Genomic DNA, 44,792 nt, shown 5'->3' with positions numbered 1-44,792 from the left:
GAATAAGTGACCGTGCCAGTTGCCGCGCCTTCGAGCGAGGCTTCGTAGGCGGTGCCGATGGTAGCGGCGGGCAAGCTGCGGGGATTGATCGTCACTCCCGGTGGCGTGCCGGTGCGCAGCGTGTTGATCTCGGTGGCGCTCAGGACGCGATGGAAGACCTGGAAGTCATCAATGCGACCATTGTAGAGCGGGTCGGGCCACTGGCTCTTGCCGAGATAGTTGACCGTGGGGCGGAGGTCGGCGGGCGTGAGGCTCATGGTTGCATTGGTCGCCGCCAGGCCGCCATTGATGTAGAGCTTGCCGGTGCCCGCGCCGATCGTGACGGCCACGTGGGTCCAGGTGCTGGCGGGGACCACAGCCCCTTCCAGATTCTGGCTGACGCCGCCGTGCGTGATCGAGAACATGGTGGTGTTCGATCCAGACTTCGGCGTGAGGAAGAGGTTGCTGGTGGTGCCATTGCCGAAATCGAAGATGCGCTGCCAGTTGCCGCCGCCATCCCAATAGACCCATGTCGAGACGGTGAGCTCCGGACTGGAGGCGATGCCCACGGGCAGCTGCACGTAATCATCCGTGCCATCGAGATCGATGGCATTGCCGGAACGGCCGGCGCTATAGATAGGCCCGCCACTCAGCGTGGCATCCATCTTGCCTACGCTGGTCGTGGTGTTCGAATTGAAGCCGAAGCGGACCACCTGTGAGGACGCGGCGACGGGGACTTGCACGGTCGCGATGCTCATGCCACCGGTGGCAGTGGTGGCACGGACGAGCACTTCATTCGCACCGATGTCCGTGACGCCGGGCAGGCCGGAAACCGTGCCGTCCACCGCGACGGCGAGCCAGGCGGGACCTTCCACCTTGGTGAAGGTGACTGCCGCACCAGCGCTCAGCTGGGTATTGAGATCCGCGCTGAAGGGCTGGTCGACAGTGGCGCCGGCGAGTGCCGGCGAAGCGACAAAGGCACGCGGAGTAGTGGCGGCCAGATTACTGACCTGGGCATCGGTAAGCGCGGTGTTGAAGAAGCGCACGTCATCAAGCAAGCCGCTGAAATTCGGATCCGCGGCGAACTGGCTCTTGCCGAGGTAGTTCGTCTCCGTGCCGATCTGGCTCGGGTTGATGGTCATCGCGGTGTTGGTGTTCACCAGGCTGCCATTGACGAAGAGCTTGCCGGTATCCCCGGAGATGGTGAAAGCCACGTGGGTCCAGACTCCGGCGGTGAGCGGGGTGGTGTTGAGCTGCTGCTCGGCCCCGTTATTCAAGCGCATCGCGACGCGCAGAGTGTTGCCGCCGGACTTCGGCGAAAGGAAGAGATAGCTGGCGGTGCCGTTGCCGAGATCGAAGATGCGTTGCCAGTTGTTGCCACCATTCCACTTCACCCAAGCGGCGAAGGAGAAGTCGTTGCTATCGCCGAGGCGACCGGGCAGGGCGAGGTAGTCGTCGGTGCCATCCATGGAGACAGCGCTGCCATTCTTGCCAGCGACGATCTTGGGCGTGCCGTAGATGAGTGGATTGTTGCCGCTAAGGGTGTCGCGGACATTGCCTTCGAAGAGATAGGCGGCATTGCCTGAGCTACCCTGATTGGGCACCACCTGGCGGTGGGCCATGGGGGCCACGTGGTCGCGGTACATCGCGCCCATCGGCGTGAGCGAACCGTCATCGTATTTCGTCCGGCGGAACCACTCGACATCGCTGTAGACCGCGTAGCGCTCGATCCAAGGCGTGCTGTCCATCATGTTGATCATCGCCTCGATGGTCGCACGGTTCTGATCGACCGTCGGATCCGGGCCCGTGGTCCAGTTCGCGCCGTTGTTGAACTCAGTGACCCAGATCGGACGGCCCCCGGTCGCATCGTAGATGCTCTTGAGGTAATTGTACATCGCCGTGGTCGCGCCGGCAGGATCGGAGGCACTGGAGTAGCTGCGGTAGTAGTGGACGGGCACGTAGTCCACGCGCACACCGGCAGCGTTCGCCTTGTTCATGAAGTCGACGATCCAGTTGTAGCCGCCATCGGTGACCGCGGGAGCGCCGACACGCAGGCCGGTGGCGAGCAAATCGGGCCAAGAGGCCACGGCAGTGGCGGTCGAGCCATTGCCCAAGGTGGTGTAGGCATCCTCGACCGGATTGTCCGGCTCGTTGTAGCCGGAAAGATGGTTCACGCCGCGGGCCTTCCAGTCCTGATCCAGTCCGGGCCAGTAACGCTGCTGGCGGATCGCGACATACTCCCAGTCCTTGGTGGAGTTTGAACTGATGTTCCAGTTGTAGTTCCAGTCGGCATTGAGGGCGACGGGATCGATATCGCAAGAGCCCTTCTTCCCGGTCCAGCGCCAGGGGAAAACGCGGATGAAGCTGATGCTCTTGTCGAGATCCGCGGGCATGAGCGAGACCTCGAGGTCGCCGTCCTGAGCGACGTAGTTGCGGCTGGCGCCGGTGCCGTTCTCGTTTTGCGCGAAGGTGGCCGTGTAGCCGCGCTTGAGAACAAAGGAACGGATGCGATCAGCGAAGAGACCGAGCGAGGTATTGTTGTGCTCGGTGTAGGGCGCGACCTTCAGCGAAGGGCCACTGAGGTGCTGGCCGGTGAAGACCTGCAGCGCGGCGAAGGATGGCGACTGCGGGATGACCACCGAGCCGGCGACATACTGGACCACGCGGACATTGGTATCGGTCACGGCATTCGCGCCATTCACGCGGATGCGGGGGATCAGAGTGCTGACGGTTGTGGCTGGCGCCACGCCTTCGAAGAAGACCCAAGAGTCGGGAGAATTGAGATGGATGGTACAGCCGGGGATCGGATCGCCGGTGCCGGTGAGGTGGAGTTCCGAGTGCCCGGTAAGGGTGTAGGTCGCGCCGGACAAGGTGGCGAAGCTCGCCTTTTCATTGTCGAGGGCCTGCGCGGCGGCATGGCCGCAGAGGGCGAGCAGGAGCGCGAGTGCCGCGTACACGGGTTTGCGGAAGACGAAGAGAGTCTCGGGCATGGGGTCGGGTTTCGGTACGATACGGGTGGCGCGAGGGACGGGCGGGTAGGACCCTGCTTCAGCGCGGTAGAGGCCCGGCACCAAAAGGCGCACCGGGCGGAAGGGTGCTAAGTTGTAGCCTGAAATAGCGGGCGGGACTTGGATGATTTCCGGAATGGGGGTGGAAAGATACAAGCGGCGAGGGAGGTGGCGGGGGAGCCGTGAAGATGCGCAGTCAGGCTGCGGCGCTATCTGCTTTCACCGGGAGGCGATGGTGTGTGGCGGGGGTCGCTTCTGCGGGGCGGTGGTTCCGCGCGTCCGGGGGGAAGCCGCAGGGATGAGGCGGGCTGCTGGGGTGGGTTCGTCCGCCTAAAGGCGGGACTACGAACTCTTGGTGGCGGGACTTGGTGGTGGGTTCGCGCTTCCGTCGTGGCTGGCTAAAGCCGGAGCACCCAGTGAGCCGTCCGTGGGGCGGGCTATTGGAGTGGGTTCGCCCGACCATCCAAGCGGGGCAGGTGCCGCCGCGCTCCCAGGCACTGACGCGTGGGGCGGGACTTGGGTGGTGGGTTCGCCCGACCATCCAAGCGGGGCAGGTGCCGCCGCGCTCCCAGGCACTGACGCGTGGGGCGGGACTTGGTGGTGGGTTCGCCTGACCATCCAAGCGGGGCGGGAGCCGCCGCGCTCTCAGGCGCTGAAGCGTGGGACAAAAACAAGCGCCGCCCGGAAAACCCAATCCGGACGGCGCTTCTCGTTAATTCCGCACTGCAACCCTACAGTGCGTGTTGCCTAGGCAAATGGTCGTACCAGTGGCGGGGATCAGGGATTGGTCACCCGGACTTGGAGGAAGCCCTTACCCGTGAGGCCATTCGAGCCAGCGAGGGTGAAGGAGCGATACTCGTAGGTGATGCCACCCTGCACCGGCGCGGCGGGCAGGCCGGTGGTGATGGCCGGGGTAACCGGAGTCACGACGGCCGGGAAGCCGTTGAGCGTGGCGCTGCCGCGAACCTCGATGCCGTAGCCTTCGAAGGTGGCAGTGGAGGTCGGCGCACCGGCCGAGAAGGCCGGAGTGCCCACCGGTACGGCGATGGTCAGGACCAGCTCCTTCTGGGTGTCGGCATTGGTATCGGCGGTCAGCGCGTAGATCTTCGGATTGTTCGAGCCGCTGACGGGCGAGCCGCCGAGGATGTATTCGGTGCCGTTGTCGAAGCCGTCCAACTCCGCGTCCGCGCCGGGAGCGCCGGTGGTCAGCGGATCAAGGCTGAAGCTGGTGGCCCAGCTGCTGTAACCGCTGACGGCGGTGCCATTGGTGGCGAGCAGGATGCCAGTGCCAGTGATGAGCGCGGTCTTGTGCTGGGCCGAGGAAGCCAGGCTACCCCAAGTCCCCGGGGCCTGCAGCGTGCCGTCGATGAGCAAGCTGTCCACCGTATCCGTGCCAGCGTAGGGCAGGTTGAGCGTGCCGCCGGTGTTCAGGTTCACGGCCGCGCCGTCTGCCAACACCGGATTGGTGATGATCAGAGTGCCGCCGCTCACCGTGGTGGTGCCGGTGTAGGTATTTGCGCCGGAGAGCGTCCAGGTGCTGGTGTTGCTCTTGAGGACCGCGACGAAGTTCGGAGCGACGATCGCGGGACCATTCGAGATCACCCCGGTGACGAAGTTATCCGAGCTGGTGCCACCGAGGCCGAGGGTTTGCGAGAAGTTGTTGTTCTGCTTGCCCACGTCGCCGATCGTGACGCTGGCGGTGGTCGGATTCAGCGTGGTGGTCTGTACCGAACCCGCACCGAAGCCGAGCTGGGTGAAGGTGATCCGGGCGGTGCCGGAGGTCACATTCGGACCGCTGGTGATATTGACCACGCCGCCGCCGAGACCGTTGTTGAGGCTCTGGGTGGTGAGGGTGTGGTTGATCCCGGCACCCGGGGTCGCGCGGTTCGAGACGATGGAGATGGCACTACCGGTGCCCATGGCGAGGTTGTAGGCGGTGCCATCCGTGTCCGAGGCAAACTCCAGGGTGGAGAGGTCCACACCGTTCAGGCGAACCAGGCTGGTGGTGCCGAGGCCCTGGTTGCTCGCCAGCGTAAGCTTGCCGGAGTTGACCACCACGGGAGTGCCCGCGCCGGTGTTGGTGCCGGTGATCTTCAGCTCGCCGCCGCCCAGAGTGGTCTGGCCGGTGTAGGTCATGCTGTTGCCGGAGAGGATCTGGGTGCCCGCACCGCTCTTGTTGAAGCCGAGGGGACCGGCATTGCCATTCGCCAAGACACCGGAGAAGTCCTGGGTGCCATCGGCTTGGTTGGTGAAGTACCAACGCTCCACGGCGGAACCGTTGATCAGCGTGCCGCTGCCGATGAGACCGGCCGAGGTGAAGTCGCCGCTGCCATCGGCGGTCGAGTTGCTGCGGTTGATCTGCAGGGTGCCCGCCGCGACATTCAGAACGCCGCCGACCACGCTGCCAGCCGCGCCGATGCCGGTGCTGGTGACCTCCAGCTTGCCCGCGCCTTGCTTGATCAGGCCGCGGAAGCCGGTGTTGATCTTGCCGATCGCCAGGTTATTCGCGCTGACGGTCACGGTGCGGTCGTCGCCTTCGCCACCGAGGGTCACCGCGCCGGTGCCCATATCGAGGCTATTGGTGCCGGTGAAGGTGAGATCGGCATCCCAGTTCTGGAGGATGTTGCCGGTCATCACGATGTCCGCACCGCTGGTGTTGTTCAGCGTGCCGCCGGTGAAGAACAGGGTGCCAGTGCCGAGGGCGGTGGGATTGTTGATGTTCAGCGTGCCGGCATTCATCAGGGTGCCGCCGGTGTAGCTGTTCGCGGTGGCGATGGTCAGCGCGCCTGCGCCATCCTTGCTCAGGAGGGTGGCACCGCTGATCGAACCCGTGCCGGTGAAGGTGTAGGGATTGGTGGTGTTATTGACCGTCACCGCGGCTGGCAGCAGCACGCCGTTGAGCGTGATCACGCTGGCGCCGGAGCGCTCGTTGAAGGCCACCGTGTCACCATTGAAGTAGCTCGCGGAGCCGCCGCCCCAACCGCCGACGCCATTGGCCCAAGTGCCGTTGGTGGTGTTCCAGTTGATGCTGGCGGTGGTCACCGTGCCGAGGATCTGCTGATTGCCCGGATCATCGGCAATCACGGTGCGGAAGGTGGAGGACAGGTTATTGAGGCCGGTCACGCCGCCCGCGCCATACTTGAAGAGGACGTACTGGCTGCCGTTGTCCGGAGCGCCGCTGAAGACCAGATTGGTCGGGCCGGCGAAGTTCACGCCATTCGAGGTCAGCGGAGAGCCGATCGGAGTGGACAGAGTGGAACCGGAATTGAAGGTCACAGCGCCGGTGGTGGTGCCGGAACCGGTGAGGGTGGCAGTGCCATTCACCGTGATGGCGGAGGTGGCGCTGGTGCCAAGCTCCAAGGTACCGGCGTTGACCGTGGTCGCGCCGATATAGGTATTCGCGCCGGTGAGGCTCAGCTTGCCGGTGCCGTTCTTGATCAGGCCACCGTTGCCGGAATCGCCGCTCACGTTGCTGGCCACCAAAGGCTGGGCGACGGTGATGTCGAAGCCATTGGTATCGATGATCGCGCCGAGATCGCGGACATTGGCGCGGGAGTTGCCGGCGCCGAGATTGAAGTAGGTGGCGCTGCTGCCGGTGGCCTTGAGCGTGCCGCCGTTGAAGTTGAAGGTGCGGGTGGCGGTGGCCAAGGTGGAGACCACGCCGGCGGTGGTCAGAGTTCCGCCGTTCAGGTTGTAGCTGTTGTTGCAGGTCGCCGCGCCGCTGTTTTGCAGGTCGAGCACGCCGACGCCGGGGACGGTGCCCGCGGCATCGCTATAGAAGGTCACCGCACCGGCATTCTGGTTGATGACGTTGGTGCTGTTCGTGCCGGTGTTACCGGTGGTGAAGCGGATGTCGGTGCCGTTCAGCAGGCGCAGGGTGCCGCCATTGATGTCGAGCTGGCCCTTCGCGGTATCGAAGCGGCTGAGGATCAGCCAGCGCTTGGCGCTGGTGCCGACGCTGACCACGGCGTTGTCGGCGATGGTCATCTTGCCGAGGTTGCCATTGCCGGCGAAGCCGAGGACCACGTCATTGCCGGCATTCAGGATGCCGGTGCCGCTGGCATTGATGGTGCCGGTGAGGATGTCGGTATTGTCATTGCCGGCGGCCGCATAGAGCAGGCCCGAGACATTGGCTGTGCCAGCGGAGACATTGAGCGTGCCGGTGCCGGTGGCGATCACGGTGTTGCCGGAAACACCGGAACCCACCTTCAGGTCACCAGTATTGGTGAAACTGCCACCGGTGACATTCATGATACCGACGGTACCGGCGGTGGCCGTGCCGGTGAGGCCGATGTGGGTGGTGCCGGTCAGGGTCACCGCAGCGGTGCCGCCGACATTCAGGGTGCCCTGGCCAAGGCCGCGGCCGATGCCGTGCTGGCCGTTCTGCGTGCCGGTGCCGCTGGCTGTGGCGCCGAAAGTGCCGCCGGTGATTTCGATCAGGCCCTGGCTGGCGGCGCTATTGTCACCGGCCCAGATGCCGCCGGTGGCGTTCACGGTGCCACCGCTCATGCGGAAGTTGCCATCGCCGCCATTGGTGCCGGCGAGGAGGGCGATGCCGGTGGTGGCGATCGAGTTGATCTGCAGCGTGCCGCCATCAAGATTGAGGTTGCCGGTGCTGGTGCCGGCATTGCCGAGAATCACGCCGGTGGCATCTTCCTCCATCTTCACCGTGCCAGAGGTGTTCATGTTGAAGGTGCCGATCGAGCTGCCGCCGCCGCCAACGACCAAACGGCCGCCGGTGGTGCTAGCACCGCCGACATTCATGCTGCCCGTACCCGGGCCGAAGCCGGTGAGCGCGCCCACGGTCGGGCCGGTGGTCACGGCGGTATTGGCGATATTGTAGACACCGGTGAAGGTGCTCTGGCCGACGTAGACCCAGTTGCCCGCGCCGGTGGCGACGGTGCCGGCACGCTGGTCAAGGCGACCGGCGGCAGTGGGGGCGACGATCAGGTCGACCGGTGTGAAAGCGGGGTCCGCGGAGATGACCGGGAAGTTGCCGGTGGAGACGTTCACGGTGGTATTGCCAACGGGGAAGGCACCGCCCCAGTTGCCAACGTTGTTCCAGTCCTGCTCGGCACCCACGGTGCCGCCGATCCAGTTGGTCCCTGCGTAAGCAGCGGGAGCGGAGAGAATGGCGGCGCCGATGGACATGCGGGCGCTCACGCCGAGATACTGGCAAATGGTGCGGAATGTAGGCTTCATGGATAAGCAAACGAGTCGGGTTCGGGAGCCAGCCGCGAAGGAAGGGCGGCAGGCGGGTTCTTGAGCCAGGAGATCGGGTTCCCCCCTTGGGAAAGCCGGGCTCCTAAAACAGGTCTTGGGGATTCGGGTTCGGGAATCCGGAGCGAGGTCGGGTCTCCGGAGGTTATCGCGACGGGTTTTCGCGATGTCGGGAGCATGCCATCCTTATGCTTGTATGTGATGCACCCGGGATGTGTATGATTTCTCCGGGTAGCTGTTCAGAGGCTGTCCCACATTCGGGGGAATGAATTGCCTTTTGCCTCTGTTTGTCCTATCAAATAAGGAAAAACCGGGGAATCCGCATAGTCGAAGCGGATGTGTAACGAAAACGCCCCAAATGACTTTTCCGACTCGCTTCAAACGCAGAGCTGCGGCTCCCCACCATGGACTAACATACGTAATTGCCGAAATCATACTAGTATCCTGTGAGGGAAAGGCCGCCTTCCTGCCGGGGCCTGGACACGAAAAACCCCGGGGCCTTGGGTAAGGCACCGGGGTGAGATTCAGATCGGCCAGGCTAACAAGCCGCCGCTTCTAACAAACTTGCTTACTTCTTCTGCGGGCGGCCGTAGCCAGCCTTCGGCTTGCCGGCGCTGTCCATCTTGTCGGTGGCCCAGAGCACGCCCTTGGCAACGAGGTCGAGGTACTGCGCATCTCCCACGGTCGTGTTGTTGTGGCCGATGGTGGTGGCGAAGACTCGGACCTTGTCCTTGCCGTAGAGATTCGTCCAAACGACGACGGAATCCTTCTCGCCGTCCTGCTTGCCCTTGGCCAGCTCGTGGGCGGTGTCGAAAACCTGCACGTTGTTGTAGAGTTCCTCGTTGACCGTGGTCCAATCCTTGAAGCCGGAAACGATCGGGCTCTTCTTGTCGGTGTAGGAAACCTCGATCGGCTTCTGCGCGCCGTGGCGGCAGGACTGCACGCCCAGGAGTTCGAACCACAAGGCATCCACCGTGCCTTCCTTGGCCGGCTTGGTGATGTCGGCGGCGGTGCGGTAGCTGTGCATCGCGCAGTGCAGGGCCACGGCCGGGATCTTGTCCTCCAAGTGCGGCTTGATCACGCCCCTCACCGTTGCCTCGTCCTTCACATCGGCGGCGCATTCATCGTGGATCACCAGGTCATAGCCCTTGGCGTAGTCCGGGTTGCCGTAGATCGGGAGCTTGGGCTTGGTGCTGCCGTCGTCGACGTGAACCTGGTCGACGGTGACATTGATGCGTTCCTCGAGGCCCTTCTTGAGGATCTCGGTCTGGGCCTTGTAGTCGTGGCAGCAGCCGCCGGTGATGAGCATCACCTTGAGGGGCTTCACGTCCTGGGCGGAAAGAGTGCCGCAAAAGACAGCGGCGACGAGCGGGAGCAGAGCAGCGGGTTTCATGGATTCGAATGGAAGGAGTGGTGGTGTAGTACTGGATCAGACTGACAAGCTCGGGGTCGGCCCCGCGAGTCCCCGTTCGGGTAGTTTGCGAAAACCGTGGCGGGCCCGGCTCCTACGTACGGTTTCCCTGCCATGTTTCCTCAACGGGGCCATGTTACTCCTTTTTCGCGCATTTTTGGGAAGATTTATTCCAGAGAAAGGCGACCCGGCAGCTTGGCTCTACAATTCCGCGGACTTGCTTTCTTCCTCCCGACGTGCCAGCGTGAAAGGTGAGAAAGGAGCTTCTCTCGCTATGAAGGAACTGTTCGACGCATGGAAAGATGTGGACCGTAACAAGATCGCGGCCCTGCTGAGTGTGATCCCCGGGGTGGGGCATCTGTACAAGCACCACTATATCGACGGCTTCGGAATCCTCATCGTCGGCAACGCGCTGATGATCTTCGTTGCCCTCTGGCTGGCCATCGCGACCTTGGGTTTGTCGCTGCTGATCGTGCCCGCGATGTGGATCGCCTCGATCGCCTACTCTGCTTACGAGGCGGATGACCAACACGGGGCGCACCCATGGCTGCATGTCTGGGAACACCGCTGGGCCCACGGCCTCTTCAAGCACGACAAGGTGCCGCCGCCCCGCTGAAACGAAGTGGGACGAAAGGTGTAAGCGGCGCGCCGCAACTTGCGTGCCGGTCACTTGCCCCGTAACGACGCGGCATGGCGCTTGAACTTGTACCTGCTACCGAGGAAGAGATCCCGACCCTGTCGCGCATCTGTCATGAGGCTTTCTCCGCGCTGCATGACCGCTGCGGGATAGATCGCGACATTCCCGACGCGAGCGTCGGTGAAATGATCATCGGGCAAGTGGTGAAGCGTCCGGACTACACCGGCGTGATGGCGCTGCTCGATGGCAAGATCGTGGGCTCAAACTTCCTGTGCCATGCCGACGAGGTCGCGGGGGTGGGGCCGATCACGGTGGATCCGACGGTGCAATCCCGGGGTATCGGCCGCGCGCTGATGCAGTGGGCGGTCGACGAAGCACGCCGCCAAGGGATCCGCCAGACGCGGTTGTTCCAAGAGACGATCAACATCACGTCGCTGTCGCTGTACACCAGCCTGGGTTTCGACTGGCGGGATTCCGCCGCGCTGATGCAAGCGACGCCGGCCGCGGAAGCTGATCCCACGATCCGGCCGCTCGAAAGCGGTGACCTGCCGGCGATCGCAGCTCTCTCGCGGAGCAGCTATGGTTTTTCGCGTGAGAAGGATGCGGCGCAGTTGATCCAGTGGCAGGTACCGGGCTTCGTGCGTGTGCGTGATGGCCGCACGGTCGGCTATCTCTTCGCCACCTTGTTCGGGCATGCGGGGGCGGAGACGGATGAGGATCTGTTAGCCCTCAGCAGCGCACTCGCGGGCGCACTCCCGCCGCCGCTGGCGAAATACATCTGCCCGATGGGCCGGCCGGGAATTTACCGCAAGGCCCTGGCCGCCGGGCACCGGACTTGCAAAGTGCTCTCATACATGTCGCTCGGGGAATACGTGGCGCCGCAGGGGCCGCATCTGCCGTCGATCCAGTGCTGAGGCGAATTCAGGCTCAGCATTCCTTGCACTCGAAGAACTTCCTCTGGCGGATCATGGCGGCGACCTCGGGCGGGACCATCTCGACCCATGATCCATCACCCGAGCCGATTTTTTCCAAGACGTCGCGCGAGAAGATGTGCAGGTATTCCGGCTTGAAGTTGTCGAGCGCCACAAAGCTGCCGCGGTCGGCGAGGTAGCCGTAGAGCTTCTTCAATTCCGGGGCGACCTCGTGGTTGTCGACCGTGGTCAGGGTGCCGGTCGTGGCATCCTTCAGCGGGTAGACGTAGAGCTTGAGGTTGTATTTGAAGAGCCGCCCGAAGGACTCGAGGATTCCGCCGGGAAGTTGGGTGTAGTATTTCTCGTCGAAGAGCTCTGTTAGACTGGGCACTCCCATCACGATGCCGATGCGCTCCTTGGTCCGCCAGGAGATGTAGGCGGCGAGGCGGTAGTACTCGAAGTAGTCCGAGATCATCACCGTCATGCCGCAGGCGGCGAGGAGATCGGCGCGGGCGAGGAAGTCGCGGCGGTCCACGTCGTTGCCACCGGCGAGGAGGTTGCGCATGGTGAGTTCGAAGATCGGCAGCACCGGCTTGCCCAGGACGGCCGGGTCCGCGGTGAACTTCTCCAAGGCGCAGTGGAGCATGTCGAGGTTCACATTCGTGGGCGGGCGGAAGCTGCCGCGCTCGACCATCACGGCCTTTTTGTAGAGTGCCTCCGAGGGTTGTAGTACTTCGCGGTCCGGGCCGAACATGGCCGCGCCGCTCAGGCCGAGCTGTACCAGCTTGAGGCTGATCAGGCGATTGTCCACGGAGCGGAACTCGATGCCGCGGAATTCGATCACATCGATCTCGATGCGGCCGGTGGTCAACTTGTCGAGCAGGCTCTCCACCAGCAGCTCGGGCTCGTGGTGGAGGAAGAAGGCGCCATAAAGCAGGTTCACGCCGACGACGCCGAGGGCTTCCTGCTGGAGCGAGGCCTCATTGTCCAACATGCGGACGTGAATGAGGATCTGGCTGGGCTCATCGCGTGGGCGGGACTGGAATTTCACGCCCATCCAGCCGTGGCACTCGTTGCCGCCCTTGTAGCTGCGCGCGACCACTGTATCGGCGAAGGCGAAGAAGGCGGTGCTATCGCCGCGCTTGTCCGCCAAGCGCTCGATATTCAGGGAGAACTCGTGCTCGAGCATCGACTGCAAGCGGGGGCGCGAGACGTAGCGGTCGGAGTCGCCGTAAATGGCATCGCTCACCGTCATGTCGTAGGCGGAGATGCTCTTCGCCACGGTGCCGGCGGCGCCGCCGACGCGGAAGAACCAGCGCACTACCTCCTGCCCGGCGCCGATCTCCGCGAGGGTCCCGTACCAGCGCTGATCGAGATTGATCTTGAGCGCCTTGTGATGAGTATCGAGAGCTTCTTCTTTCATGGCATGTGAGTTCCCGCCACGAATAGCAAGTCCCGAGCCGTAGGGAAATTACATCTTGGTAGGGTGGTAGCGATACGCCTCCCGGGCGCTGCGGTCCACATAGCCTTCTAAACTGCCGCCGCCGCGGGCGGCGAAGTAATCGTGCTGGGAGCGATGGGCGCGGAAGGCCGCCAGGCGCTGCTCGCGATGCTCGCCGCCCTCGATGATCAGATCAGCAGGATCCTCGCGATTGAGGAGGCCGGACATGGCGTGGCCCGCCTGCCAGGCGTGGATGGTGAGAACGGGCACCGGGGTTCCTTTCACCGCGAGCAAGACGGCACGGTGAAGAAGAATATGGGCGGGGTGCCAATACTCTCCGCCACTACCGTGGGTGATGACGAAAGCGGCACCTTGCAGAAGCGGCGCAAGCTGCCCTGCAAGTGCGCCTGCAGAGACCGCCGGTGCGTAGGTGCGATGCGCCTTGCCCAAGGGATCGACGTGATTGAGGAAGGCGATCCCGGTCGCGCCGAGGGCAGCGGCGGAAGCCCGCAGCTCCGCCTCCCGGATGCGCCCGAGCTCTTCGCGTGTCCTGCCACCAGTGTCGCCACCTTCACCACGGGTCAGGCAGAGGATGCGGATCTCGCAATCCCGCTCGGACAGCTCGCAAAGAAGGCCGGAGGCGAAGAGCTCGTCATCCGGGTGGGCGATCACGACAGTCACCGGACCCTCCCGGACCAGCAGTTCATCGAGCGATACTGGCCGCCGTCGCGGGCGGGGCCGGAGCGGGCGGGAAAGCTGCAGCAGCCGCTTGCGATAGAAGAGCGGATCCGTGAGCCGATACCACAGTTTGCCCAGCATGCTCCGGTCAATCAAACGGCGGCGGCCAAGGGCCGGCCGAGGAAGTTTTGGACGATTCCGAGGAGGTTCGCCGTGAAGCGATCCGGGCCGAAGCGCGTCACCCGCTCCTGCAAGGCCGCGCGCAGGTCCGCCTGGCCGCCGGGATTGGCAAGCTGCGCGCAGATCTTCGCCGCGGCATCGTCGATATCGCGATAGATCAGTTCATTCTGCCCGGTGATTTCCGATACGCCGCCCTGCGAGGAGACGAAGGGGATGAGCCCGGATGCCGCCATCTCCGCAACGGCGATGCCGAAAGCCTCCACACGGCAGGCGTGAATCCCGTAGGTCCGGGTCGCGAAATATTCGGTCTTCTTCTTGGGATCGAGGAAGCCGATCAGGCGGATCCAGTCACGGCGCTTGTCGGCCAGGTCGCGGATCAACACGGAATAGCTATCGCTGCCGAGGTCGCCTGCCAGATCCAGAGTCACGGGGAATCCCGCGGCGCGGACCTGATCGAGAATGGTGATGATGGTTTCGACCTCCTTCTCCGGCATGATCCGGCCCATGCAAATGAAGGCCAGGGGATCGCGTGGCCTAGCCGCATCATCGTGCAGCAAGGCTGCGGAGGGCGGATAGAGGATCGGCAGATCCCTGAGCTGGAAACGCTTCTCCAGGACCCCGGCGGTCCAGCGCGAGTTTGCCACCACGCAGTCGCCATCACCGATCGGTGCGGCGTTCTCGCGCCCCGCGAGCTGCTCGCCGACGGTGAGGTAGAGCTTGCGCAACAAGGACGGGCGGTGATGCGCCTGGGTCGAGGCGTTCGGGTAGAGATCGAGCCGGCACTCCTCGCTGAAGCTGAAGTCGCCGATCAACTGGATCGCCGGGCGGCTGAAGCGGATCGGATTGTAGGCGCTGATGCAGGCGTCGTAGTTGCCGCCGAGATTGCTGCAGAATCGTTCGAACCAAGCGCGCTGCCAGAAGGCGAGCTTGGTGCCGGATTCCACACCCGGGATCCGCGGGGCCTGCAGGAACTCAATCCGGCTGGGCGAGACGCGGGTGCCGTAGACCTTGTTCAGGCTATCCCAATCCACCGGCGAGGCGGTGGTGAAGGTGATCTTCGCGATATCCTGCAGGGCGTGGAGTGACCACATGGCCGTCGCCTCGGAGCCTCCGCGCCCCATCCACGGATGGGCGACAAGGATCTGGGGCTGGGCAGGGAAGGACATGGGAGGGGGAGGACAGTTGCGCAAACTCTCCGGACGGGGGGCGGCCGGAGAGGGATGTCACGATGGGGCGTCGCGCGATTGCAACGCTCCACATGCGAAATGGGACGGAGTTGCGGGGGAGTTGTCGATTCTTTTGCGCTTCCGCAACGTGATCGCGTGGGCTTGCGGACTTGCGGGGCAACGCAGTTTCCCGGGAGCGGAGAGGGAGATAGACTCCGCGAGCAGTGCGCTTGGCGGAGGAGGAACCTGCCATCCCCCGAAGAGGTAAGGAGAGAACTGGAGGCGGCCAGCGTTTCATGGTGAACTTCACCGATTGCCATGATCCTCCCAAAAACCTGTCTGGCCGCCTTGCTGCCCTTGGTCCTCGCCGCCCCGGCTCGCGCTGAGCGTGAGATGGAGAAACTCGACCGGGGGGTGGTGGCGGTGCGGCAGGCGGACGGCTCGGTCTTCGCCGGTTGGCGCTTGCTGACGAGCGACCCGGAGGGCAGCGGCTTCAATCTCTACCGGGTGAGCGGCGGCAAGGAGGAGAAGGTCAACGAGGCACCGCTGAGCGGGCCGACCTCCTGCGTGGACAAGGAGGGTGCCAAGGCGGAGGCCTACGTCGTGAAAGCGGTGACCAAGGACGGCGAAGGCGCTGCCAGTCGCCCGGCCAAGGTGCTCACCGAGCCCTACATCGAGATCCCCATCGACACGATCCCCGGCTATCGCCCGGGCGATGCCTCGGCGGCGGATCTGGATGGCGACGGTCAGTATGAGATCATCCTCCATCAGACTTCCAAGGGGCAGGACAATTCCTTCAACGGCATCACCGGCACCCCGGTGCTGGATGCCTACAAGCTGGATGGCACGCCCCTGTGGCGGATCGATCTTGGGATCAATATCCGCGAGGGTGAGCACTACACCCAGTTCATGGTCTATGACTTGGACGGCGATGGCCGCGCCGAAGTCGCCTGCAAGACGGCGGACGGGACCAAGGACGGCACCGGCAAGATTATCGGCGATGCCAGCAAGGACTGGCGCAACAAGGAGGAGCGCACGAAGGAGTTCGGGCGGATCCTGAGCGGGCCGGAGTACCTGACCATCTTCGACGGCAAGACCGGCGCGGCGCTCAAGACCGTGGACTACATTCCGAGCCGAGATCCGATCGATGGCTGGGGCGGCAAGGGAGGCAATGGCGGCAATGACAGCTACGGCAACCGCTGCGACCGCTTCCTGGCCTGCGTGGCCTATCTGGACGGCGTGCATCCCAGCCTGGTGATGTGCCGCGGGGTCTACGGCCGGATCGTGCTGGCGGCCTGGGATTGGCGGGGCGGCGAGCTGAAGTCGCGCTGGGTCTTCGATTCCAAGACCTCGATGCCGCCCTTCGATGATGCCTCGCCCTTCTCCGGCATGGGCGGCCATGCACTCTCGGTGGCGGATGTGGATGGGGACGGCAAAGACGAGATCGTCTACCAGGCGATGACGGTGGACGACAACGGCGAGGGCCTCTACTCGACCGGCCGCCGCCACGGCGACGCGATCCAGGTGAGCGACTTCGATCCCTCGCGGCCCGGCATGGAGCTCTACCTGGTGACCGAGAATGAGGACGACACGGTGAAGTGGCAGACGCCCGGTGCGGGCATGCACGATGCCAAAACGGGCAAGCCACTGTGGACCCACAGCCCGGGCGTGGACATCAGCGACGGCTCGGTGGCCGACATCGATCCGCGCCATCCCGGTGCGGAGGTGTGGGGCGGGCCGGGCCAATTGCGCACGGTGAAGGGCGAGGAGATCGGGCCGCGGCCGCACAACTCCGACTGGGTGATCTGGTGGGATGGCGACCTGCTGCGGGAGATCTACGGCGGCTTCTGCATCTACAAATGGAAGTATGAGGAAGGCCGCGAGGAGAAGATCTTCGACGGCTCTCCGGGCGAGCGCCGCAACCGTTACGCCGGGATGAGGCCGACGCTGGCGGCAGACCTGTTAGGTGATTGGCGTGAAGAGCTGATCCTGCCGGGGCCGGAGGGCAAATCGCTGCGGATCTACACCACCACGATTCCGACGGAGCATAGGCTGGTGACGCTGATGCAGGACCCGCAGTACCGGCTCTCGATCGCGTGGCAGAATGTTTCCTACAACAAGCCGCCGCATACGTCGTATTTCCTCGGCGAGGGCATGGCGGGTGAGAAGAAGGTGGCGGGGAAGACAGAGTAAGCGGGGCCTTCACGAGAAATTCACCGGCCCAACATGGGTTCCCGCGTGCAAGGAAGACGGCATCGCGGTAAGTGATTCTTCGTGAAAACTGTCGCCCTGTTGTTGTTGCTGGCCGCGCTTCGTGCCGCGGCAGCCGATCCTTCCTCCGAGCCCTTGAAGACTGAGGACGGTGAAAAGAAATTCGCGGAGCGGTGGCGCGTGATAGCGGATCTGGATCAGGATGGGAACGACGACCTGATTCTCTCGGGAGGCCCGCAGACCTTTGGCAAAGCGGGTGGACACTGGACCGTCTATCTCCACCGCGGCGACAGCTTCAACACAGCGGGAGAGATCTTCGCCCATCCGAAGGCCATCTCGATCGAGCCCGACCACGACCGATCTTCGCAGGATCCCGGCAGCCGGCGCTTTGCCCGCATATGGGTCTATCTGCACAGCAGTGGAAGAGAGGGTTTATTCGGCTACCATCGTGTCGGGGAAAACACGGTGGATGAGCTGCAGAAACTCGATCTCTACCCGGGCGACGGCGGCACTGATCTGGGCAGAGCGATCTACAAGGCGACCTTCGAGAAGTCCCCGATTCCCTTCAAACTCGAATACAGTTCGACGGACGAACAGGGGAAGGTGACGTGGTCCAAAGCCGAGTAATCCCCAGCTCCCGCAAGGACATGAAACTCCCCTTCCCTTACGCCATCGCCGCGGAGTTCGTGCTCTTCCGCGAGTGGGCGAAGGTGACGCTGCCACACATGCTGGTTCTCTGGTTCGCCTTGGGGGCAGGGGCGATCGGCTTCGCGGCCAGCGTCAAGGAGTGGGGCGTGGTGCTGGCTGCGATGCTGGCAATGGCCATCTGTGCGGCGACCGGCTACTGCGTGTTCCGGCTCTTCCATCTGGTGCTGCCGACCTTGCGGATGTTGGTGAGGCTCGGCATCGTCGCGCTTCCGAACCGTCATTTGATGAAGCGGAAGGTCCGATCCTATTGCGGCCACCGGGACTACTAGTTGCGATTCCGGCCGATGAACTGCCCCCAATGCGGCAAACCCCTACGACTTCTCCAGATCGAGACGATGCTGGGCAAGCCGGGTTACAACGCTTGGTGCCGCGAAGGTTTTTGCAGCCAGGATTGCTATGTTGCCGCGGGGAAGCCGGAAGGCCTGCAAGCTCCGCCAATAGACCCTCACCCGGAAAGAACTGGGGCCAAGCCAAGGCCCTCTCCCGCGGACCATGAGCGCTGGCTGAAGAAAGATCCCCTCTCCTATTCCTTGGCGACTTACTGCCTGCTCGGCGTTCCACTCTGGTTGGTCATCTCGGCTCTGGGGATCGCCAACGGCGTTTTCAAAGAGCCGGTCCTCGCCTTCTGGTTTTGTGTCGTCTTGGGCGGCTTGCTGCTGGGAGGCGGATTGATCTGCGGAGTGGCCGCACTCATCGGAATGCGCCAGCACGGGCCGCAACGGATTCTCTGGAAGTCGCTCATCGGCATCACGCTGATCCTAATCTGGGGCTACTTCGGCTATCTGAACATCCGGGAACAATCCCGGTTATCTCAAGGCCAGCCAGCGGTGAAATCCGCCCACTGAACCCTCTCATCTCTTCGCCATGCTCAAGGTCAACACCATCACGCTAGAGGAAGAAACCTGGGACTCGCCGAAGGGAAAGTTCCGGGGAGCAGGGAAGGAAGTCTCCATTGCACTCGGGCGCAAGCCGCAATCCACGGATCTGATGGAGCGGCAGCCCTTCGACATCGAGATCCTGCGGGTCGCGCCGGGGCAGACGCCCTACCCCTATCACTCGCACAGCGCGCAGTGGGAGTTTTACCACGTGATCTCCGGCAGCGGCTGGGTGCGGGATGCGGAGGGAAAGACGCCCATCGTGACGGGAGACGCCTTTCTCTTCAAACCGGGCGAGGCACACCAACTCGGGAATGACGGCGAGGTGGACCTGATCGTTTACGTCGTGGCGGACAACCCTGTCGGCGAGTGTCACTACTATCCGGATAGTAACAAGTGGGGCGTGCCGATCCCGCAACGGACGCTCCTGAGGGAAGTCGTGCCCGATTATTTTGATGGAGAGGAGTGAGGGAAGTTCCGGAATCCCCTTGCACCCCTCCCCTACCCTGCCAATTTTCACAGTAAGCCCGATGTCCTTTTCTTCCGCCCAAAAGCACCTGTTCTACACTGAGATCGCAAAGCTGCTAGAAGCAGGATTCGGCATCCGCGAGGCGGGCCGGGTGATGCGGGATACGCGGGTCCCAGCGCGGCAGAAGGCCCTCTTGGAAGAAATGGATGCCGACCTGGAGGCGGGTAAAACCATCGCCGATGCCTTCGCCCGCAATCCGCAGGCGATCACCGGAATGGAGCGTAGCATCATCGCCGCCGGTGAGCGCGGCGGGCGCCTGGCACCGGCCTTCCAGCATCTGGCGGACTACTTCGGGATGCTGGCGAAGGCCCGCAAGGAGGCGCTGGTGGCGATGGCCTATCCGGCGGTGATGTTGCACCTGGGGCTCATCGTCTCCTGTCTGGTGAAGTACTTCCAAGGCGAGGATGAGAGCCTGGTGGTGAATATCGCGCTGACGCTTGGAGCGCTCTATGCCGCGGTGTTCGTGGCGTGGCTGGGCGTGAAGGCCTTGCTGAATGCCGCGGCCAGCAACCCGGCGGCAGACAAGCTGATCCAGACCTTGCCGCTGGTCGGAGGAGCACGACGGGCGATGGTGATGGCGCGCTTCACCAAGGTTTATCACACCGCCCTGCTGGCTGGGCTGCCGATGCGCGAAACGGCGGAAGCTTCCGCCGAGGCATCACGCAGCGCCACGATCAAGAAGGCTGCGGCCACCATGACGGAGGTGCTCAAGGAGGGCGGACAGCTCGGCCCGATCTTCATGAACAGCGGGGCCTTCCCCTCGGCCTTCGCCCGCTCCTACGCGACGGCAGAGGAGTCCGGCAGCCTAGACAAGGATCTGGCCCGCTGGTCGAAGGTCTTCCAGGAAAACGCCATCCAAGGGTCCCAGAACCTCGCCAACTGGCTGCCGAAGATCGCCTACTTCCTCATTCTGCTCTACATTGCCTACACGATTCTCTCGTTCTACGGGAACATGTATGCGGGTCTGCAGGACCTGTGATTCCAAGCTGAGTGCGGACCGGTATTTTAAAAACACGGTTCAACAAAGTTGAGCGCTAGCGCACATAAAAGACATCCGCGAAGACAAGGCTATCGAGCGTTTGCGAGAAAGCTCTGCCGCGATATTACGCCGCTTATCTTAATTATCAAGCTTAGATCCGGCGGCGGCGCAGGGCCAAACTTAAAACCCCAAGGCCACCCAGCAAGGCGGCTGAGGGCTCAGGCACGCTGACGACCTGAATCGCATTCAGAGCGGCAAAGCGGGTCGAGCCACCGCCGACGTCCGGGGCAAGGTCGGTGGTCACGTTCTTGCCGGCCACCACGTTCTGCCACATGAAGAAGATCTCCCCGGTGGCATTGGCATTGGCCGTGAACTTCACATACTCAACGCCTTCAGTCAGGACGCCATCGCTGGGGGTCCAGCCGGTTTGCTTGAGAGAGCCGATGACCGAACCACCGAGAGCGTCGGTAATGCCAAAAAGGCTATTGGCACCGGAGGTGGTGCTGGCAAAGGCACCCGAGTAGTTCGCACCTTGGCCGTAGAAATAGATCTCGTAGAAGGCACCGGGGGACAGGCCGTTGATCGTGCCGTTGACCGTGCCCACGTTCGCCGCCGAATCATTGCCGGGAGCGGTCAGCTGCATGTAATCGGCCATAAGGTCCTCATACTGAGGGACCGCACCGAGCCCCAGTTCCTGCTGGTTGCCACTGCGCTGGTGACCGATGCCGGTGGCCCCAGCAGCTCCAGTGGTGCTGCCGAGAATCACGTCAATGGTGGTGGCCAAGCCGCTGGAATCACGGATCGGGCCGCCGCCAGGAGGATTGTTGTTCAGGCCCGAGGCGCTGGAAACCGCAGCGGTACCGGTGCTGCCGGTGCGGCGCACGCTGTTCCAGAGGGTATTCGTGGCGCTATCTGGAGCCGCGCCGAGGCCCTGATAAGTATCACCCGCCGCCCCTACACCGACATTGGAATCGTCAGAAAGGCGCAGGTTAAAATCGAAATTTACGACTACTGCCTGTGCCGATTCCAGAGAGACGGCGAGGGCAAGAAGAAGCACGGGGTGGGTGAACTTCATAAAAGTTGGGGGGCGAACTCGGACATTCTCTAACTTTTCCCCCAAATTTTGTAAAGGGCAATTCCCACCCCCCGCGATCGCGTAGTGCCTGAGGGTGAGTTCCTAGGGCGTGGCGAGGCGGTACCAGGCCTGCTGGGCAGGCGGCGCGGTATCCGTAAACTCCACCACCCCGCCAAGCCCGGCGGTGGCGGTTTGAAGGGTGGTCCACTGGGACAAATCCGTGCTGCGCTCGAAGCGGTACTGGATCCCCTGCAGCCCTCGGAAACGGATCCGCTGCTGGCCGCCGGACACTTGCTCAATCAGCGGCGTCGGACGGCCGGTGATGCCGTCTGAGCTGTTGTTCACGACCGTGAAAGTGATGGTCAGCGGTGTGCCCGCGGTGCCGCCGCCCGCCGAGCCGGTGTAGGGCGTGGCGGTCAGGGTGTGCGAGCCAAGCGAAGGCACCCAAGCGGCGTAATCCACCCCGCCACTGTCCCCGGCGATCGCATAGGGCGGGCCGCTCTCGGTGCGGAGGTTGGCGGTGCCATCGAGGCTGAAGCGGACCGAGCCAACCGGCATGGGATTGGTCTCAGCGCGGACGCTGAGGTTGGGGGTCAGGGCCAAGTTGATGGTCATGCCCGAACTCATCGGGCCGATGTCCTGATCGGTATCCGCATTGATGAGGACCAGGCTGGTGACGCTCTGGCCATTGCCACCCGAGGCCGCGTTGACGGTGACCATGGCGTCGTCGCTAGCGGTCAGGCCGCTGTTATCGGTCACGGTCAGGCGGAAGAGGTAACTGCCCGCGACCAGCGAGGAGGCGGTGAGATTCGCGGTGGCTGTTCCGGAAAGGCTGGCGGCACTTGGGCCCGAAACCTGGATCCAGGCGTGGCCATTGATCGAGCCGCCGGGGTCACTGCCGGAGCCGTTCAGGGTGACGGAGGAAGCCGGCAGGGTGATCGCCTTGTCCGCGCCGGCATTCGCGACCGGAGGACTGCCGGCACTGGTGGAGACCGTCACGGTCACGTCGTCAGAGGCGGTGAGGCCGCTGTTGTCCGTGACCGTGAGCCGGAAGACGTAGCTGCCGGCGACCAAGGCGGAGGCGGTGAGGCTCGCGCTTCCCGCACCGGCAAGGCTGGCGGTGCTGGGCCCGGAGACTTGCGACCAGGCGTGGGCATTGATCGCACCACCGGGATCGCTGCCGCTGCCATTCAGGGTGATCGCCGAAGTCGGCAGCGTGATCGCTTGGTCTGCGCCGGCATCCGCAAGCGGCACTCCGGTGGCAGGCAGGACCGTGACCACTGCATCATCCGCACCGACAAGGCCGGTCTCACTGTAGTAGCGGAAGCGGAAGACATAGGTCCCAGCGATCAGATTGGAGGCGGTGAAGTTCGTGCTGCTCTCGCCGCTGCGGGTGGCGAGGCTCGGACCGGAAAGCTGGGTCCAGAGGTAGGCGAAGAATTGGTTCGCGGGATCCGTACCCGAACCAGTGAGAGTCACCGAGTTGGTCGGCAGGCTGATGGTTTTGTCCGGACCTGCGTTGGCTACCGGAGCCGTCGCCGCGGGCAGGACGGTCACGGTCATATCGTCGTAACCGCTCAGGCCACTGTTATCGGTGACGGTCAGGCGGAACTTGTAGGTGCCGTGGGCGAGGTCAGCGACTACCGGATTCGCGATCAGGGCGGAGGACCAGGAAACCGGGAAGGGCCCGGAGATCATGTCCCACTTGTAGCTGGCGATCGCGCCGCCGGGATCACTGCCGGAGCCTGCCAAAGTGAGAGTTTTGGTCGGCAGGGTGACGGACTGGTCCGCACCTGCATTCGCGACTGGAGTGCCCGCGGGGAGCTGATTGCTCACGGTGAAGTTCAGGGTCACCGGGGTGCCTGCCACGCCGCTGGTGGAGTAAGGAGTCACCATCAGCGTGTGATTCCCGGTCGTGGGAGTCCACGGCAGGTAGTCGTCCCAGATATTGTCCCCGCCGATCGAGTAGGGCACTTGGTCCTCCACGCGGAAGTTGGCATTGCCATCAAGATTGAAGCGCACCGAGCCAATCACCGGTGGCGAGGTGTCCACCCGCAGGCTGAGGTTTGGGCCCATGGTCGCAAGGTTGATCGTGCCGCCATTGCTGAGCACGCCTGCATCGTCATCGGTATCCGCATTCACCAGCATGACCCGCGAGATCGCGGGCGTGGTGCTCGGGGTGGTGTTGAGCGTGGACTCCGGGATCGCCGTGGACTTCGCGGTGGTGTCCACGATCGAGGTCTTGCGGAAGATGATGCGGTCGAAATTGAACTTCCCCGAGCGGCCGGAGACCGTGAGCTCGTAGGTGCCGCCGGACTGGAATTGATACACCGGCCAGCGCTTGTTCGAGGAGCCGCCGGCATCGAGCAGGTTCGCCCAGCCCCAGGCCACCGGCGAGTTGACGTACATCTTGGTATTGGCGGTCAGCAGGCTCTTTATCGCCTCGTCCATGTGCTCGCCGCCAGCATTCGGTCCGGCATCGTAGGTCGAGCCATTCAGGCCCGCGACCTTCACGTAGCAGTCGTTGTTCTTGTCCTCCGCCGCGCCATCGAGGCGGGCCTTCGAGCGAATGTGGAGCTGGTAAATGCCGCCCTCGTTGATCTTGAACTTGTAGGTCAGCGGGGTCTTGCCGGTGGGCGCGCCGTTCGGGTAGTTGCCTTGGAACTCGAGGTGGGCGGAGCTGCTCGCGCCTTCCACGTAATTGGTCTCGCCCGGCATGTAGAGTTCCCAGCGATCCGTGCCGGTGCCGAGCGAGGACGGTGTGTTCTCCGCCTCCATCACCACGATGCCGCCGACTTCCTGGTAGACATCCGAGGGGCTGACCACCGCTCGCGCGGCGGGCAAGCCCATGCAAGTAAAGGCAAGGGCAAACAAAACTCTGACAGGCGACATCAGTTCGAAAATGGGGTATGTGGAATTCAGCAGTCGTGAAGGGGTGCGATGCGAAAAGTCCCCGAGGCTCCGCAAGGGGATGGTGAGCTGATCCGCTCTTAGTCCTGATCCTCCATGCACATGCCCGTGACGGAGGGCGCCAAGGACCGCGTCCGTGCAATGGAGTGATGGGGTATATCGCTTTCCCGGATCATCGACGAGGAAAAAACACTAACAATCCCATGATTTCGATGCGGGGAAACGCGTAGACGGATGCGTGTTAGTCCTACTCCTGTAGCGGAATGGCGGTGCCATTCCGCCATGGAGCGTGGCTCTTACGGCGCGACCACGCGATAGAAGACGCGCTTACCCCGCGAGGCAGGATCGCTCCACGCGATCTTCCCATTCGCATCCGCACGCGCGGTGTAAACCACGGTCCAGTTCGCGAGATTGATCGAGCGCTCGATGGAGTACTGCATACCGGGTACGCCGGTGAAGCTCACCTGCGCGGGTGTGCTGGCGGTGACCGCGAGACCGGTCTGCTGGCTGCCGATGCCATCGCCATCGACGACTTGGATATTCAAGAGCGCGCTGGTGAAGCCGCCGCGCCCGTCCTGCACGGTCAGGGTGAAGCTGTCCTGGCCGAGGTAGTCGATCGATGGCGTGTAGCGCAGGCTATCCGTGCCGACTTCGATCTCGCCGCCATTCGCGGTGCTGCCACCGTTCGGCACGAGGCTGACGACATCGCCATCCGGATCAGTGGCGCCGGCAAGCAATTCGCTGAAGGGAACGACTACCGGCAGATCCTCGCGGGTGGCGATCGTGAAGCCGGCGAAGACCGGGCTCGCGTTGGTGAAGGTCGAGACGATCAGCTCCGGCCGGGCAGACAGGGTCGGATACTCCTTCGAGGCAAAGGCGATGTCGCGGCTGGATGGATCGATCTCCAGGATGAAGCTGTAAGTGCCCGGCCCGCCGATGTAGCCGCCGAGGTCAAAGTCCACCGTGCCACCAATCGCCACTGAGCCGGTGAAGACCGCGAGCTGCGACCCCTTCGCCGGGGCATTGCTAGCGGTGATGTCGGACTCGGTCCAGTTGTTTGAGGCCGCGGCGTAGAGACGGAGGGTGATGGTGCCGCCCGAGTCATCCGCGCCGGCGGTCAAGCGAATTACGGCATCAGTAGTAGGTGAATCGAGCGTGGCGAGATCGAACTGCAAGTAGCTGACGCGAACCCGCGCATCATTCTCCGCACGCAGGTCGGCGTTGTTGAAGTTCTCCCCATCCTGCAGGTAGGCATCCTGAACGGGCAGGAAAGTGCGCTGCCCACCGCTCTGTGGCAGCTTGATCGTGACCGTTACCTGATCGGCGGCGTTGAGCTCGCTGTCGTTGGCCGCGAGTTGCAGCACATAGGTACCCGCAGCGGTGAAGGTCGCATTGGTCGCGCTCGAGCTGCTGCTGGAAAAGCTCACGGCTCCCGGGCCGGAGAGCTTCGACCAAGTGCGGGTGAGCAGGAACTCGTCCGGCAGGCCATCATCGCTCACGCTTCCTGCCAGATTCACGGTCACCGTGCCGGCGCTCAGGAAGGCTGACTGGTCCGGACCGGCGTTGACCACCGGCGCATTGTTGGTGCCCCCACCGCTACTGCCGACTGCTTGCACGAGCACGATCCAGTCCTCGGTCGGGCTGTCCGGCGGGCTACCCAGCGAGACCACCCCGCCACCTTGCAGATCCGCGGCGGGGATCAGGCCACCACCCTTGCGCGGGTCATACCAGCGCGCGGTGAAGCTGCCGGTGGCACCTGTTAGATTGAGGGTGGCCGTGCCGCCATCATGAAGCTGCACGAGATAACAAACACCGGGCTTGGCGAGGCAGCGGTTGGCATTGTCGCCACTGCCGCTCACCAGCTCGTTGTGGTTCTTCATCTGCTCGAAGGGGAAGACATTCGCCTCGAAGAAATGCACCGCGTGGCGGCAGTAGTCGAAGAAGGCATCACGGCTGCGGAAGTTCTGCAAGGTGAGGTCCGAGTCCGGATACGCATAGCCGAAGTAGAACTCACAGCCCGCGCCGCAGGCCATGATGGTGGCCCACAGCGCATCCTTGCGCGCATCGCGGTGGCTGTTGCCGGGATCGTAGTCGGGCCGCACGCTCATGCGGGAGTCTCCCGGTTCATCGCAGGCCACCACCCAAGGCCTGCCGGCTTCATCCGAGCGGCGGACGTAGCGCGAGATGTTGTAGAAGGTATCGCTGAAGTTCGCCTCGTTCATCTGCGCGGAGAAGCCGGTGAGCTTCGAGGCCTCGCCCAGCATGTCGAAGTGGCTCGCGCCGTTGTGGATGACGATCGGGTGATGGTAGGGATCGTTGTCGTAGAAGTACTGCGCCCATGAGGCCTTCTGCGCGAGCGAGGCATTGTTGACCTCCTCGCCGAGGTTCCAATTCAGAGCGAGGTGGTGGCCGAAGCGTGCGATCAACTCGCGGTAGTACAGCTTGCGCTGGTCGCCGGTATTGCCGCCGTCCAAGAGGAGTTCGTTTTCCGTCTCCTGGGTCTTGAAGTGGAGATACATGCCCATGTGGTCGCCGTGCTCGAAGACGATCTCCCACTGGTCGAGCCGCGAGACATCCATCCGGGCGCGCTCGGCGTAGTCCACATAGGGGAAGACATTGCGGTCGTCCCCATTGATGTTCATCGTCAGGAAGGAGAAGGAATTCAGGCCTTCGCTGGCGAGGTAGTTGATCGCGCCGATGAGGCCCTTGCCCTTGCCGTCCTGCCAGACTGGATCGCCTTCCTTCCAGTCACCCACATGCGGGGCGAAGGTCTTCACCAGCTCATCCTTCTGGCCATCGGTTTTGAAGCCACCGTCGAAGTCCGCATAGGCGAGCAAGTTCTCCGGCGAGTCGGTGCCGGCCTTCATGAAATAGCGGCCAGTTCCCGCGAAGCGCAGGTGGTGCTTGCCGACGTATTCGAGCCGACCCTTCGCGCGCATGTCGCGGCCGCTCTTGTCGCTCGCTTGGATGATGAAGCTGCCATGTGCCTCATCGAAGTAGCCCGCACTCGCACCGGCGGCGGGATCATTGCTCACCGCGACATTCGCGCCACTGCGGAAGGAAGCGGTCCACGACCACTCGCCGATCGCATCCGGCGCGAAGTGGGCGCGCCAGACATGGCCGGCATCCGCGGAGGTATTCGCCGCGTTGCCGTCCGCTGCATAGTAACCGGGCACCAGGAAGCTGCGACCGCTGGGGACGTGGGTGAAGGTTACATTCAACCGGTAGTCGGTGAAGGGATTCGGCGTGGCGCTCTCCGAGGTCTCCGGACCGGTGAAGTCCAGGGTCAGCTTGTGCCACATCTTGGCTTCACCGTGGACCGGCACAACCGCGCCTTCCTGAGCACTCGCGATGGGAGCAAGCAGACAAGCAAGAGCGGCCACAATGCCTGCGGCAATGACAGAGCGAAGGGGAATCCGCGGGGGCAGATGGCGAGAATCTGACATGGCGACGAAGAAGACGGGGGCCACTTAAGCCCTGCTGAAATCGTGCCGGGGACCACATTTCAGCCGGAGAATGATGGAATCCTTAGCGTGCGGAGCATTAGGAAGCGGTGATAGCCGTTCATTCCGCGCGGATTTCTCATCTTCTCAGAATCCTTGATGCGCGGCATTTTGCACGACTCCGGGAATGTGCGGGGGATTGCTGTGCAAGATGCACCCCGCAGGCGGAATGGACGCGCGAGTGGAAAAGCAGATCCGGTCTTCCAATTGACTCCGAGTTCCGGCTTCGCGTTACATAGGCCCATGCGTGCTCTCCTCGCCCTCTTTGCTCTCGTCCAAATCTCAGCCGCCGATTTCCTGGAGATCCGCCAAGTGGTGGAGGCGAGAAAGGGAGCGAAGACTTACGAGGCCCCGCGGCCACCGGGACAGGAACAGAACGCGCCAGCAGAGAAGCTCACGGTCTCCGATGAGTTGATCATCGGTGACCGGCATCTCGCAGAGGCATCGCCCGTGGAGGAGCAGGACGGCACCTCAGTCGCGGTGAAACTAAACCCGGAAGGCGAGCAGCGGATGATCGCCGCCACCAAGGACGGCAAGCCGGGAGTGCTGCGGCTGGCCGTGATCATCGATGGCAAAATCCGGACCGCACCCGTGGTCAACTCGGTGCCATTAGGGAAGAATTTCCAAATCTCGGGGACCTCCCCAGAGGAGGCCAAGGAACTAACAAACAAGCTGCGTGCCGCGATAGAGGCCGCCAAGAAAGCCGAGGCGGAGAAAGGGGAGAAGAAGGAATAGGATAGCGCTCCTTCCCGCCGCCCTCCTCACCCGCCGCTCACTGTTCCGGCGAGCGGTTCGTATCCGTAGCCCGCCACATGTACCACGCCGCCACCGATCGATGCGGCCGGAAGCGCTCGCCGAGAGCCATCAGTTCCTTCGGCTTCGGCATCTCGGGCAGGCCGTAGGCGATCTTGTAGCCGGCGCGCACGCCGTAGTCGTCCACCGGCCAGACATCCGGCCGGCCGAGGGTGAAGATCAGCAGCATCTCCACCGTCCAGCGGCCGATCCCGCGGACCTGCGTGAGGCGCTCGATGATCTCCTCATCAGATAATGCGGCGATGGCCTTCGAGGAAGGCACGATCCCGGACAGCGCCTTTTCCGCGAGATCGCGGATCGCGGCGGTCTTCGCGCGCGAAAAGCCGACGCCGCGGAGCTGCTCATCCGTGACCGTCGCCAGCGCCTTCGGCCCCGGGTAGCGGCCGCCGGGGAAGAGCTTGCGGTAGCGGTCGAGGATGGTGCCCGCGGCCTTGCCGTGGAGCTGCTGGTGTGCGACGGCGTGGACCAGTGCCTGGAAGGGCGTGCGCCCGGTTTCCATCTCCAGTCCGCAAACACCGATCCGGCGGATCAGCGCCTTCATGGAGGGGCAGGACTTCTGCAGATGCTTGAGGGCGAGGCCGTGGTCCAAGGGCGTAGGCATGCGCTGGCTACCAGAGGCAATCCTCCGCCTGCCGTCAAATGGCAGCCGCGGAATCTTCTGCCTTCTCTTTCCCGCCCGCGTGGGGACTCTCGGGGCATTCCGACCCCGTGATGAAAACGCTTCTTTCCGGACTGGCATCCGCCACTGCCCTCTTGCTCGCCACTGCCGGCATCTCGCCCGCGGAGGAGAAGCCTGCGGAAAGCTACGTCCTCGCCAAGAAAGAGAGCCCGATCCCGGTCGGCGGCAAGCTGACCGAGAGTGACAGCTTCGAGGTGAAGGATGGTCTCCTGACCATCAAGGCGCGGGGCGAGAAGGACGAGACGGGCAAGGTGAACCTCGACGGCAGCCAGACGATCGTCACCGAGCGGATCGCCGCCACCCGCTACCGGCGGACCCAGACCCAAATCGCGGGGACCTCGAAGTCGGCTGTCAGCGGCGAGGATGAGAAGGTCGATCCGCCGCTGATGCCGGGACCGCTCACACGCAAGCCCCTCTTCATCGAGGAAAAGGACGGCAGCTACAGCGCCTCGCTCCTCTCCGGAGCGCCCACGGCGGAGCAGCAGGAGGAAATCAAGCTCTTCACCAGCATCTTCGCCCGCAACGACGCCCTGCTCCTTTACGGCGATACGCCGCGCAAGCCGGGTGACACCTGGAAGGTCGATCCCAAGCAACTGGCGGAGTTCGCCGGGGCCATGGAGCTCAGCGGCTCGCTCACGATCGAATTCGTGGAGATCAAGGAAGTCGGCGGCGTCCGCTGCGCCGTGCTGAAGCCGGTCTTCGATCTCCGGGGCGTCTTGGCCCGCGGCACCCTCAGCGGTGGCAATCTGACCCTCAAGGGCGAGGGCAGCACCCTGCGCTCGCTGGCCGATTTGGTGGATCTCGAAACCAAGCTGGAGGCGAAGTTCACGCTCAAGGATGCGAGTGCGACCCCGGATGCCGGCCCCGTGATCACGATGCAGGGGACGATGCGGTTCGAGGACCACAACACCCTCGCCAAGCCCTGAGCGGCAGGCCCTTCCCGGGCGGCGAGACATTTGCTTCCCCTCCCCGCGGCGCTGCGCCAGCCTCGCGGCCATGAAGAAAGCCCCGCTCCTTGCCACGCTCGCCGCCGCCGGCCTGTCCTTGCTTCCCAGCGCCTTCGCGGACGATGGCCAGGTGCTGGCGGTGAAGGGCAAGCGCTTCGACCTCCCGGCGGGCACCAAGATCACCCGTGAGACCACCACCGACCTCAAGGAAGCAAAGCTGACCGCCACCCTGCCGAACGGCCAGTCGATGGATGGGACGATGAGCCGCAAGGACATCGTCACCGATACCACCGAGATCCTCAGCCCCTCCAAGCTCCGCAAGATCACCGGCCTGATCGACACCACCGGCAAGATGGTCATGTCCGGCAAGGATCAGGCAATACCGCCCGCGCCCTCGCCGCTCGCGGACAAGGCGGTGATCCTGGAGGAAAAGGACGGCACCTGGACCGCCACCCTGGAGCAAGGCACGCCCAACGACGCGATGACGGCCTTCCTCAAGACGATGGCCGACAGCTTCACCAAGGACGAAGACCTCAGCCGCTACGGCGACACTCCGCGCAAGCCCGGCGACAAGTGGCCGGTGGACCTCAAGCAACTGGAGTCCCTCGCGGGTGCCGCGAAACCGGAAGGCAGCTGCACGATGGAATTCGTGAAGGTCGAGGACTACGCCGGCACGCCCTGCGCGCTGCTGAAGATGAGCTTCGACATCAGCGGCACCCCGATCGGCCGGACCGATGCCGGGGTGAAGCTCAAGTTCAAGGGCGAGTCCACGATCCGCCGCTCCTTGGCCGACCGTGTGGACCTGCAAATCAGCACGCTCTCCACCATGAACATGGAGATGAAGCCGAGCCCGCAGGTTTTCATGACCGCGGAAGGACCTTCCAATTCGGTGATCAATGCGACGATCAAGAAGCCCTGAGCGGCCAAGCCGAAGGCATAGTCTTGCCGTGGTTCGCGGTCTGCTTCTTTAACCGCGAAAATCAAGTCGCACTACCTCCGACCCTTCCCAGGCGGCCGGGGGCGCTTTTGCGGCTTGGGGCGGGAGGGCGGCGGTTCCTTGAGTAGGGAGGAAGAAGCGGCGCGCTTCACCCGCAGCTTCAGCGTGCCGACCTGAAAGCCATCCAACGCCTCGACCGCGGCCAGCGCTTCGTCGTGGCCCGGCATGTCGGCGAAGCCGAAGCCCTTGGACTGGCCGGTCGCCTTGTCCAAAACGAGGTCAAAGCTGCGGACCTTGCCGTGCTTTTCGAGGACCTTGCGCATTTCCATCTCGGTGATGGCGCGGTCGATGTTGCGGACGAGGATGATCATGCCGGGACAAGGAAATCACCAATCATCAATCTTCCAATCATCAAACGAAGTGTTTGGCAGAATTTTTGCGCAAGCGGTTGGAATTCAGAGCCTATCGGTCCGGCCCGCTCCCGCTTGCGCCCCCCTTCACACAGTCTGATTGGTGATTGGAAGATTGATGATTGGTGATTTTCCGCCCCAAGCCGGTGCTTTACTCCCCGCGCGGCATCCTCCACCTTCCCCGCCCTTTCCGCCTCAACGACCTAGCCCGCTAGCAAGCCATGACCGCAGCCGAGATCCGCCAGAGCTTCCTCGATTTCTTCAAGGAGAAGCAGCACACCATCGTGCCCTCCGCCTCGCTGCTGCCGCAGTCGCCGGGTCTCTTGTTCACGAATGCGGGGATGAATCCCTTCGTGCCCTACTTCCTGGGCGTGGAGAAGGCGCCCTACGATCCGCCGCGCGCCGCGGACACGCAGAAGTGCATCCGCGCCGGCGGCAAGCACAACGACCTGGAGGATGTCGGCTACGACACCTACCACCACACCTTCTTCGAGATGCTGGGGAACTGGTCCTTCGGCAACTACTTCAAGAAAGAGGCGATCCAGTGGGCATGGGAGCTGGTCGTCGAGCGCTGGGGCCTGCCCGCGCACCGTCTGCACGCCTCCGTCTATGCGCCCAAGCCGGGCGACCCGGGCGAGTTCGACCAGGAGGCCTACGACATCTGGGCCGAGCTCTACCGCTCGAAGGGCTGCGATCCCGCCGTCCAGATCGTGAACGGCAACGTGAAGGACAACTTCTGGATGATGGGCGATACCGGTCCTTGCGGCCCTTGCTCGGAACTCCACGTGAACCTCACGCCGGAGGGTGATCCCGCCACGGGCCGCCTGCTGGTGAACAATGATTCGGATCTCTGCATCGAGATCTGGAATTTGGTGTTCATCCAATACAATGCGGAGGCCGATGGCTCCTTCCGCGAACTGCCCGCCAAGCACATCGATACCGGGATGGGCTTCGAGCGCGCCTGCTCGATCATCCAAGGCACCAAGCGCTTCACCGACTTCTCCGAGAAGCCCAGTAATTACGCCACGGACGTCTTCATGCCGATCTTCCGCAAGATCGAGGAACTGAGCGGGAAGAAGTATGTAAACATTTACCCCGCGCTCGGCGCGGACCGCTCCGCCTTCACGGAGGAGATGAAGGACGCGATCGCCTTCCGCGTGATCGCCGACCACCTGCGCACGCTGAGCTTCTCGATCGCGGATGGCATCATGCCGGGTAACAACGGCCGGAACTACGTGCTGCGCCGTATCTTGCGCCGCGCGGTGCGCTATGGGCGTCAGCTTGGCTTCTCCGGTGAGAAGCCCTTCTTCGGCGCACTGGTGGAAACGCTTGTGGCGGAAATGGGTGAGGCTTTCCCGGAACTGAAGAACCGCCAGGACACCGTGCGCGTGACGCTGGAGCAGGAGGAGTCGAGCTTCAACCAGACGCTGGATAAAGGCCTCGAGATTTTCGAAGGCGCATCGAAGGCGGTGGGAGAAATCGCGGACTTCATTGCTAAAGTCCCGGATGCTCACGCCAAGCTGAGTGATTTCGTTAACAAGGAAGCACAGTCCGCTGAGGCATCAAAGGAGCTGCAGGATCGCTTCTGGGATCTTGTCTTCAATGTCGTTGAAGTCCCTAAAGATTTCGACGCCACCCTCTTTCATTTCGAGGGCGCCGATTCCGTTAGCAGCCGAAGCATCCAATCCTACCGCTCAGTATTGGCTGATTGGCAGGCATCTTGGAATACTTCCACCTGGGGCATCTACAGCGCTGCCAACGACTGGAGCAGCGAAGGCTTCAACTCGGATTACTTTCTTCAAAATCACGGGAGGTTCCTTGATGGCCTCGCCAGAGTTCAGGTTGAACAAGGAAATGAGTCCAAGTCGGCCGAATTCTTCCCTGGTGAAGTTGCCTTCAAGCTGGAGGACACCTACGGATTTCCGATCGACCTCACGGAATTGCTCTGCGCCGAGAAGGGCATGAAGCTCGACAAAGCGCGATACGACCAATGCAAGCGCGAACAGCAAGAGAGATCCCGCGCCGCGCAGAAGAGCACCGTCGTCCGCGCTCTCGACATCTCCACGGAAGCGGTCACGAACTTCAACGGCTTCGACTCCGATGAAGCGGAAGCCACCGTGCTGGAGATCCACCCGCAGGAAGACGCGCTCTTCGTCATCACCGATGCGACGCCCTTCTATGCCGAGATGGGTGGCCAGGCGGGAGATACGGGAACTCTCGTACTTGATGGCGCGGAATATCCCGTCACCGGCGTGCAGCAGGTCGGCAAGGCCCGCGCGCACATCATCGATGGCTCCGCTAGCGTGAAACCCGGCGACAAGGTCACGCTCAAGCTCGACACCGTCCGCCGCCGCCCGATCGAGGCGCACCACACCGCGACCCACTTGCTCCACTGGGCCTTGCACGAGGCCGTCTCGAAAGACGCTTCCCAGCAGGGTTCCTCGGTGGACGAGAACCGCCTGCGCTTCGACTTCAACAGCGCACCCGTCACCGCGGAGCAAGTCGCGGCGATGGAGGAAATGGTCAACGGCGCGATCAAGCAGGGCCTGACCGTGTCATGGACCGAGGTGAAGCACGCCGACATCAAGGGCCGCCCGGACATCATGCAGTTCTTCGGCGACAAGTACGGCGAGTTCGTCCGGGTCGTGCAGATCGGCGGCGAAGCGAACCAGCTCAACGGCCCCTCAATGGAACTTTGCGGCGGCACGCATGCCCGCAACACCAATGAAATCGGCCTCTTCAAGATCAAGAGCGAGGGCGCGATCGCTTCCGGCGTGCGCCGCATCGAGGCGGTCTGCGGCGACAGCGCCTGGGCCTATCTCAATGAAGTGGTCGAGAAGTGGGACACGGATCTCAAGGCCGCCCGCGAGAAGCTCAAGGCTGCGAACGACAAGCTCGCCAGCATCGGTGAAGCTGCGGTGAGCGTGAACGACTTCCCGCACGTGATGGCCGCGATGCTTGTCGAGCGCGCCGACATCTCGGAGATCAATTCCATCTTCGCCCACGGTGCCCGCACCTTGGACGAAACCAAGGAAGCAGCGATCGAAGCTGAGAAGCGCTTCAAGAAGCTGCAAGCCGGTGCCGCGGCGAAGCAAGCCGATGCCGCGCTGGCCGAACTCATCGCCGCCGGTGGTCCGATCGTCGCCAGCTTCGAGGCCGATGCCTCGCTGCTGCAGGAACTGCTCAATGGCATGAAGAAGCAGGGTTTCAGCGGTGCTGGCTTCGTGATCGTCGATGACGGTGAGAAGCTGCACCTCGGTGCTTATTGCGGTGATGCGGCGCAGGCTGCCGGGCATAAGGCCGGGGATATTCTGCGGGATCTCGCAGCGATCGCCGGCGGCAAGGGCGGCGGCAAGCCGGACCAAGCGCGCGGTGCTGCACCGGAGCGCGGGAAGCTGGGGGAGATTGTGAGCGCGGCGAAGGGTAGGTTGGGGTAAACAGGCAGGGGGGCGGCTGCTTAACGCGGCGCAGCCGCCTTGGAGTGCGTGTAGCCTGCTACCGCTTTCGGCAGGTAGCCTGCTACCGTGAAGCACGCGCAAGGTCTCGGTCAATCTCCACGCCCGCTATGGCGTGCCCCAAATCCTACGGGACACACCCGCCCATCACCGGTTATCCCCGTCCTTCTCCGCGATCTCGTCGTAACTGAAACTAGAAATCGCCTTCACCCCAGCCGGCGACACCGCCTTTTTGAAAGCCGCAGCGCTGCACCATTTCCAATCCGACCCAAGCTGCACCAATCCGTGATGCACCGCATTCTGGTGCACATAATGAAGCCGCGCCAAATAGCTCCTCTGGTGCGTCAACAAGGTCTCGCGATAATTGTGCCACAAGCCGGTCCTGCCAGCCATCCCATCACGACGGTTCCGCTCCTTGGTGGTGAAGCTGTGGAGCTTGGTCACCATCTTCCGGAGCGTCTGCCCTCCTCCCGTGGGGCTGTGACCAATCAAGTGGTAGTGATTGGAGAGAATCGCCCAAGCTTCGAGCTTCCAGCCGTTCTCCTCCATCAGTGACAGGAGAAGGTCTTGGAACCAGTCCCGCATGTCTGGCTCCAAGAGGAGGTGGCGGGCACCAATGGCTCGAGCTGTTAGGAAGTAAACGCCTGTGTCCTTCAGACGATGGGGAGGAGCGTGGGGCCAATCGCGGGTGCCCTTGATGGTGGCTTCGTCGTCCGGGAGGAGGGGGACGGATTCCATGAGATGAAGATGGGGGAAGATCGGAGGTGGATCAAGGAATCCGGGATTGGCTGAGGGGACGGTGGCGAGGTGATCGGGAGGACGTTCACACGATTCACGGCAGCAGGCTGCCTGTCGGAAAGCGGTAGCAGGCTACACGCACTCCAAGGCGGCTGCGCCGCAGAAAGATCACGCCCCATTCCCCCACTCCTTCGGCAGCCTCACCGGCCTGCCCTCTGGCATCTGCACGAGGGCGAGGGCTTGGCGGCAGGTGATCAGGAGAGCGTCGTCGCTTTCGCGGCGGACCTCAAAGGCGCACCAAAACCGCGCCCGCTGCAGCTCATCCAGCTTGCCGTGCAGCAGCAGCACATCGCCGAGGGTCGCGGGCTTGCGGTAATCGATCTCGGTCCGCACTACCACGGGGAAGAGCTTGGTCTCGGCCATCGATTTCAGGTCCATGCCCATCTTCGCGGCCAGGCGGGTGCGGCAGGTCTCGATCATCCGCAGGTAGGCCAGGTTGTGGACCACCCCGCCGATGTCGGTATCGAAAAACATCACTTCCTCACGGGTGTCTGAGCTCAGGTCGGCGGGCAAAGGCATGCGGGAAGAAATCATCAATCCCCGATCTTCCAATCATCAATCGGAGGGTGCCTGCGGGGGCAGAAGGCCGATTTGAACCGCGGATGGAGAAGGATTTCCACGGATGAAAGGCAGGAAGAATCCGAGGAGGCGGATCTGCGAGGCCTTCTTATCCGCGGCTCAAATCCCCAGCCGCTATTCCTTCACGGTTCCGAAAAGCCTCTTCCGCGGTAATTCCCGCTCGCGGGCGGGCGTATGAATCGCTACGATGAAGCGGATGAAATGGCTCGCATTCGCCATGGTGGCATACGCGGCAACGGCAGGGGCTCGGGCGGACTTCGTGGCGCCCGCGGAAGGCCCCGTGCCCTTCCGCCGTGACCGCCTGCCGGTGGATGTCGAGACCATGGGTACCCTCTCGCGCCAAGTGCTGGCGATTTCCGGGGCGAAGCTTGGCCGCGGTCCCGAGGCCTCCCGGGCACTGGCCCAGATGACCGCACTGGCCCTGGCGCTGGACCCGGCGAACCGCCAGGCCCGCGAGCAACTCGAGAAGCTCCAGGCCGGCGAATTCCCGGAACACACCGATGGCAAGGAGCTGGAGCGCTCCCTCAGCCGTGCCTGGCAGTTGCTCGACTGGCTGGAAATGCCGGAAGCCGGGGCCGATGGTCACGCGCTCGCCGCCTGCCTGGGCGATGTCCTCGCTTTTTCCGATCCGCGGCACCCGAAGGCCAACGCCCTCAAGGAATCCGGCGAGCAAGGCGCATGGGCCGGCTGGATCGCCCCGGAATCCGCCTTCGGCAAGAAGGTCGGACCCAAGGTGAAGCCCCGCAAGGAGGATGATGGCGGTAGCGATCCGCTGACCCCGGACAAGCCGCCGGTGGTCGCCAACATCGCGCTGCCGAATGTCAGCTCACTGATCCCCGCATGGCCCGTCGACAAGGATGGTGCCCACACGGCACTGGAGCTGGTCCCGGTCGAACTCGCCGCCAGCCCCGCCAGCGAGGGCGAAGGTGTGACGATCGGCTTCTCCGCCAAGCCTTTGGCCACGGCCAATGCCGATGCCGCCAAGGAGGTGCAGGCCTTTCTCGGCCGCCGCCATCAGACCGGCGGCCCGGTCCACGCCTTGGTCACTCCGGGGAAAGATCTCTCACCCACTTGGAACGGTGCCTCGCTCTCTGGCAGCAGTCTGCTGCTGGCCGATGGCGCGCTGAGCGGCAAGGCCCCGGGTGCCATCGCGCTGGCGGTGGTCGGCAAGGATGGCAAGCTCGAGCTGCCACCGCACTTCTGGGAAAACCTGCGCAGCCTGGCCGCGATGAAGTCCGCTCCCGGCGGCCGCCTGATCGTGCCTGCTGCCGGTGCTGAATACCTCGCTGGCTTGCTGGTCCTGGACAACGCCTCCTTCTTCATGAACTGGGAGGTCGTGGTGGCGGCCAATGTGGACGAACTCTGCGACCTGGGCTCCGGCACCCCGAAACCGGAGGCCGCCGATGCCTACGGCCGCTTCGCCGAAATCCGCAAGGCCGCCGTCGGCAAGCCACTGGGCACCTTCATCTCCAATCCGAGCGTGCTAACCCGCCTGCGCGACTTGGGTACCGCGATGCCCCAGCACGCCTCCGCCCGCCTGCTGACCCTGCAGGGTTCGAACAACCGCCCGCGCGCCCTGCAACGCAATATACTGGCCCGCGAAATCCGCGACGCCATCGAGCCGATCCGCGAGATCGAGAACATCACCACTGAGAAACTCGTCCCGAAACGCCTCGACGAGATCTTCCAGCAATGCCGCGAGAAGCTCGATAAGATGGGCTCCTACATCGACATCCGCGACCGCGACTTGCACAAGGCCGCGGTGGCCGCGGCGGATGAAATGCGCGCGCTTGCCCGCCAGATGGGCAAGAGCGACAACGAATATCCCTACGAGGTCCTCTCCAAGCAGATCGCCGCCCACAAGGCGGCTTGGCGCGCCTACGTCGCCACGCTGACCACCCTCACCGAAGCGGCGGGCGACCAGGCCGAATACACGATCCCCAAGGTCTCGTTGAACGACAATAACTGACTGGCATCGTGCCACCCGGCACATCCGCCATGGAGAGGATTTCCTTGCCATGGCGCATTTCCGACGTCCTGTTTCGCTCGCACCCCACCCGATTCACCCTACCCATGCAACAAGGCATCCACCGCCTGTTGGCACTGGTGGCCGTTTTCACGGTCGCATTCGGTGCCGTCTATGTGATCCGCAATGGTACTGCCGGCATCTCCCGGCTCTGGGACCATCGCGATGGCTCCGGTAGCTATCATCAGCCCGAGAAAGCCACCATGTCCGACCGCGCGCCCCTGGAACTGGGCGAGGTGGAACTCTTGGCGCGGCTGGACGCGGAGCAGACCAAGCTGATGAAAGCGGTGGTCCCCTCCGTGGTCAGCATCGATACCGCCGGGGTCCGCAGCGAACGCCTGATCGACGGCTGGGGTCAGACCCGCGGGATCCGCCGGGTGCCCACACAGGGCCAAGGCTCCGGGGTGATCGTCAGTGAGGAAGGCCACATCCTCACCAACCAGCATGTGATCTCCGGCCAACCGCAGATCCGAATCCGCACCTACGACGGCAAGGAATACGGCGCCAGCATCGTGGGCCAGGATCCGCAGCTCGACGTGGCCGTGCTGAAGCTCGATGCACCCGCAGGTGAGAAGTTCCGGCCGCTCAAGTTCGGTGATTCTTCCCAGGTGCTGCTTGGCCAGAAGGTCTTCGCGATCGGCAATCCCTTCGGTTTCGGCGAGTCCGTGACCGGCGGCATGATCTCAGCCGTGGAACGCTCGATCTCGGATACCCAGCGCGATCTTTTCCAGACCGACGCCGCGATCAATCCCGGCAACTCCGGCGGCCCGCTGGTCAACGTCCAAGGCGAAATCATCGGCATCAACTCCGCCATCTACTCGCCAGACCGTGCCAACCCGGGCTTCCAGGGCGTGGGCTTCTCGATTCCCTCGAATGATGTGAGGGACGCGCTCCTGGCGATCTTGGAACGCGGTCGCCCGATCCGCGGCTACCTCGGCCTGCGGATGGTCGATACTCCCTCGGGAGTCCAAGTCCTGGCACTCTCGCCGGGTGGCCCTGCGGAGACAGCCGGCATCAAGGCCGGTGATCTGGTGGAGAACTACGACGGCGACAAGATCCACTCGATCGAACAACTCATCACCTCGGTCCAGCGCACCCGGATCGGCCGCAAGGTCAGTCTGATCGTGAACCGCGAGGGCCAGCAGATGAAGCTGGAAGCTACCATCACCGAGAGCCAGCCGGAGCCGGAAGCTCCCGTGGCGGACCAGAGCAGGACGCGCGAGCCGGAAGAAGTGCTGGAAGCCGTCGGCGTGCGGGTTCGCGACTTCTCCGAGACCGAGCGCCGGCTCGGGTCCAGCGGCGTGGTGGTCACGGGTGTGTCGTCCACCGGCCTTGCCGCAAACCGCCTGCAAGCGGGCGATTGCATCATCTCGGTGAATCACAACGACGTGCGCAACCGCTACGAATTCTATCGGAACCTCGCTGCCAGCGCTGGCGTGCAACCCACGACGATCAGCTATGTGCGCGAGGGCAAGGCTGCCCGCGCCGATCTTCCCGCCGTGCCGCGCAAGGAGGAGTGAACTAGCCAAACCGGGTTGAGCATAATTCATGCATGGGGCCTCGCTTTCGGGATAAAGCGGTTGCCCCTCCGACGTTGAAGGGGCATCGGTATCCCGAGCCCAATTTCCTCGTTTTTTCCTCTCCGCTTTCTTCGACCATGCGTGACGAGTCCAGCTTTCCGGCAGTCTTTGTAGTCGTGGCGGTCGCCCTCGCGGGCGGCGTGGCCTTCTTGTATTACAAGCGCGGCGCTCCCGAGCCTGTCGTAGAGGCTCCGCCTGCGCAGACCGCCCCGGTGACGCCGGGTGCCGGGAATCCGGCCACGCTTCCGACCACGCAGAAGGAATCAACCGCCGATGGCCCGCAGGATCCTGTGGCGGCTCTTGCGAATGCCGGAGTCGGTGTCGCCAGCGCGAACCCGGCCGACTTGGTGACCAAGATCGGCGCGGCGCTCGAAGCCGGTGACTTCAGCGCACTCGGCAAGTTGATCGGCAAGGACGCCCTCGACGAGGCCACGCGCAATCGCCTCGCCGAGCTGGCCGCCGGCGGCCACCAGGTGAAGCTACGCCAGCCGGATGCCGTGCAGGAAGTCGGCGAGCTGGAACTCGGCAGCCGCGCGCGCTGGGCCCTCTGGCTGGATGGTGCGGAAGCCGGACGCGATCGCATCTTCTTCGATCTGAAGCGCACCGCGGACAAGTGGTCGGTGCAAGCGGTGACCTTGCCACCCGGTGAAGGTCAGCCAGTGCCGAAGGCCGTGCTGGTGGACTCGCTCGGCATCGCGGATGCCTTCCTGCAAGCCGCGCTGCGCCAGCAATTCGAACTCGCCAAGGAATTCGCCGATACCTCGAGCGTCTCCGACGCCAAGATCGCGGGCCTCTGTATTCTTTTCGAGGAAGGTAACTACCGCCTGCGTCCGGATAAGCCGCTGCGGGCGATGTTCCAGAAGGAAGACACCGCCGGCTACATCGCCCGCGTGGTCACCTCCAAGGGTGCCGATGCCGCGGAGTTCTCCCTGACCCTCCAGCAGCCGCAGCACAACGGCAACTGGCGCGTCTCCGACATCAACCTCGACCAGTTGCTCGCGGACTACGCCTCACGCGTCGCCGGCGGGGATGTCTACTATTCGCCGCTGGTGAAGAACCCGAAGGGTGGCGACACGCTGGTGCTCTACTTCGGCTTCAACGAAGACCAGCTCGCTCCACGCACTCAGCGCCAGCTTGAGATCGTCGCGCAGATCCTGAAGACCGACGTCAACAAGCAGCTCACCATCTCCGGCCATACCGATGCTCTGGGCACCGAGGAGTACAACAAAAAGCTCTCCGCCCGCCGTGCCGAGATCGTGAAGAACTTCCTGGTGAAGACCGGCGTGCGCGAAGACCAAGTGATCACCGTCGCCAGCGGCCAGTCTCAACCCCGGAGGCCCAACTTCACCGCCAGTGGGGAGGATAATCCGGAAGGGCGGAGGGCGAATCGCCGGAGCGAGATCTACTTGGATTTCGATTGAGAAACTAATCTGGGGCGCGGCTTCGAAAGCCGTCAGAGCCATTCCAGCGAAAAAAAGGCTGCCAGGGAACCGCGGCAAGCACGGACAAACTACCGTTGCTCCGATCAAGGCCTGGCGGGGTTCGCCTGCCGAACCTCCACGGCCCCTGGCAGCACGCGGAGCAAACAGCCCCGGGGCGGGCGTGGCAAGCGGTTTGATTCGCCATTCCACCCGGCATCTGTCACCGCTCTTCCAAGGATCATTCCGTCGGGCCATGGACCTAAGCCACAAGAACCCAGCGATTTCCGAACTCGTCGCCGCTGTGCGTTCGCGGCACGGGAATCGGCGTGTGCGGATCGTGGATTATTGGCCGGATCTGCCGGGCACCATCGGCTTCGAGCGGGTGAGCAGCGAGGAGGCCATGGTGGCTGTAACCGCTGACAACGCCGTAGCGGGGCGCTTCAATATCTCGGTGGATATCCCCGATCGGGAGGCCGCGGCCGACCGCTATCTTGGCTCGGGTGCCTACGAAAACTGCGTGATCGACGGGGTGCTCGCGACGATCCGGAAGTACATCGCGGAAGCGAAGTGAGTGGCGCTCACACCAGCAGCATACAATCCCCGTAGCTGAAAAACCGGTAGCGCTCCCGCACCGCCTCGCGGTAGGCCTCCAACACCAGCTCCCGCCCGGCGAAGGCGCTCACCAGCATGATCAGGGTACTCTCGGGCAAGTGGAAGTTCGTCAGCAGTCCGCCGATCACCCGGAACTCGTGTGGCGGGTAGATGAAGATGTCCGTCTCGCCTTGCTGGTCTTTTTCTAACAGACGCTTGCCACCTTCCGCTTCCCGTCTCCCGAGATGCTCCAGCACCCGCGTGACCGTGGTGCCCACGGCGATCACCCGCTCCGCTGCGTTGATCCGCCGCGCGGTCTCCGCCTTCAGCGCGTAGCGCTCGGAGTGCATCACGTGTTCCTCCGGGGTATCCACCTGCACCGGGCGGAAGGTGCCGACACCGACGTGCAGGGTGAGGAAGTCATGCGGCAGCCCCGCCAGCAGCTCCGGGGTGAAGTGCAGCCCGGCGGTCGGCGCGGCGATCGCTCCTTCCTCCTTGGCGAAAACCGTCTGGTAGCGCTCGCGGTCGGCGAGTTCATCCTCGCGCTTCATGTAGTGCGGCAGCGCGAGGTGGCCGTGCTGGTCGAGATCCACCGGCGCGTCCCAGCGGATCAGGCGGTCGCCGTTTTCGAATACTTGGGTGACCGTACCCGTGATCCCGCCGACCACCACCGTCTTGCCCTCGCGCATCTTCTTGCCCGGCCGCACCAGGCAGCGCCACTCCAGCGGCGACAAGCGGTCCAGGCAGAGCAGCTCGATCTTCCCGTCATCCGAGAAGAGGCGCGCCGGAATCACCCGCGTGTTGTTCAGCATCAGCAGATCCCCGCTGCGTTGGTAGCCCGGGAAATCGCGGAACATCCGGTGCTCGATCTTCCCCGTATCGCGGTGGATCACCATCATCCGCGAGGCCGCGCGCTCCTCCAGCGGCCGCGAAGCGATCAGCTCCTCCGGCAGCTCGTAATGGAAATCGCTGGTGCGCAGACCCATGCCCGGGAGGTAGCGGGCGAATGCCGCGAAGGCAAGGGCTTGGAAGGCGGCTATTAAAGGTGGGCGGGCACGGCGCCCCTCATTGACTCCCGTCCCAGCCTCACTACTGCTTTTCTCATGAGAATGGCGCGTCCCGGTTTGCTGGCGATCTCGATGCTCATCCCGGCCACCTGTCCCGCCGGCTCCATCAGCTTCCTCCCCGATGGCAAAAGCGTGGCCCGCTGCGAGAAGGGCATCCTCCTCGTCAAGGACCTGGCCGATGAGTTCCCCGCAAGCGAGATCAAGCTGCCGCCGGCGATGGGCGTCGACACTCCCACCCTCGCCCGTACCGCCGGTCGTCTGCTCGTCGGCGGCTCCGATCTTCTGATGACTTGGAACCCCGCCTCCACTGAATGGAAGGAGCTGTGGAGGGTCCCGGAGGAATTCGAAAGCGATATCGACGACCTGGCATGCGACCCGAAGACCGGCGACATCGTCCTCGTCCTCCGTCACCGGAAGAGCGGAGAGCTATCCTGGAAGCTGCTGCCAAAGGGCGAGACCGTGGCGCTGAAGATCTTCAACCGCAATGCACCCGGGGCCAAGGATCCGGCCTTCGATACGAAAGGGAATCTCTACTTCACCAGCGCCGGCGATGTATGGACGGGCGATCTCGAAAAGAGCGAGGACGCGGCAGTGCCTTACATTTTATTCGGCAGCCGGATCTGGCCGCTGGCGACCAAGCAGACCTCGGATAGCAACGCCTACGGTCTGGCCGCGAAAGGGGTTCTGCCCTTCGGGAACAAGCTGCTGGTGGATCTCAGCCGCGCCGGCGGCAGCGGCTGGGGCAACATCGTGCGCGTGCCAAATGCCGATGCCTACAAGGAGGGCCTGCCGCTGAAGTGGGAGGAACTGCAAGCGAACAACGGCTACTCGCCGCTCGCCATCTCGCCCGATGGCAAGACCGCCGCGACTTGGAATTCCCGGGACCAGCGCTGGTGGGTGATGGAGAAGCCGGATGGCCAATTCGAGCCGCTCTCGAAGGAAGAGAAATAAGTCCGATGAGACCCATTGCTTTCACCTTCCATGTCCCGAGCCACCGACTACTCCTCTTGCCATGAGAGTGGCGTGGGTCGGCTTGTTGGCGGGATTCGCGGGGATGGGGGCCTCCTCCTGCCTGGCGGCACATGTGGCCTTCCTTCCGGGTGACAAGTCAGTCGTCCGCTGCGAGGAGACCTCGCTATGGATCAAGGATCTCGACGACGAATCCCACGAGCGCGAGGTCAAGCTGCCGGAGGCGCTCTACAAGGATGGGCAGGATCGAAAGGATCCACCCACTCCCGAGATCTCCCGCACCCCGGATGGTCTGCTGGTCGTCGCTGCGGAGGCTCTGGCGATGACTTGGAATCCGGCATCCAAGGAATGGAAGGAGCTGTGGCGACCTCCGGTGGATCGGACGATCACCGATGTCGCCTGCGACCCAAAGACAGGCGGCATTCTCTTCGACACCTCTTACAAGGGCCCGGATCGGGATGAGGAAGAAAGCTTTCCTTGGTTCTACTGGGCCAAGAATGCCAAGGAGCCAGCCAAGGTTTATAACCGCCGCGCGCCGGGACCTTCGGCACCCTTCTTCGATGCGGAGGGCAAGCTCTACTTCATCTGCTACGGCGACCTCTGGAAGGGCTATCTGATGAAAGGAGAGTTCCCGGAGACTCCCTTCGTGCTCGGCGGCAAGCGCACTTGGCCAATCGCAGACTTGGAAACCGAGTCATCCAATCGTGATGGCGAGCTCGCCACTCAAGTCGTGGCCTTCGGGAATCAGCTCCTGGTTCATCTCGACTATTCGCACAGCATCGGCGCCACGGTCCGCGTGCCAAACGTGGATTCCTACAAAGAAGGCCTACCGATCAAGTGGGAGGACCTGTCTGGCGACGAGGCCTATGCGCCGCTGGCGATTTCTCCCGATGGCAAGACCGCCGCGATGTGGAGCAATCATCGCTGGTGGGTCATGGACAAGCCGAAGGGCGACTTCGACATGCTCTCGAAAGACGAGGAAATCGACCGCCACGCCAAGGAAGCCGCGGAGGAGACCCAGGCCAGAGCCAAGGGCGGCGAGAAGCAGCAGAAAAAGAAAAAGAAGAAGAAGAATCACTGATGCTCCGCAGCCTTCACA

The 44,792-nt window shown here is 63.4% G+C and carries 33 protein-coding genes and 1 other RNA gene (1 of these 34 only partly in view); 19 read left to right on the top strand and 15 right to left on the bottom strand.

Annotation, left to right across the window (positions count from 1 at the left end):
* The 3 genes from BV071_RS18745 to BV071_RS18735 form a co-directional block, all read right to left on the bottom strand.
* Window positions 1-2,969 (bottom strand): LamG-like jellyroll fold domain-containing protein (locus BV071_RS18745; protein WP_035610492.1); only part of this gene is annotated, 2,969 nt, incomplete at its 3' end.
* Window positions 2,970-3,764: 795 nt separating this feature from the next.
* Window positions 3,765-8,189: an autotransporter-associated beta strand repeat-containing protein gene (locus tag BV071_RS18740; RefSeq protein ID WP_035610491.1), complete on the bottom strand. Its 4,425-nt coding sequence runs from the start codon at window positions 8,187-8,189 to the stop codon at window positions 3,765-3,767.
* Window positions 8,190-8,775: 586 nt separating this feature from the next.
* A complete protein-coding gene (locus tag BV071_RS18735) occupies window positions 8,776-9,600 on the bottom strand; it encodes a ThuA domain-containing protein (RefSeq protein WP_035610488.1) in 825 nt (274 codons plus the stop codon).
* A 292-nt stretch (window positions 9,601-9,892) separates the two neighbouring features.
* Between BV071_RS18735 and BV071_RS18730 the strand changes: the two genes are divergently transcribed.
* Both BV071_RS18730 and BV071_RS18725 read left to right on the top strand, forming a co-directional pair.
* The gene (locus BV071_RS18730) at window positions 9,893-10,234 is read left to right on the top strand and encodes a hypothetical protein (RefSeq protein ID WP_035610486.1); all 342 of its coding nucleotides are present in this window, start codon (window positions 9,893-9,895) and stop codon (window positions 10,232-10,234) included.
* A 74-nt stretch (window positions 10,235-10,308) separates the two neighbouring features.
* Window positions 10,309-11,169, top strand: coding sequence for a GNAT family N-acetyltransferase (locus BV071_RS18725; protein WP_035610485.1), 861 nt, complete (start codon window positions 10,309-10,311; stop codon window positions 11,167-11,169).
* 13 nt (window positions 11,170-11,182) lie between these two features.
* Here BV071_RS18725 and BV071_RS18720 read toward each other — a convergent pair whose 3' ends face one another.
* From BV071_RS18720 to BV071_RS18710, 3 genes are read right to left on the bottom strand one after another with little or no spacing between them, the layout of a single operon-like run.
* Window positions 11,183-12,589: a hypothetical protein gene (locus tag BV071_RS18720; RefSeq protein WP_035610482.1), complete on the bottom strand. Its 1,407-nt coding sequence runs from the start codon at window positions 12,587-12,589 to the stop codon at window positions 11,183-11,185.
* 48 nt (window positions 12,590-12,637) lie between these two features.
* Complete coding sequence (locus BV071_RS33255; protein ID WP_052573551.1) at window positions 12,638-13,426, bottom strand: PIG-L deacetylase family protein; 789 nt, start codon at window positions 13,424-13,426, stop codon at window positions 12,638-12,640.
* Between the two features lie 11 nt (window positions 13,427-13,437).
* Window positions 13,438-14,631: a glycosyltransferase gene (locus BV071_RS18710; protein WP_035610480.1), complete on the bottom strand. Its 1,194-nt coding sequence runs from the start codon at window positions 14,629-14,631 to the stop codon at window positions 13,438-13,440.
* Window positions 14,632-14,949: 318 nt separating this feature from the next.
* Here BV071_RS18710 and BV071_RS18705 point away from each other — a divergent pair, with 318 nt between their 5' ends.
* The 6 genes from BV071_RS18705 (at window position 14,950) to BV071_RS18680 (ending at window position 19,933) form a co-directional block, all read left to right on the top strand.
* Window positions 14,950-16,824, top strand: coding sequence for a rhamnogalacturonan lyase (locus BV071_RS18705; RefSeq protein ID WP_035610479.1), 1,875 nt, complete (start codon window positions 14,950-14,952; stop codon window positions 16,822-16,824).
* An 81-nt stretch (window positions 16,825-16,905) separates the two neighbouring features.
* On the top strand, window positions 16,906-17,469 hold the full coding sequence (locus tag BV071_RS18700) for a hypothetical protein (protein WP_265594599.1): 564 nt from the start codon (window positions 16,906-16,908) through the stop codon (window positions 17,467-17,469).
* A 20-nt stretch (window positions 17,470-17,489) separates the two neighbouring features.
* On the top strand, window positions 17,490-17,819 hold the full coding sequence (locus BV071_RS18695) for a hypothetical protein (RefSeq protein WP_035610475.1): 330 nt from the start codon (window positions 17,490-17,492) through the stop codon (window positions 17,817-17,819).
* Window positions 17,820-17,834: 15 nt separating this feature from the next.
* Window positions 17,835-18,395 carry a hypothetical protein gene (locus tag BV071_RS18690; RefSeq protein ID WP_265594598.1) on the top strand — a complete coding sequence of 187 codons (561 nt, stop codon included), beginning with the start codon at window positions 17,835-17,837 and terminating at the stop codon, window positions 18,393-18,395.
* 19 nt (window positions 18,396-18,414) lie between these two features.
* Window positions 18,415-18,894 (top strand): cupin domain-containing protein, encoded by a 480-nt coding sequence (locus BV071_RS18685; RefSeq protein ID WP_035610472.1) that lies wholly within the window; start codon window positions 18,415-18,417, stop codon window positions 18,892-18,894.
* A gap of 61 nt (window positions 18,895-18,955) precedes the next feature.
* The gene (locus BV071_RS18680; protein WP_035610470.1) at window positions 18,956-19,933 is read left to right on the top strand and encodes a type II secretion system F family protein; all 978 of its coding nucleotides are present in this window, start codon (window positions 18,956-18,958) and stop codon (window positions 19,931-19,933) included.
* 151 nt (window positions 19,934-20,084) lie between these two features.
* Here the strand turns inward: BV071_RS18680 and BV071_RS18675 are convergent, their stop codons facing one another.
* From BV071_RS18675 to BV071_RS34365, 3 genes are all read right to left on the bottom strand, one after another.
* The gene (locus BV071_RS18675; RefSeq protein WP_035610468.1) at window positions 20,085-21,008 is read right to left on the bottom strand and encodes a PEP-CTERM sorting domain-containing protein; all 924 of its coding nucleotides are present in this window, start codon (window positions 21,006-21,008) and stop codon (window positions 20,085-20,087) included.
* 102 nt (window positions 21,009-21,110) lie between these two features.
* Window positions 21,111-23,858: a PKD domain-containing protein gene (locus BV071_RS18670; protein WP_035610467.1), complete on the bottom strand. Its 2,748-nt coding sequence runs from the start codon at window positions 23,856-23,858 to the stop codon at window positions 21,111-21,113.
* A gap of 356 nt (window positions 23,859-24,214) precedes the next feature.
* Window positions 24,215-27,364 carry a DUF5060 domain-containing protein gene (locus tag BV071_RS34365; protein ID WP_081886093.1) on the bottom strand — a complete coding sequence of 1,050 codons (3,150 nt, stop codon included), beginning with the start codon at window positions 27,362-27,364 and terminating at the stop codon, window positions 24,215-24,217.
* A 300-nt stretch (window positions 27,365-27,664) separates the two neighbouring features.
* Between BV071_RS34365 and BV071_RS18660 the strand changes: the two genes are divergently transcribed.
* Window positions 27,665-28,156, top strand: a complete 492-nt coding sequence (locus BV071_RS18660) for a hypothetical protein (RefSeq protein WP_035610465.1) — start codon at window positions 27,665-27,667, stop codon at window positions 28,154-28,156.
* Between the two features lie 37 nt (window positions 28,157-28,193).
* Here BV071_RS18660 and BV071_RS18655 read toward each other — a convergent pair whose 3' ends face one another.
* Window positions 28,194-28,835 (bottom strand): DNA-3-methyladenine glycosylase, encoded by a 642-nt coding sequence (locus tag BV071_RS18655; protein ID WP_035610462.1) that lies wholly within the window; start codon window positions 28,833-28,835, stop codon window positions 28,194-28,196.
* Window positions 28,836-28,945: 110 nt separating this feature from the next.
* Between BV071_RS18655 and BV071_RS18650 the strand changes: the two genes are divergently transcribed.
* Together BV071_RS18650 and BV071_RS18645 are read left to right on the top strand one after the other, a co-directional pair.
* Entirely contained in the window at window positions 28,946-29,839 is an 894-nt protein-coding gene (locus BV071_RS18650; RefSeq protein WP_035610461.1) for a hypothetical protein, read from the top strand.
* Window positions 29,840-29,909: 70 nt separating this feature from the next.
* Window positions 29,910-30,779 (top strand): hypothetical protein, encoded by an 870-nt coding sequence (locus tag BV071_RS18645; protein ID WP_035610459.1) that lies wholly within the window; start codon window positions 29,910-29,912, stop codon window positions 30,777-30,779.
* A gap of 71 nt (window positions 30,780-30,850) precedes the next feature.
* Here BV071_RS18645 and BV071_RS18640 read toward each other — a convergent pair whose 3' ends face one another.
* The gene (locus tag BV071_RS18640; protein WP_035610456.1) at window positions 30,851-31,168 is read right to left on the bottom strand and encodes an RNA-binding protein; all 318 of its coding nucleotides are present in this window, start codon (window positions 31,166-31,168) and stop codon (window positions 30,851-30,853) included.
* A gap of 260 nt (window positions 31,169-31,428) precedes the next feature.
* Between BV071_RS18640 and BV071_RS34860 the strand changes: the two genes are divergently transcribed.
* Window positions 31,429-34,644, top strand: coding sequence for an alanine--tRNA ligase (locus BV071_RS34860; protein ID WP_081886088.1), 3,216 nt, complete (start codon window positions 31,429-31,431; stop codon window positions 34,642-34,644).
* Between the two features lie 165 nt (window positions 34,645-34,809).
* On the opposite strand, the gene BV071_RS18625 is transcribed toward BV071_RS34860, so the two are convergent.
* Complete coding sequence (locus BV071_RS18625) at window positions 34,810-35,400, bottom strand: transposase (RefSeq protein ID WP_052573550.1); 591 nt, start codon at window positions 35,398-35,400, stop codon at window positions 34,810-34,812.
* Between the two features lie 168 nt (window positions 35,401-35,568).
* Entirely contained in the window at window positions 35,569-35,979 is a 411-nt protein-coding gene (locus tag BV071_RS18620; RefSeq protein WP_035610454.1) for a thioesterase family protein, read from the bottom strand.
* Window positions 35,980-36,235: 256 nt separating this feature from the next.
* On the opposite strand from BV071_RS18620, the gene BV071_RS18615 reads away from it, so the two are divergent.
* The 3 genes from BV071_RS18615 (at window position 36,236) to BV071_RS33250 (ending at window position 41,066) form a co-directional block, all read left to right on the top strand.
* On the top strand, window positions 36,236-38,008 hold the full coding sequence (locus BV071_RS18615; RefSeq protein ID WP_265594597.1) for a hypothetical protein: 1,773 nt from the start codon (window positions 36,236-36,238) through the stop codon (window positions 38,006-38,008).
* Window positions 38,009-38,112: 104 nt separating this feature from the next.
* The gene (locus tag BV071_RS18610; protein WP_052573549.1) at window positions 38,113-39,585 is read left to right on the top strand and encodes a trypsin-like peptidase domain-containing protein; all 1,473 of its coding nucleotides are present in this window, start codon (window positions 38,113-38,115) and stop codon (window positions 39,583-39,585) included.
* Window positions 39,586-39,722: 137 nt separating this feature from the next.
* Complete coding sequence (locus BV071_RS33250; RefSeq protein WP_052573548.1) at window positions 39,723-41,066, top strand: OmpA family protein; 1,344 nt, start codon at window positions 39,723-39,725, stop codon at window positions 41,064-41,066.
* A gap of 56 nt (window positions 41,067-41,122) precedes the next feature.
* On the opposite strand, the gene ffs is transcribed toward BV071_RS33250, so the two are convergent.
* An RNA gene (gene ffs, locus BV071_RS34355) (signal recognition particle sRNA small type) lies at window positions 41,123-41,217 on the bottom strand.
* 102 nt (window positions 41,218-41,319) lie between these two features.
* Here ffs and BV071_RS18600 point away from each other — a divergent pair.
* Window positions 41,320-41,637: a hypothetical protein gene (locus BV071_RS18600; RefSeq protein ID WP_035610450.1), complete on the top strand. Its 318-nt coding sequence runs from the start codon at window positions 41,320-41,322 to the stop codon at window positions 41,635-41,637.
* A gap of 7 nt (window positions 41,638-41,644) precedes the next feature.
* On the opposite strand, the gene queA is transcribed toward BV071_RS18600, so the two are convergent.
* On the bottom strand, window positions 41,645-42,637 hold the full coding sequence (gene queA / locus BV071_RS18595) for a tRNA preQ1(34) S-adenosylmethionine ribosyltransferase-isomerase QueA (protein ID WP_343123406.1): 993 nt from the start codon (window positions 42,635-42,637) through the stop codon (window positions 41,645-41,647).
* 129 nt (window positions 42,638-42,766) lie between these two features.
* Between queA and BV071_RS18590 the strand changes: the two genes are divergently transcribed.
* The 3 genes from BV071_RS18590 to BV071_RS18580 all read left to right on the top strand — a co-directional run.
* Entirely contained in the window at window positions 42,767-43,675 is a 909-nt protein-coding gene (locus BV071_RS18590; protein WP_035610446.1) for a hypothetical protein, read from the top strand.
* 61 nt (window positions 43,676-43,736) lie between these two features.
* Window positions 43,737-44,774: a hypothetical protein gene (locus tag BV071_RS18585; RefSeq protein WP_265594596.1), complete on the top strand. Its 1,038-nt coding sequence runs from the start codon at window positions 43,737-43,739 to the stop codon at window positions 44,772-44,774.
* Window positions 44,774-44,792, top strand: the start of a protein-coding gene (locus tag BV071_RS18580; protein WP_052573547.1) for an AAA family ATPase. The gene runs 1,085 nt beyond the window's last position; 19 of the gene's 1,104 nt are visible here — the first part of the coding sequence; the start codon lies at window positions 44,774-44,776; its stop codon lies off the right edge, out of view. Before BV071_RS18585 ends, BV071_RS18580 begins: the two co-directional genes overlap by 1 nt.

The sequence above is a fragment of the Haloferula sp. BvORR071 genome (assembly GCF_000739615.1).
In the GTDB taxonomy this organism is placed as follows: Bacteria; Verrucomicrobiota; Verrucomicrobiia; order Verrucomicrobiales; family Akkermansiaceae; genus Haloferula.
The sequence above is the reverse complement of the archived record's forward strand: the minus strand, read 5'-3'. Positions and strand labels throughout refer to the sequence as shown.

Excerpts from the sequence above, each read along its gene's own strand:
- BV071_RS18710 (WP_035610480.1), bottom strand. The coding sequence starts at position 14,631 with ATGTCCTTCCCTGCCCAGCCCCAGATCCTTGTCGCCCATCCGTGGATG.
- BV071_RS18610 (WP_052573549.1), top strand. The coding sequence starts at position 38,113 with ATGCAACAAGGCATCCACCGCCTGTTGGCACTGGTGGCCGTTTTCACG.
- BV071_RS33255 (WP_052573551.1), bottom strand. The coding sequence starts at position 13,426 with ATGCTGGGCAAACTGTGGTATCGGCTCACGGATCCGCTCTTCTATCGC.
- BV071_RS18615 (WP_265594597.1), top strand. The coding sequence starts at position 36,236 with ATGAAATGGCTCGCATTCGCCATGGTGGCATACGCGGCAACGGCAGGG.
- BV071_RS18695 (WP_035610475.1), top strand. The coding sequence starts at position 17,490 with ATGAAACTCCCCTTCCCTTACGCCATCGCCGCGGAGTTCGTGCTCTTC.
- BV071_RS18620 (WP_035610454.1), bottom strand. The coding sequence starts at position 35,979 with ATGCCTTTGCCCGCCGACCTGAGCTCAGACACCCGTGAGGAAGTGATG.
- BV071_RS18655 (WP_035610462.1), bottom strand. The coding sequence starts at position 28,835 with ATGCCTACGCCCTTGGACCACGGCCTCGCCCTCAAGCATCTGCAGAAG.
- BV071_RS34365 (WP_081886093.1), bottom strand. The coding sequence starts at position 27,364 with ATGTCAGATTCTCGCCATCTGCCCCCGCGGATTCCCCTTCGCTCTGTC.
- BV071_RS18730 (WP_035610486.1), top strand. The coding sequence starts at position 9,893 with ATGAAGGAACTGTTCGACGCATGGAAAGATGTGGACCGTAACAAGATC.
- BV071_RS18590 (WP_035610446.1), top strand. The coding sequence starts at position 42,767 with ATGGCGCGTCCCGGTTTGCTGGCGATCTCGATGCTCATCCCGGCCACC.
- BV071_RS18690 (WP_265594598.1), top strand. The coding sequence starts at position 17,835 with ATGAACTGCCCCCAATGCGGCAAACCCCTACGACTTCTCCAGATCGAG.
- BV071_RS34860 (WP_081886088.1), top strand. The coding sequence starts at position 31,429 with ATGACCGCAGCCGAGATCCGCCAGAGCTTCCTCGATTTCTTCAAGGAG.
- BV071_RS18735 (WP_035610488.1), bottom strand. The coding sequence starts at position 9,600 with ATGAAACCCGCTGCTCTGCTCCCGCTCGTCGCCGCTGTCTTTTGCGGC.
- BV071_RS18670 (WP_035610467.1), bottom strand. The coding sequence starts at position 23,858 with ATGGGCTTGCCCGCCGCGCGAGCGGTGGTCAGCCCCTCGGATGTCTAC.
- BV071_RS18625 (WP_052573550.1), bottom strand. The coding sequence starts at position 35,400 with ATGGAATCCGTCCCCCTCCTCCCGGACGACGAAGCCACCATCAAGGGC.
- BV071_RS18740 (WP_035610491.1), bottom strand. The coding sequence starts at position 8,189 with ATGAAGCCTACATTCCGCACCATTTGCCAGTATCTCGGCGTGAGCGCC.
- BV071_RS18705 (WP_035610479.1), top strand. The coding sequence starts at position 14,950 with ATGATCCTCCCAAAAACCTGTCTGGCCGCCTTGCTGCCCTTGGTCCTC.
- BV071_RS18680 (WP_035610470.1), top strand. The coding sequence starts at position 18,956 with ATGTCCTTTTCTTCCGCCCAAAAGCACCTGTTCTACACTGAGATCGCA.
- BV071_RS18585 (WP_265594596.1), top strand. The coding sequence starts at position 43,737 with ATGAGAGTGGCGTGGGTCGGCTTGTTGGCGGGATTCGCGGGGATGGGG.
- BV071_RS18600 (WP_035610450.1), top strand. The coding sequence starts at position 41,320 with ATGGACCTAAGCCACAAGAACCCAGCGATTTCCGAACTCGTCGCCGCT.
- BV071_RS18685 (WP_035610472.1), top strand. The coding sequence starts at position 18,415 with ATGCTCAAGGTCAACACCATCACGCTAGAGGAAGAAACCTGGGACTCG.
- BV071_RS18725 (WP_035610485.1), top strand. The coding sequence starts at position 10,309 with ATGGCGCTTGAACTTGTACCTGCTACCGAGGAAGAGATCCCGACCCTG.
- BV071_RS33250 (WP_052573548.1), top strand. The coding sequence starts at position 39,723 with ATGCGTGACGAGTCCAGCTTTCCGGCAGTCTTTGTAGTCGTGGCGGTC.
- BV071_RS18720 (WP_035610482.1), bottom strand. The coding sequence starts at position 12,589 with ATGAAAGAAGAAGCTCTCGATACTCATCACAAGGCGCTCAAGATCAAT.
- BV071_RS18645 (WP_035610459.1), top strand. The coding sequence starts at position 29,910 with ATGAAGAAAGCCCCGCTCCTTGCCACGCTCGCCGCCGCCGGCCTGTCC.
- BV071_RS18640 (WP_035610456.1), bottom strand. The coding sequence starts at position 31,168 with ATGATCATCCTCGTCCGCAACATCGACCGCGCCATCACCGAGATGGAA.
- BV071_RS18650 (WP_035610461.1), top strand. The coding sequence starts at position 28,946 with ATGAAAACGCTTCTTTCCGGACTGGCATCCGCCACTGCCCTCTTGCTC.
- BV071_RS18660 (WP_035610465.1), top strand. The coding sequence starts at position 27,665 with ATGCGTGCTCTCCTCGCCCTCTTTGCTCTCGTCCAAATCTCAGCCGCC.
- BV071_RS18675 (WP_035610468.1), bottom strand. The coding sequence starts at position 21,008 with ATGAAGTTCACCCACCCCGTGCTTCTTCTTGCCCTCGCCGTCTCTCTG.